The organism is Promicromonospora sp. NPDC057138, assembly GCF_042670845.1.
Lineage (GTDB): Bacteria > Actinomycetota > Actinomycetes > Actinomycetales > Cellulomonadaceae > Promicromonospora.
In genome coordinates, this window is record NZ_JBHUUX010000025.1 from 1 (window position 1) to 57,671 (window position 57,671).

General features: G+C 71.1%; 44 protein-coding genes and 1 riboswitch (1 of these 45 running past the window's edge). Of the genes, 21 read left to right on the forward strand and 23 right to left on the reverse strand.

Annotated features, from left to right (window positions below; all coding sequences use genetic code 11):
- Positions 1–62: 62 nt before the first annotated feature.
- Together ACFT2C_RS15090 and ACFT2C_RS15095 are read right to left on the reverse strand one after the other, a co-directional pair.
- Positions 63–833: a C40 family peptidase gene (locus ACFT2C_RS15090; protein WP_377207877.1), complete on the reverse strand. Its 771-nt coding sequence runs from the start codon at positions 831–833 to the stop codon at positions 63–65.
- A 2-nt stretch (positions 834–835) separates the two neighbouring features.
- A riboswitch (cyclic di-AMP (ydaO/yuaA leader) is annotated at positions 836–1,028 on the reverse strand.
- A 195-nt stretch (positions 1,029–1,223) separates the two neighbouring features.
- Positions 1,224–1,940 carry an iron dependent repressor, metal binding and dimerization domain protein gene (locus tag ACFT2C_RS15095; protein ID WP_377207878.1) on the reverse strand — a complete coding sequence of 239 codons (717 nt, stop codon included), beginning with the start codon at positions 1,938–1,940 and terminating at the stop codon, positions 1,224–1,226.
- An 83-nt stretch (positions 1,941–2,023) separates the two neighbouring features.
- Between ACFT2C_RS15095 and serC the strand changes: the two genes are divergently transcribed.
- The 5 genes from serC (at position 2,024) to ACFT2C_RS15120 (ending at position 7,336) form a co-directional block, all read left to right on the forward strand.
- Entirely contained in the window at positions 2,024–3,133 is a 1,110-nt protein-coding gene (gene serC / locus ACFT2C_RS15100; RefSeq protein WP_377207879.1) for a phosphoserine transaminase, read from the forward strand.
- A 152-nt stretch (positions 3,134–3,285) separates the two neighbouring features.
- Positions 3,286–4,104 (forward strand): MHYT domain-containing protein, encoded by an 819-nt coding sequence (locus ACFT2C_RS15105; protein WP_377207880.1) that lies wholly within the window; start codon positions 3,286–3,288, stop codon positions 4,102–4,104.
- 156 nt (positions 4,105–4,260) lie between these two features.
- Positions 4,261–4,704: a MarR family winged helix-turn-helix transcriptional regulator gene (locus ACFT2C_RS15110; protein ID WP_377207881.1), complete on the forward strand. Its 444-nt coding sequence runs from the start codon at positions 4,261–4,263 to the stop codon at positions 4,702–4,704.
- Positions 4,701–6,005, forward strand: a complete 1,305-nt coding sequence (locus ACFT2C_RS15115; RefSeq protein WP_377207882.1) for an MFS transporter — start codon at positions 4,701–4,703, stop codon at positions 6,003–6,005. Before ACFT2C_RS15110 ends, ACFT2C_RS15115 begins: the two co-directional genes overlap by 4 nt.
- Positions 6,006–6,292: 287 nt before the next feature.
- Positions 6,293–7,336 (forward strand): type IV toxin-antitoxin system AbiEi family antitoxin domain-containing protein, encoded by a 1,044-nt coding sequence (locus ACFT2C_RS15120; protein ID WP_377207883.1) that lies wholly within the window; start codon positions 6,293–6,295, stop codon positions 7,334–7,336.
- 87 nt (positions 7,337–7,423) lie between these two features.
- On the opposite strand, the gene ACFT2C_RS15125 is transcribed toward ACFT2C_RS15120, so the two are convergent.
- The 4 genes from ACFT2C_RS15125 to ACFT2C_RS15140 all read right to left on the reverse strand — a co-directional run bounded on the left by ACFT2C_RS15125 (position 7,424) and on the right by ACFT2C_RS15140 (position 12,560).
- Entirely contained in the window at positions 7,424–8,887 is a 1,464-nt protein-coding gene (locus ACFT2C_RS15125; RefSeq protein ID WP_377207884.1) for an NCS2 family permease, read from the reverse strand.
- Positions 8,888–8,906: 19 nt separating this feature from the next.
- Complete coding sequence (locus tag ACFT2C_RS15130; protein WP_377207885.1) at positions 8,907–11,009, reverse strand: acyltransferase family protein; 2,103 nt, start codon at positions 11,007–11,009, stop codon at positions 8,907–8,909.
- A gap of 97 nt (positions 11,010–11,106) precedes the next feature.
- Positions 11,107–11,655 carry a CAP domain-containing protein gene (locus tag ACFT2C_RS15135; protein WP_377207886.1) on the reverse strand — a complete coding sequence of 183 codons (549 nt, stop codon included), beginning with the start codon at positions 11,653–11,655 and terminating at the stop codon, positions 11,107–11,109.
- Positions 11,656–11,714: 59 nt separating this feature from the next.
- Positions 11,715–12,560 (reverse strand): CAP domain-containing protein, encoded by an 846-nt coding sequence (locus ACFT2C_RS15140; RefSeq protein WP_377207887.1) that lies wholly within the window; start codon positions 12,558–12,560, stop codon positions 11,715–11,717.
- A 235-nt stretch (positions 12,561–12,795) separates the two neighbouring features.
- On the opposite strand from ACFT2C_RS15140, the gene ACFT2C_RS15145 reads away from it, so the two are divergent.
- Both ACFT2C_RS15145 and ACFT2C_RS15150 read left to right on the forward strand, forming a co-directional pair.
- A complete protein-coding gene (locus ACFT2C_RS15145; protein WP_377207888.1) occupies positions 12,796–13,752 on the forward strand; it encodes a sulfotransferase family protein in 957 nt (318 codons plus the stop codon).
- On the forward strand, positions 13,749–14,708 hold the full coding sequence (locus tag ACFT2C_RS15150; RefSeq protein WP_377207889.1) for a sulfotransferase family protein: 960 nt from the start codon (positions 13,749–13,751) through the stop codon (positions 14,706–14,708). Before ACFT2C_RS15145 ends, ACFT2C_RS15150 begins: the two co-directional genes overlap by 4 nt.
- Before the next feature lie 42 nt (positions 14,709–14,750).
- Here ACFT2C_RS15150 and ACFT2C_RS15155 read toward each other — a convergent pair whose 3' ends face one another.
- The 6 genes from ACFT2C_RS15155 to ACFT2C_RS15180 form a co-directional block, all read right to left on the reverse strand.
- Positions 14,751–17,816, reverse strand: coding sequence for a tetratricopeptide repeat protein (locus ACFT2C_RS15155; protein ID WP_377207890.1), 3,066 nt, complete (start codon positions 17,814–17,816; stop codon positions 14,751–14,753).
- Positions 17,817–17,981: 165 nt separating this feature from the next.
- The gene (locus ACFT2C_RS15160; protein WP_377207891.1) at positions 17,982–21,086 is read right to left on the reverse strand and encodes a tetratricopeptide repeat protein; all 3,105 of its coding nucleotides are present in this window, start codon (positions 21,084–21,086) and stop codon (positions 17,982–17,984) included.
- Between the two features lie 238 nt (positions 21,087–21,324).
- Positions 21,325–21,783, reverse strand: coding sequence for a hypothetical protein (locus tag ACFT2C_RS15165; RefSeq protein ID WP_377207892.1), 459 nt, complete (start codon positions 21,781–21,783; stop codon positions 21,325–21,327).
- A gap of 70 nt (positions 21,784–21,853) precedes the next feature.
- The gene (locus ACFT2C_RS15170) at positions 21,854–22,324 is read right to left on the reverse strand and encodes a hypothetical protein (RefSeq protein ID WP_377207893.1); all 471 of its coding nucleotides are present in this window, start codon (positions 22,322–22,324) and stop codon (positions 21,854–21,856) included.
- A gap of 32 nt (positions 22,325–22,356) precedes the next feature.
- Positions 22,357–23,301: a hypothetical protein gene (locus tag ACFT2C_RS15175; protein WP_377207894.1), complete on the reverse strand. Its 945-nt coding sequence runs from the start codon at positions 23,299–23,301 to the stop codon at positions 22,357–22,359.
- A 319-nt stretch (positions 23,302–23,620) separates the two neighbouring features.
- The gene (locus tag ACFT2C_RS15180; RefSeq protein ID WP_377207895.1) at positions 23,621–25,771 is read right to left on the reverse strand and encodes an acyltransferase family protein; all 2,151 of its coding nucleotides are present in this window, start codon (positions 25,769–25,771) and stop codon (positions 23,621–23,623) included.
- A gap of 326 nt (positions 25,772–26,097) precedes the next feature.
- Here ACFT2C_RS15180 and ACFT2C_RS15185 point away from each other — a divergent pair, with 326 nt between their 5' ends.
- Genes ACFT2C_RS15185 through ACFT2C_RS15195 form a run of 3 tightly spaced genes read left to right on the forward strand, consistent with a single transcriptional unit; the run spans position 26,098 to position 28,654 of the window.
- On the forward strand, positions 26,098–26,730 hold the full coding sequence (locus ACFT2C_RS15185) for a polysaccharide pyruvyl transferase family protein (RefSeq protein ID WP_377207931.1): 633 nt from the start codon (positions 26,098–26,100) through the stop codon (positions 26,728–26,730).
- Positions 26,727–27,773 (forward strand): polysaccharide pyruvyl transferase family protein, encoded by a 1,047-nt coding sequence (locus tag ACFT2C_RS15190; protein WP_377207896.1) that lies wholly within the window; start codon positions 26,727–26,729, stop codon positions 27,771–27,773. Before ACFT2C_RS15185 ends, ACFT2C_RS15190 begins: the two co-directional genes overlap by 4 nt.
- Positions 27,770–28,654 (forward strand): glycosyltransferase family A protein, encoded by an 885-nt coding sequence (locus ACFT2C_RS15195; RefSeq protein WP_377207897.1) that lies wholly within the window; start codon positions 27,770–27,772, stop codon positions 28,652–28,654. The genes ACFT2C_RS15190 and ACFT2C_RS15195 overlap by 4 nt, the downstream gene beginning before the upstream one ends.
- Here the strand turns inward: ACFT2C_RS15195 and ACFT2C_RS15200 are convergent.
- Entirely contained in the window at positions 28,626–30,119 is a 1,494-nt protein-coding gene (locus tag ACFT2C_RS15200; protein WP_377207898.1) for a lipopolysaccharide biosynthesis protein, read from the reverse strand. The genes ACFT2C_RS15195 and ACFT2C_RS15200 overlap by 29 nt on opposite strands.
- A 611-nt stretch (positions 30,120–30,730) precedes the next feature.
- Here ACFT2C_RS15200 and ACFT2C_RS15205 point away from each other — a divergent pair.
- Together ACFT2C_RS15205 and ACFT2C_RS15210 are read left to right on the forward strand one after the other, a co-directional pair.
- The gene (locus ACFT2C_RS15205) at positions 30,731–31,813 is read left to right on the forward strand and encodes an O-antigen ligase family protein (RefSeq protein ID WP_377207899.1); all 1,083 of its coding nucleotides are present in this window, start codon (positions 30,731–30,733) and stop codon (positions 31,811–31,813) included.
- A gap of 69 nt (positions 31,814–31,882) precedes the next feature.
- A complete protein-coding gene (locus tag ACFT2C_RS15210) occupies positions 31,883–33,445 on the forward strand; it encodes a polysaccharide biosynthesis tyrosine autokinase (protein WP_377207900.1) in 1,563 nt (520 codons plus the stop codon).
- Here the strand turns inward: ACFT2C_RS15210 and ACFT2C_RS15215 are convergent.
- From ACFT2C_RS15215 to ACFT2C_RS15235, 5 genes are all read right to left on the reverse strand, one after another.
- Complete coding sequence (locus tag ACFT2C_RS15215) at positions 33,347–34,444, reverse strand: glycosyltransferase (protein ID WP_377207901.1); 1,098 nt, start codon at positions 34,442–34,444, stop codon at positions 33,347–33,349. The two genes, ACFT2C_RS15210 and ACFT2C_RS15215, sit on opposite strands and share 99 nt — an antisense overlap.
- Positions 34,441–35,214: a glycosyltransferase family 2 protein gene (locus ACFT2C_RS15220; protein WP_377207902.1), complete on the reverse strand. Its 774-nt coding sequence runs from the start codon at positions 35,212–35,214 to the stop codon at positions 34,441–34,443. The genes ACFT2C_RS15215 and ACFT2C_RS15220 overlap by 4 nt, the downstream gene beginning before the upstream one ends.
- A 39-nt stretch (positions 35,215–35,253) precedes the next feature.
- Positions 35,254–36,789: a sugar transferase gene (locus ACFT2C_RS15225; protein ID WP_377207903.1), complete on the reverse strand. Its 1,536-nt coding sequence runs from the start codon at positions 36,787–36,789 to the stop codon at positions 35,254–35,256.
- 131 nt (positions 36,790–36,920) lie between these two features.
- On the reverse strand, positions 36,921–37,478 hold the full coding sequence (locus tag ACFT2C_RS15230) for a hypothetical protein (protein ID WP_377207904.1): 558 nt from the start codon (positions 37,476–37,478) through the stop codon (positions 36,921–36,923).
- 130 nt (positions 37,479–37,608) lie between these two features.
- Entirely contained in the window at positions 37,609–39,504 is a 1,896-nt protein-coding gene (locus ACFT2C_RS15235; protein WP_377207905.1) for a DUF4012 domain-containing protein, read from the reverse strand.
- A gap of 325 nt (positions 39,505–39,829) precedes the next feature.
- On the opposite strand from ACFT2C_RS15235, the gene ACFT2C_RS15240 reads away from it, so the two are divergent.
- Together ACFT2C_RS15240 and ACFT2C_RS15245 are read left to right on the forward strand one after the other, a co-directional pair.
- A complete protein-coding gene (locus ACFT2C_RS15240; protein ID WP_377207906.1) occupies positions 39,830–40,420 on the forward strand; it encodes a low molecular weight phosphatase family protein in 591 nt (196 codons plus the stop codon).
- A gap of 41 nt (positions 40,421–40,461) precedes the next feature.
- Positions 40,462–40,698 carry a DUF2530 domain-containing protein gene (locus ACFT2C_RS15245; protein ID WP_377207907.1) on the forward strand — a complete coding sequence of 79 codons (237 nt, stop codon included), beginning with the start codon at positions 40,462–40,464 and terminating at the stop codon, positions 40,696–40,698.
- A gap of 77 nt (positions 40,699–40,775) precedes the next feature.
- Here ACFT2C_RS15245 and ACFT2C_RS15250 read toward each other — a convergent pair whose 3' ends face one another.
- The 4 genes from ACFT2C_RS15250 to ACFT2C_RS15265 all read right to left on the reverse strand — a co-directional run bounded on the left by ACFT2C_RS15250 (position 40,776) and on the right by ACFT2C_RS15265 (position 46,299).
- The gene (locus ACFT2C_RS15250) at positions 40,776–44,075 is read right to left on the reverse strand and encodes a sacsin N-terminal ATP-binding-like domain-containing protein (protein ID WP_377207908.1); all 3,300 of its coding nucleotides are present in this window, start codon (positions 44,073–44,075) and stop codon (positions 40,776–40,778) included.
- A complete protein-coding gene (locus ACFT2C_RS15255; RefSeq protein ID WP_377207909.1) occupies positions 44,072–44,977 on the reverse strand; it encodes a DUF3027 domain-containing protein in 906 nt (301 codons plus the stop codon). The genes ACFT2C_RS15250 and ACFT2C_RS15255 overlap by 4 nt, the downstream gene beginning before the upstream one ends.
- A gap of 23 nt (positions 44,978–45,000) precedes the next feature.
- Positions 45,001–45,375: a cold-shock protein gene (locus tag ACFT2C_RS15260; protein ID WP_377207910.1), complete on the reverse strand. Its 375-nt coding sequence runs from the start codon at positions 45,373–45,375 to the stop codon at positions 45,001–45,003.
- Between the two features lie 195 nt (positions 45,376–45,570).
- The gene (locus ACFT2C_RS15265) at positions 45,571–46,299 is read right to left on the reverse strand and encodes a TetR/AcrR family transcriptional regulator (protein ID WP_377207911.1); all 729 of its coding nucleotides are present in this window, start codon (positions 46,297–46,299) and stop codon (positions 45,571–45,573) included.
- Between the two features lie 126 nt (positions 46,300–46,425).
- Here ACFT2C_RS15265 and ACFT2C_RS15270 point away from each other — a divergent pair, with 126 nt between their 5' ends.
- The 5 genes from ACFT2C_RS15270 to ACFT2C_RS15290 all read left to right on the forward strand — a co-directional run bounded on the left by ACFT2C_RS15270 (position 46,426) and on the right by ACFT2C_RS15290 (position 55,207).
- Positions 46,426–47,346 (forward strand): NAD-dependent epimerase/dehydratase family protein, encoded by a 921-nt coding sequence (locus ACFT2C_RS15270; RefSeq protein ID WP_377207912.1) that lies wholly within the window; start codon positions 46,426–46,428, stop codon positions 47,344–47,346.
- A gap of 73 nt (positions 47,347–47,419) precedes the next feature.
- Positions 47,420–50,152 carry a helicase-associated domain-containing protein gene (locus ACFT2C_RS15275; protein WP_377207913.1) on the forward strand — a complete coding sequence of 911 codons (2,733 nt, stop codon included), beginning with the start codon at positions 47,420–47,422 and terminating at the stop codon, positions 50,150–50,152.
- 45 nt (positions 50,153–50,197) lie between these two features.
- Positions 50,198–51,895: a DNA repair helicase XPB gene (locus tag ACFT2C_RS15280; protein WP_377207914.1), complete on the forward strand. Its 1,698-nt coding sequence runs from the start codon at positions 50,198–50,200 to the stop codon at positions 51,893–51,895.
- 102 nt (positions 51,896–51,997) lie between these two features.
- A complete protein-coding gene (locus ACFT2C_RS15285) occupies positions 51,998–54,286 on the forward strand; it encodes a TPM domain-containing protein (protein WP_377207915.1) in 2,289 nt (762 codons plus the stop codon).
- A gap of 114 nt (positions 54,287–54,400) precedes the next feature.
- The gene (locus ACFT2C_RS15290) at positions 54,401–55,207 is read left to right on the forward strand and encodes a carbonic anhydrase (RefSeq protein WP_377207916.1); all 807 of its coding nucleotides are present in this window, start codon (positions 54,401–54,403) and stop codon (positions 55,205–55,207) included.
- A 110-nt stretch (positions 55,208–55,317) separates the two neighbouring features.
- On the opposite strand, the gene ACFT2C_RS15295 is transcribed toward ACFT2C_RS15290, so the two are convergent.
- Entirely contained in the window at positions 55,318–55,911 is a 594-nt protein-coding gene (locus ACFT2C_RS15295; protein ID WP_377207917.1) for an NYN domain-containing protein, read from the reverse strand.
- A gap of 115 nt (positions 55,912–56,026) precedes the next feature.
- On the opposite strand from ACFT2C_RS15295, the gene ACFT2C_RS15300 reads away from it, so the two are divergent.
- Both ACFT2C_RS15300 and ACFT2C_RS15305 read left to right on the forward strand, forming a co-directional pair.
- Positions 56,027–56,752: a response regulator transcription factor gene (locus ACFT2C_RS15300; RefSeq protein WP_116676991.1), complete on the forward strand. Its 726-nt coding sequence runs from the start codon at positions 56,027–56,029 to the stop codon at positions 56,750–56,752.
- Positions 56,745–57,671, forward strand: the 5' portion of a protein-coding gene (locus ACFT2C_RS15305) for a sensor histidine kinase (protein ID WP_377207918.1). Its footprint extends 525 nt past the window's final position; the window shows 927 of its 1,452 coding nt (coding positions 1–927); it begins with the start codon at positions 56,745–56,747; its stop codon lies beyond the right edge, outside the window. The genes ACFT2C_RS15300 and ACFT2C_RS15305 overlap by 8 nt, the downstream gene beginning before the upstream one ends.

The following is a 57,671-nucleotide window of genomic DNA, read 5'->3' on the forward strand; positions in this document are numbered from 1 at the left end:
CCTGTCCGAGGAGACTCGGACAGGCGCTCTACTTCGCGGATCACGGTACTGCGCGGCTGAGGTCAGCCCATGCGGACGAACGTCGGGTTCGACTGCCAGATGGGGCGGAAGTCGACCACGGTGCCCGGCTTGGAGGCGTCGATCATGGTGTTGCCACCGGCGTAGATCGACACGTGCCCGGGGGTCCACATCAGGTCGCCGGGCTGCGCCTCGGACGCCGGCACGACGGTGCCGTAGCCCGGCTGCGCCGACGACGAGTGCGGCAGCGAGATGCCGAGCTGGCCGAACACGTAGGCGGTGAACCCGGAGCAGTCGAAGCCGCTCGGCGTGGATCCGCCGGAGACGTAGGGGACGCCGATGTAGCGGCTCGCGATCGAGATCACGGAGTTGCCGATCGCCGACGCGGGAACGTCGACGGAAGCGGCAGCCTCAGCGGCCTCGGCGGCGGCAGCCTCAGCGGCTTCCTCGGCCTCCTCGGCGGCGATCTGTGCCTGGTACTCGTCGTTCTCTGCAGCGGAGACCACGGAGACCGCGGTCTTCTCGACGTTGAGCTCGGCGTCGGCGGCGACGGTCACCACGGGAGCGTTGGCCAGCGCCTCCCGGGCCTGCGACGTCAGAGCGTTGAGGTCGACCGAGTTCATCTTGGCGTGGCCGGTCTCCACCGGAGCGGCCTGGGCGGCCATAGCGCCGCCGAAAGTCGAGACAAGAAGCGCGCCACCGGCAGCGGCGACAGCGGTACGGCGACCGACTGCGGCGTTGTGGGCGAGCTCGGTGAGCGGAGTCACGGGTCGTCGCGCAGCACGATGGCGTGCGCTGGTCGTACGTGCAGTCACGTAGTACCTCTCCTTGAACGCCTTCGAGGTCAGCTGTCGGGTTCGGGTGGGAGAAATCACCCGGCCGTGCACTCCCGAAGGAATACCCGGCTTCACCCCGAGGACGCGCCCTGGCGCCCGATGGTGGGTCCCCCGCCTCTGTCATGCGGTCGTCTTGGGGCCCCGGCCGGTGACAGAGTTCGGCGTCCGTCCGAGGACTCCCACGAATAGCTCCGCGGGAGCGGTCCGAACGTACCGGACCTCACCCGTGATGTCACGTTCCGGCAACGAATGCCATGACGTGTCGGAAGTGCGGCGTCACCTTTCCGGCAAAACAGACCGTTCGGGCGGGGCCCAGCCGGTCCGGGGACGGCCCGCGGCCGCGGCTCGGGCGACGCCCGGGGCCGCGGTTCAGGCCGTCGCGACGAAGAGGTGGCGGGCCAGGTCCTCGCCCAGCTCGAGCGTCGTCCCCGCGCCGTCCACGGTCACGGTGTAGGTCCCGTCGGTGAGCTCGGCGGTGATGCGGGAGCCGGGCACGATGCCGGCGTCCGACAGGCGGGCGAGCAGCTCGACGTCGGTCTGCAGCGGCTCCGCGATGCGGGTGAGCGACGCCGCCAGCGGCTCGCCCTTGATGCCCTTCTTGGCCGCGGCCTCGAACGCCGACGGCAGCGAGATCACGCCCGTCAGGAACGGCACGTCGGTGTAGGCCTCGCCGAGCTCGGACAGGCCGGGGATCGGGTTGCCGTACGGGTCGTGGTGCGGGTGGTCGAGCAGGCCCACCAGGCGCTTCTCGACGAGGTCGCTCATCACGTGCTCCCAGCGGCAGGCCTCGACGTGCACGTGCTCCCAGTCGAGCTTGATGACGTCGGTCAGCAGGCGCTCCGCGAGGCGGTGCTTGCGCATCACGCGCATCGCCTTGTCGTGGCCCAGCTCGGTGAGCTCGAGGTGGCGGTCGCCCGTCACGATCACCAGGCCGTCGCGCTCCATCCGCGCCACCGTCTGCGACACCGTCGGACCCGAGTGCCCCAGACGTTCCGCGATGCGCGCGCGCAGGGGCGTGATGCCTTCCTCGTCGAGCTCGTAGATCGTCTTGAGGTACATCTCGGTGGTGTCGATCAGATCCGTCACGTCAGCTCCCGTCATGCGCGCAGCCGCCTCGTCGCCCTGGACTCGTGCGGCCACGGCGTCGGCCCAGGTCCTAGTCTAGTTCTGTGCCACTGACAATCCCGACACACCTGCTGCCCGCCGACGGCCGATTCGGTTCCGGCCCGTCCAAGGTGCGCCCTGCCCAGGTCGATCATCTCGTGGCGAACGCACACGTGCTCGGTACGTCGCACCGCCGGCCGCCCGTGAAGGACCTGGTCCGCCGCATTCGCGAGGGTGTCATGGAGCTGCTCGGCGCGCCCGACGGCTACGAGGTCGCGCTCGGCAACGGCGGCTCCACCGCCTTCTGGGACGTCGCCACCCTGTGCCTCGTGGAGCGCAAGGCGCAACACGCGGCGTTCGGCGAGTTCGGCGGCAAGTTCGCCACCGCGACGTCGCGCGCGCCGTTCCTCGAGCCCTCCCAGGTGATCTCGGCGGAGCCGGGCTCGGTGGCCTATCTCGCGGCGGCCGACGACGTCGACACCTACGCCACCCCGCACAACGAGACCTCCACCGGGGCGATGGCCCCGGTGCTGCGCCCGTCCGGGCCCGACGGCGCCGTCGTGCTCACGGACGCGACGTCGGGCGCGGGCGCGCTGCCCGTGGACCTGAGCCAGACCGACGCCTACTACTTCGCCCCCCAGAAGGCGTTCGCGGCCGACGGCGGCCTGTGGCTCGCCGTCCTGTCCCCCGCCGCGGTCGAGCGCGCCGCGCGCGTCGAGGGCTCGGGGCGCTGGGTGCCGGAGTTCCTGTCGCTCACGGCGGCGATCGAGAACTCGCGGCAGGACCAGACGCTCAACACGCCGGCCGTCGCGACGCTGCTGCTGCTGGCCGACCAGGTGGAGTGGCTGCTCGCCCAGGGCGGGCTCGAGTGGTCGACGAAGCGCAGCGCGACGTCGGCCGAGATCCTCTACTCCTGGGCCGAGGCGCGGGAGTGGGCGACGCCGTTCGTCGCGCGCCCCGAGGAGCGCTCCACGGTGGTCGGCACCATCGACCTCGACGAGCGGATCGACGCCGGCCGGCTGATCGCCGAGCTGAGCGCCAACGGCGTCCAGGACGTGTTCGCGTACCGGAAGCTCGGACGCAACCAGCTCCGCATCGGGATGTTCCCCGCCGTCGACCCGGACGACGTCGCGGCACTTACTGCCTGCGTCGACTATCTCGTCGAAACCTTCTGACCAGCGCGATCACGTCCGCAATATCCTGTCGACGGGTAGTTCTGCCTATTGTCCGGGGTACAGGGACTCTGTAACGTTTCCGCAACAGAGGGAACCATTCGAGGGGCTGTTCAAACACCATGCCAGTGATCGACCACTTCACATTCGGGATCGTGACGCCTTTGCTGGCGTACGCGATCTCGTGCACCGGCGCTGCGACGGGCCTTGCGTGCACGTCTCGTGCCCGAGCGGCTTCGGGCGGCGCGCGCGCGGTGTGGCTCGTCTTCGGTGCCATCGCCCTTGGCGGTACCGGCATCTGGGTGATGCACTTCGTCGCCATATTGGGCTTCTCCGCCTCCGGCGTCACCATCCGGTACGACGTCCCCGAGACCCTCCTGAGCGCGGCGATCGCCATCGTCGTGGTCGGTGCGGGCCTCTTCATCACCGAGCTGGGCAAGCGAAAGCTCCCGGCGATGCTCGTCGGCGGTGCCCTCGCGGGCGCCGGCGTCGCGGCCATGCACTACATGGGCATGGAAGCGATGGAGATGTCGGCGGAGGTCGTCTACAACCCGACCTATGTGATCGCCTCGGTGATCATCGCAATCGTCGCGGCGACCGCCGCGCTGTGGTGCACCGTCCACATCCGGGGCACGCTCGCCACGATCGTGGCCACCCTGATCATGGGGCTGGCCGTCACCGGCATGCACTACACCGGTATGGCAGGCGTCTCCGTGATCAACCCCGTGGACAGCGTGCCGGCCGGCGCGTCCACGATGCAGCTGCTCGTTCCGCTCGTGATGGCGGTGAGCGTCGTGACGTTCCTGCTGATCCTCGGGATCGGCCTGTGGCCGACCGAGGACGAGCTGCGCACCCAGGCCGAGTTCGAGAACCGGCTCAAGGCGCACAGCGAGCAGGGCCGGCGGTTCGAGAACGTCCAGCAGGAGGTCCAGCCGGGTCCGGCCCAGTTCGCGCAGTCGCACCGCGCGCGCTGACTCCCAGCAGCTTCACCGAGGCAGGTCCGCGAAGTAGAGCGCCTGTCTGAGTCTCCCCGGCGATACCGGGGAGGCTCGGACAGGCGCTCTACTTCGCGGACCTGGTGTGACCGCACCCACGTACCGTTAGCAAGGCTAATGATCTAGGATGGTGCGGTGTCGAGCTCCCGCAGATCCAGCCGAAGCCCGGCCACCGTCGGCGGTGACCTCCGTGTCGCCCTCACCCGCATCTCCCGCCGGCTGCGCGCCGAACGAGGCGAGGCCGACCTCCCCGAGGGCCAGTTCGGGATCCTGACAGTGCTGCACAAGCACGGCGAGATGTCCCCTGGTTCCCTCGCCGAGCACGAGCGGGTCCGCCCGCCGTCGATGACCCGGGCCGTGAACACCCTGGCGGAGCTCGGCCTCGTCGAGAAGGTGGAGCACGCGACGGACCGCCGCCAGGTCGTCGTCCGGCTCACCGCCGCCGGCGTGCGCGAGGTGGCCGAGACCCGGCGTCGTCGGGACGCGTGGCTCACCAAGCAACTGTCCACCCTGACCGTAGAGGAGAGAGAGATCCTTGCGGGAGCCAACGAGCTCCTCATCCGGATCGCCGCTCGATGAGCGCAACTTTTGCCAGTCTGAAATACCGCAACTACCGCCTCTGGTTCGCCAGCGCTCTCGTCGCCAACATCGGCACCTGGATGCAGCGCGTGACCCAGGACTGGGTCGTACTGACCCTCCTCACCGACAACTCCGGCGTCGCCGTCGGCATCGTCACCGCACTGCAGTTCATCCCCCACATCTTCCTGTCCGCGTGGGCCGGGCTGCTCGCCGACCGCGTCGACCGCCGCAAGCTCCTGATGCTCACGCAGGGAGGCATGGGCGTGCTGGGCCTCGGGCTCGGTGTGCTGGTGCTGTCCGGCGCGGCCGAGCTGTGGCACGTGTACGTGTTCGCGACCCTGCTGGGCGTCGTGAGCGCGATCGACGGCCCCGTGCGCCAGACGTTCGTCGCCCAGCTCGTGCCGACCAAGCGGCTCGCGAACGCCGTCGGGCTCAACTCGACGAACTTCAACGCCGCGCGGCTCATCGGGCCCGGCGTGGCGGGCCTGCTCATCGCCGCCGTCGGCAGCGGATGGGTGTTCATCATCAACGGCATCGCGTTCGGTGCCGTCATCATCTCGCTCACCCGGATGCGCGACCTGCACGCGCTCCCGATCGCCTCGCGCGCCAAGGGGCAGATCCGCGAGGGCCTCGCCTACATCCGCGGCCGCAGCGACATCGTGGTGATCATGGTCGTCATGGGCGTGGTCTCGACGTTCGGCCTGAACTTCCAGCTCACCTCGGCCATGATGGCGCGCGTCGAGTTCGGGCGGGGCGCCGGCGAGTACGGCATCCTCGGGTCCGTGCTCGCGATCGGCTCGCTCGCCGGCGCGCTCCTCGCGGCCCGCCGCGAGCGGCCGCGCGTGCGGCTCGTGCTGGGTGCGGCGTTCGCGTTCGCGATCGCCATGGGCATCCAGGCCGTTATGCCGACCTACCTCGGGTACCTGCTGATGTGCATCCCTGTCGGCTTCGCGTCGCTGACCATGCTGACCTCGGCCAACGCGGCGATCCAGCTCTCGGTGGCGCCCGAGCTGCGCGGCCGCGTCATGTCGATCTACGTCATGGTGCTGCTCGGCACCACGCCCCTGGGCTCCCCCGTGGTCGGCTGGATCGGCGAGACGTTCGGGCCGCGGTACGCGGTGCTGATCGGCGCCGTGGCGACGCTGCTGGTCGCCGTGCTCGCGACCGTGTGGGCGTATCGGACGTGGCACGTCCGCGTGCGCGCCCGGCTCTCCCGCTCGCACCGCATCCCCCGCCCGTACCTCCAGGTCACCCACCCGGACATCGTGGCGGAGCCCGAGCGGCAGACGTTGGCGGCGTAACGCGTCGCGGCCGCAAGAGAGGTCCGCTTCGAGAACACGATCTGGCACGGGTTTCGGCTCAAAACCATGCTGGACTGCGTTTTCGAGGCGGACCTTTCTGCGGAGCTTCGACGACGGCGGCGGCGCCGGCGGTGACTCGCTCCGACAAATCACACGCGTTCCGGAGAGACCCCCGCGACGGTGCTCCAACGGAGAGAGCGCGACCGCAGGGCTCAGCACGCCTCCCCTGTCCACAGCGATCGGCACCAACGCCGTCGGCCACCTCCAAGGTCTGCTGCGATCGGCGCATGCCAAAGCCCTTCAAGATCCCCGCCGACGCCAAGCCCACCCTGGACAGGCAGCAGGGCCTCCTGACGAACCGCCAGTGCGACGAGTTCGGTATCAGCCGTCAGACCCGCTCCCGCCTCGTCCAGCAGGATCGCTGGCGCCGGCCCCTGCGCGGCGTCTACGACACGGACCCGGTCCCGCTCGAGGCACGGGTCCGGGACGACTGGTTCACCCACGCCGAACGGTGGCGGACGTGGCTGGCGTTGCTCTCTCACGGCCCCGAGACGATCGCCGTGGGCACCGGGGCGCTCGTCCTGCACGGCGTGCAGGGGTTACCCCGGGACTTCGAGCCTGAGGTAGCGATGCCCGACGGGTCATGGCGGGCCAGTCGCTTCGGGACCGTGCGGCAATACACGTCGTTCCCCACGATCCAGATCGGCGACCGGGACGTAGCCCGGATCGACCATGCACTCGCCCAGGGACTCCCCGGCCTCCCGCGGGACAACGTCCTGGCAGTCCTCGACGACGTCGCCCGTCGGCGCGCCATGACGCCGGCCAGGCTCGCCGCCGTCCACGACCTGCTGCGGGGCCGGCCGGGCGCCGCCCATGTCCATGATCTGTTCCCACTCGTCGACAAGCGGTCTGAGTCAACGGCCGAGTCGTCCGTGCGACTGTCGTTTCACGACAACGGCATTCCACCCGACGACATCCAGGTCCGGATCACGATGGACGGCACGGTCGTGGCGCGCGTCGACTTCATCTGGCGGCTGCCGGACGGTCGCTGGCTCGTCGTCGAGGTCGACGGCGTCGGCCCGCACAGCACACCCCAGGCGCTGGTCCGTGACGCGCCCCGCCAGAACCAGCTCCTGTCGTCCGGACTGGTGATCATGCTCCGGTTCAAGCCCAAGGACAACGACAAGCCGGGCGGGATCGGGAAGCAGGTCGCGAGGGTGCTGAAGAAGCACGGCTGGCGCCCCGGTCAGTACCCCACCCCGGGCGCGGCGCTCACCCTCACCCCGGCCACCCCTCCCGCCCGGCAGCCGCGCGGTGAAGGTCCGCCTTGAGAACTCGATCTTGCATGAGTTTCGCCCCAAACCCATGCAAGATCCTGTTCTCGACGCGGACCTTGCGACTCGACCCGCCCCCCCGGGTCAGATGCCCAAGGCGGTGCGGATCGGGCCCAGGAGGAAGTAGACGACGAACAGGGCCGCCGCCACCCAGAGCAGCGGGTGCACCTTGCGGGACTTGCCTACGGCGATCTTGAGCAGCACGAACGAGATCACGCCCGCCCCGATGCCGACGGTGATCGAGTACGCGAACGGCATGAGCACCATGGTGAGGAAGGCCGGGATGGCGACCTCGAGGTCGGTCCAGTCGATGCCCGTCACCTGGACGACCATGAGGAACCCGACGATCACGAGCACGGGGGTCGCCGCCTCGTGCGGTACGACCTCCACCAGCGGCGACAGGAACGTCGTCAGCAGGAACGCCACACCCGTGGTGACGGCGGCGAGCCCGGTCCGGGCGCCGTCGCCCACGCCGGACGCCGACTCGACGTACGCCGTGTTCGAGGAGACCGAGCCCGCGCCGCCCGACACCGCGGCCAGCGAGTCGACGATCAGGATCTGGGTGGTCCGCGGCGGGTTGCCCTTCGCGTCGAGCAGCCCGGCCTCGCCGCCGATGGCGACCATCGTGCCCATCGTGTCGAAGAAGTCGGCCATGAGGAGCGTGAACACCAGCAGGATCACGGCGACGGGGCCGATCTTCTCGATCGACCCGAACAGCGAGAACTGGCCGATCAGCGAGAAGTCGGGCAGCGCCACCACCGAGTCCGGCAGCGCCGGGACATTGAGCGCCCAGCCGCCGGGGTTGTCCTCGCTGCGCCCACCGATGCTGGCGACGGCCTCGACGACCACCGCGAGCACCGTCGACGCGATGATCGCGATGAGGATGCCGCCCCGCACCTTGCGCACCATCAGGACGGCAGCGAGCAGCAGGCCGAACGCGAACACGAACAGCGGCCACGTGCCGACCGACCCGGCCATGCCGAGCTCCGTGGGGGTCGCCAGGGACGCGGGGATGCGCACGAAGCCGGCGTCGAACACGCCGATGAACGCGATGAACAGGCCGATGCCGACACTGATCGCGATCTTGAGCTCCCGCGGCACGGCGTTGAACACGGCCTCCCGGAAGCCGGTGACCACGAGGAGCAGGATGACGAGGCCCTCGAGCACCACGATGCCCATGGCGTCGGCCCAGGTCATGCCCGGCAGGGCGGCCACGGAGTACGCGACGACGGCGTTCAGGCCGAGGCCCGCCGCGAGCGCCAGCGGGAAGTTCGCGACGAGCCCCATGAGGATCGACATGACGCCGGCCACGAGGGCGGTCGCCGCCGCGATCGCCGCCAGGTCCCCGCCCGTGGAGTTGCCGCCGAGGAACTGGCCGGTCCCGTCGGGCACGTTGCCGAGGATCAGCGGGTTCAGCACGACGATGTAGCTCATCGTGAAGAAGGTGACGAGCCCGCCGCGCACCTCCGTCCACACCGTGGAGCCGCGTTCGCTGATCTTGAAGAACCGGTCGACGGCGCCCCGCGCCTGGGCCTGGTCGTGAACCATGGTCCGCTGTTCCCTTTCGTTACCCGTTATCGCTTACCGACGCGCTCCTGCTGACGGCGGCCCTGCTGGCGGCGGCCCTGAGCATCTTCTCCACGGCCGGCACCTGGGTCAGCACGTAGTCCACGCTGAGGTGGTGGAAGTCCCGGTAGACGGGGTGGCTCGTGTCACCGACGCCGCAGCGGTCGGCGTCGCACGTCTCGGACCAGACGCCGTCCCAGGTCGTCACACCGTACTTCTTCCAGATGCCGGCGCTGATGCCGGGCAGCTCGCCGTTGGACTCCTCGGCCTCCGCGCGGGTCATGCTGCAGTCGCCGAGCCCGGGCCAGGGCCGGGTGAGGCACTCGAGCGGGTCGACGTCGAGCTGCGGGTTGTCCTTGACCGCCACGACGTCGGGGGTCACGGCGGTGAGGTGCGCGAACAGCGCGTCGTTCGCGCTCGTCCAGGCCGCGCGCACCTCGTCCTCGGTCATCAGGGTGCCGTCGGCGTGCTGCATGCGGTTGGCGTAGATCTGGGCCTGGCTGACGACGACGGCGTCGGGCCGCAGGTCGTCGACGACGCGCAGGGACTCGGCCTGGAAGCCGCCGCAGGACCCGCGCTCGGCGGGCTGCTGCACGTTGATCTCGGCGGCGGGGCAGCCGTGCCGCCAGCGGACGGCGAGGCGCAGGCCGGTGTCGGCGGCAGCGGCGTCGAAGGCGGGGACCCACATCATGGTGTGCGAGTCGCCAAGGAGCAGCACGGTGGTGTCGGCCTTGACGTCGCCGAGCATGCAGACGTCGGTGCCCGACGTCGTCTCGGTGATCTCGGTGCAGCCGTAGGGCTTGGGCTCGGCGCCGGCCGCGACGGCGGAGGCGTACGGCTCGCGCTCCAGCACCGCGCCCGTTGCGACGCGGGTGCCGACGCTGAGGGCGCCCACGGCGAGCCCGATGACCGCGGTGACGGCGACGGTGCGCCGCCACGACCTCAGGGCCGGGCTGAACCGGATCGGGTTCTCGACCCAGCGGTAGGTCGCGGCGGCGGCGCCCAGCGCGGCGACCGAGGCGAGCACCTTGATCCAGATCGCGTCGTCCTGCACGGCGGCGGTGGTGAGCACCACGAACGGCCAGTGCCAGAGGTACCAGGAGTAGGAGACGTCGCCGATCCGCTGCAGCACGGGCAGGTCGAGCACGCGGTCCACCCAGGTGCCGGACGCCGGGACGCTGCCCGCGGCGAGCACCAGCAGCGCGCCGCCCACGGGCAGCAGGGCGATCGTGCCGGGGAACGGGTCGGTCTCGCGCACGACCACGAAGGACAGCGCCAGCAGCGCGATCCCGGCGGTGCCGAGCAGCGCCCGGAGCAACCGGGGCCGCAGGCGGGTGCGTCCGGCGAGCCGCTCCCACGGCAGCGTCGCGACGAGGGCCGCGCCCGCGAACTCCCAGGCCCGGGTCGGGAGGATATAGAACGCCCAGTCGGGCGCGGCGTCCGTCAGCCAGACCGAGGCCGCCAGCGACACGACGAACGTGCCGGCGAACAGGATCTGCAGCATGCGGCGCGCCGGGACGCGCCGGGTGCGCCGGGCGAGGGCGACGGCCAGCAGGATGAGCAGCGGCCAGAAGATGTAGAACTGCTCCTCGATGCCGAGCGACCACGTGTGCAGGTAGGGGCTCGGGGTGACGGAGTCGGAGAAGTAGTTCTGCCCCTGGTAGGGGAACAGCAGGTTGGAGACGAACAGCATGGAGGCCGCGCCGTGCCAGGCGAGGCGCCCCCAGACCAGCGGCGACAGGAGCAGCACGCACGCGATCAGCGTGACGCTCACGACCAGCGCGAGCGCCGGCACGAGCCGCCGCATGCGGCGGGTCCAGAACTGGACCAGGTCGACCGTCCCGCTGCGGCCGACCTCACGCAGCAGCAGCGAGCTGATGAGGTAGCCGGAGATGACGTAGAAGACGTCGACGCCGGTGAACCCGCCGGGGACCGCGATCCCCGCGTGGTAGACGACCACCGCGAGCACGGCGACGGCGCGGAGCCCGTTGATGTCGGTGCGGAACGCGTGACCGGCTCCGGGAGCCGGGTCCGACCCTGGACCGCGGGGCTCCGGGGTTGGCCCGGTGGGTCGGTCGACGGCGGTGGTCGTCGCCTGCGCCATTTTTCTCCTGCGGTCGTTCCGGACGGGGTGCGCGGCTCACACCATAACGGGCGCTTCGGGTCGGCTTGACCGCGTATCGCGGAGGGTGTGGGGAGAGTCAACCCAGGAACACATGGGAACAGATCAGCACGGGCGCTGCGGTCGTGCCGCCGTCGCGCACGCAGCCGATGGCGCCCCGCACGAGATCGGCGCTGATGAGGTTGGCCCGGTGCGACGGCGAGTCCAGCCACGCCCGCACCACGTCCTGCGGCGGACGGTCGGTGCGGCTGAGGTTCTCCGCGGCGAGCTTGCCGCCAGGGCAGACCTTCTGCACGGGCGGCAGCGGCGCGTGCACCAGCTCCGGCGCGCCGATCAGCGCCGCTGCCCGCTCGGTCGCGGTGGACTCGAGGCACTCGTCGTGCTGCAGCGCCGGCAGGTCGAGCTGCGCGCGGGCGGCGTTCACGCCGTCCTCCAGGGCGGCCGCGTACTGCTCGCGGTCGGTCAGGTCCACGTCGTCGGACGGCGTCCAGGTCGGCTCGGGCGCGGCAGTCGCCCCGGGCGCCTGCTCGGGTCCGCGCGGGTCGGTGCCGTTCCCCGCCGAGCAGGCGGTGAGCAGCGCGGTGGCCGTCAGGAGCGCGACGGCGAGGCGGGTCGTGGTGCGGAGCACGACCTCGATTCGACACCGCGGCGCGGGCGTCCACAACCGGAACGGGTCCAGGCCACGCTCTAGGCCAGGAACACGTGGGCGCAGATCATGACCGGCGCGGCGGGATCGCCGCCGTCCGGCACACAGGCGACGGCGCCGCGAGTCAGGTCGCCGTTCAGGATGTTGGCGCGGTGGCCCTCGGAGTCCATCCAGCCCTGCGCGGCCTCGGCCGGCGACCACGCGCCCTTGGCCAGGTTCTCCGCGACCGCCGTGGTGGGGCAGGCCTCGAAGATCGGCTCGAGCGGCGCGTGCGCCAGCTCCTGGCCGATCAGCGCCTGGGCCCGCTCCAGCGCGACGTCGTACGCGCAGGCGTCGTGGACCAGGGCGGGCAGGCCGTTCGCGATGCGGTGCCCGTTGACGGCGTCCTCCAGGGCGGCCGCGTACTGGACGGCGTCGGTCAGGTCGGGCGCGGAGCCTGTGCCGCCCCCGTCCCCGCCGCCGGTGCCGCCGGTGCCGCCGCCCGACCCGTCTCCGCCAGGTCCAACGTCGTCGCCCGACCCGGGCGCGGGATCCCGGTCGTCGCCGCGCGACGCCGAGTCGCTGGGCGCCGGCTGCACGTCCACCGCCGCGGACTCCTGGGTGTGCTCCCCCGTGATCGACCCCACCGACGTGGGGTGCGACGTCGGCTGCGACGTCGATGGCGAAGAGCGCGCCACCTCGACGGACGCCGCCGCGCCCACGACGCCGGGGGCTATCCCCGGCGCGGGCATCGGCTCGGCGCCGGGGGCGAGGAGGCCGGCGCACGCCGTCAGGCACACGCCCGCTGCCGCACCCACCGCCAGTGTCAGCACCGCGCGGGCGACGGCCCTGCCCGGGGCGCGCCCCGGCCGGGCCGCGGACGACGTCGTACAGCGTGCTGGGGACACAGGTGCGGACAATACCGGCGATCACGACAGCGCGGAATGCCCGGGGCGCCGCCGTTCGACCTCCCCCGTGACGGCCCCTGTGGCGATGCGCCACCATCCTGGGGTGACGGTCCCGGTCCCGCAGTTCGGGAATGGTGGGGCGATCGGACGATTCGGGTCGCACGCGGCACATTCATCGCATATTTTTGCGGGGCGCCAGCGACCACATTTCCAGCCGACCAGCTGAGGTTTACCGATGTCCGGAACGAGCACGACCAGCATGCCCTGGAACGACCGTCGCATCGCCTTTGTCGGCGGCCTGCATCGCAGCGGGACCACGCTGATAGCGCGAATTATCGGTTCGAGCCCGAGTGCTTCCAGATTGACCGAGACGGGCGCCGTCATGGACGAGGGTCAGCACATTCAGGACACTTATGTGGGCGGGCTGGGCAATACGTCCGAATGGTCGTTTCACCCGCGGGCGCACCTCACCGAGGAGGACGCGCGGCGCGTGCCCGACGCCGGTACGCGGCTCTGGCAGAGCTGGTCGCCCTACTGGGACCTGGACGCCGCGGTGCTCGTCGAGAAGTCGCCGCCCAACCTGACGAAGATGCGCTTCTTCCAGGAGATCTTCCCGGGGTCCCGCTTCATCGTCGTCACCCGGCACCCCGTGGTGCAGGCGCTGGCCGTGCGCAAGTGGGCCACGCGCACCCGCGGGCGGTTCACGTACGGGTTCCCCCGGCTGATCGAGCACTGGGTGCACGCGCACGACGTGTTCGCGGAGGACGCCCTGCACATCGAGAACCTGCTGGTGCTGCGGTACGAGCACCTGATGCGCGACCCCGCGCACGAGCTCGGCCGCGTCGCCCGGTTCCTGGGCATCGACCTCGGCGGTGACGCCGTCGAGGCCGTCGACGCCGGGCACAGCAACCGGTACGCGGAGCTGTGGCGGACCGGGGGCCGGGCCGAGCTCGCGGGCCGGGTCCGGAGCCACGTCGCGGACCTCGGGTCGCGCCGGGGCACGCCCCGGGCCGACCTGCTGCGCTACGTGACCGACGCCGCGCTGCTCCCCCGCTACCGCAACGTGGTCAACGAGCACCTCGGGGACCGGATCCGCGCGCACGGCTACGACCTGGACGCGCTGGACGAGGCCACCCCGTGGGCCCCGGTGGTGCACGGCGCTCCGGCGCCCCTGGCGGCCGACGCCCGATGAGCGCCCCTACCCGCATCGTCTACGTCACCGGCTCCGGCCGCAGCGGCACGAGCACGCTCGCCGGGGTGCTGCGCGAGTTCGGGCTGCAGGTGCCGGGGCCCGAGGTCGAGGCCGACCCGTCCAACCCGCGCGGCTTCTCCGAGCCGCAGTGGGTGGTGGACTTCCACAGCTCGATGCTGCGGTCGGCGGGCGTGCAGACGTCGGACCCCCGCCCCATCGCCTGGCACCTCGTCGACCGCGCGGGCGCCGAGGGGAACGCGCTCGCCCAGATCCGGGCCTGGCTCGACGCCCAGATCGCCGAGTACGGCGACCTCGTCATCAAGGACCCCCGGCTGCTCTGGTTCCTCGAGCTCTGGCAGGAGGCCGCCGCGAGCATCGGGGCCACGGCGTCGTGCATCACCATGCTGCGCCCGCCGGCCGAAGTCGTGGGCTCCAAGGCCGCGTACCACAAGGGCCGGGGCGTGGTGGACCGGGTCGCGGGCTGGATCAACCTCATGCTCGGCACAGAGCTCGCGACGCGGGCGACGCCGCGCGCGTTCGTCCACTACGGCGACCTGATCCACGACTGGGACGAGCCCGTGTTCGCCGCCGCCGCCGCGCTCGACCTGCCGATGGTCGACCCCCGCGACATGGACGCCGTCCACCGCGTCGACGCGTTCATCGACCCCACGCTGCACCGCGTCGAGGTCACGTGGCAGGACGTGCCCGTCCCGGCGCCGCTGCGCGCGCTGGCCGACGACACGTGGGCCGCGCTCGACGCCCTCCCCGGGCACGACGACGCCGGGACCCGCGCCGAGTTCGACCGGCTGCGCGCGCTCTACCCGTACGTGCACCGCAAGGTCGCCGCGTCGCCGGCGCGGCGGATCGCACGCATGATGCCGGCCGACGTGGTGCCGCGCGGCGTGCGGCAGAGCGTCGCGGGAGTGCTGTGGCGGTCGCCGGACGCCGCGGGCTGAGGGCGTCACGGGGCGCCGCGGCTCGGCAGGAAGGCACGGCCGCTAGGCCGCTGGCACGCGCGATGGGGTAGCTGCGGACACCGCCTCGAGCGGGGCATGCAGGTCTTCGGCCTCGGGCATGCCGAGTTCCGTATAGATCGCACGTGCCTGCTCGTAGTGGGTCCGTGCCCGATCGAGGTCACCGAGCGTGCGGTGCGCGTGGCCGATGCCGGCGTTGGCGCGGGCTTGCTGGTGCCGGAGCCCGTCCTCGGTGGCGATCGTGAGCGCGTCAGTGTGCAGGTGCAGGGCGGTTGCTGGGTCGTCGTCGAACTGGGCGACCTCGCCGAGGCCGTTGATCGACCAGGCTTGATCGCCTCGTTTGCCGATCCGCCGAAAGTGGGCCAGCGCCCGCTGGAAGCACTCGCCGGCCGACCCTGGCTCACCCAGGCGAAGGTAGAGAATGCCGAGCGTATCCAGGGCATGGGCCTTGCTGGTCGGGTTGCCCAGCTCCTCGGCGACGGCGAGCGACTGGCGCACGTACTCTGCCGCCGCAGAGCGCCGCCCCCGGCTCAGCTCAGCGTTGGCCAGGTTGTTCAACGCCGTTGGCTCGGCGGACCGGACACCAAGATCCCGGACGATCACCAGGTCCTGTTGAAAGATCTCGACGGCTTGGGCATAGTTACCCAGCCGTTCTTCGACCAGGCCGATGCCGTTCAGCGCTTTCGACTCGCCGAGCCGGTCGCCGGCCTGGCGATACAGGGCGATCGCCTTCCGCAGATCCTCAAGTGCGATCTCGTACCCGCCGCGCTGGTAGCTGATCTGGCTGAGAGCGGTCAGGGTGCGGGCTTCACCCACCAGATCGCCGACCTGCCGGTACCAGGCCAGGGCTCGCCAAAGAAGCTCGGAAGCTGTCTCGTCCTGGCCCATCCAGAAATGGCCGATGCCGAGCTGACACAGTGCGTGGGCCTGACCGTTCAGATCGCCAGCGTCCTCGGCAGCACGCAGCGCGTGACCGCTGAGGGCGACCAGGCCCGTCAGGTTGGTCTCCACCAGGTGGCGGTACAGGATCCGGGCAAGCCCGACGACATAGCCAGATCTCTGGTGATCCGCCGCATGCTCCACGATCGCGACCACACACAGGTACTCGTTCCGCAGCCAGTCGTGCGCCGGACCCGGCTGGGTCAGGTCCGGAGTCGGAGTACCCGGATCAGCGGCGGGAGGGCGGTACGAGACCTCGCCCGGGTACAGGATGTTCACAGCAGCAAAGGCCGAGGCCTGGTAATAACCGAGGAGCCGTTCCTCCGCCTCCTGCCGCTCACCGTCGGTGTCTTCGACGGCGGCCAGATGGATGGCGTAAGCGCGCAACAGGTCGTGCATGCCGTACCGACCCGATCCGGTCCGGTGCAGCAGGTGAGCACTGACCAGCGTCTCCAGGACCCGGCGGGCACGGTGCGGCGCCAGGCCGGTCAGGGCCGCGGCCACGTGGTGGTCAAGGTCTGGCCCGGGATGCAGGCCCAGCCGCCGGAAGGTGCGTGCCGCCTGCTCGGGCAAGTGCTGGATCGACCACGAGAAGACGGCGTGGACCGCAGCGTATGGGTCGCCGCCGGGATCGAGAAGCTCGAGCCGTTCCTGCCGGTCGGTCAGCTCGGCCACGACCTCGGCCAGCGAGAGGTCCGGCCGGGACGTCGCCAACACGGCGGCGACCCGCAGCGCCAGCGGAAGTCGAGCGCACTGGTCCGCAAGGGTCACGGCTGCCTCCGGTTCCTGCTCGACCCGCTCGCCGATCAGACGGCGCAGCAGACCTACGGCTTCTGCCGTCGGCAGCACCTCAAGGTCGACGTGGTACGCACCATGGACGGCGACCAACCCCGCCAAACTGTCTCGACTAGTGACGACAACCAGCGACGAGCCGCTCCCGGGCAGTAGGGGCCGCACCTGGGCCACGCCGCCCGCGTTGTCCAGCACGATCAGCATCCGGCGCCCGGCCAGCTCGCTGCGGTATCTGGCGGCCCGCTCGTCGGCGTCCAGGGGGATGTCACGCGCCGGAACTCCGAGCGCGGTCAGAAACCTGGCGAGCGCATCGGCCGGGCGCATGGGCTGCTCCGGGTCGTACCCGCGAAGGTTCACATACAGCTGGCCATCGGGGAACCGGTCTGCGATCTGATGGGCCCAGTGCACCGCGAGCGCAGTCTTGCCGACTCCAGCGGTGCCGCCGATCGCGGTGATGACCACCGCTCGCGCCGCACGGTCATTCGTGGCGTCGGGCAGCAGCTCGTCCAGGCGCCGCAGGTCGGCGGAACGCCCGGTGAACCCGGCCACGTCGAGGGGAAGCTGCGCCGGCTGATGCAGTCGTCCGACCGGCACGGAGAGGTCTTCTTTGGCGCCGGTAGGCGCGGCTAGCTCGTCGTCGTGCCGCAGGAGCCGCTGGTGCAGCTCACGGAGCGCCGGCCCGGGGTCGCTGCCGAGCTCGTCGGCCAGCCGCTCCTGGACCAGCCGGAAGTGCGCCAGGGCATCGGCCTGGCGCCCGCACCGGTACAGCGCGAGCATCAACTGCCCGGCTAGACGTTCGTCAAGCGGATGAGTCTGCACGGCGGCGGCCACCTCGGGAAGAAGTCGCGCGTGCTCCCCCGATCGCAGCAGCAGGTCGTTGCGGTCGAGGACGGCGGCATGGTGCTCGGCCTCGAGCCGGACCGCCATGGACTCCAGCCAGTCGCTGTCCAGGTCGGCGAACGGCCGACCCTGCCACAGGCCCATCGCTTCCTGCCACAGCGCGCCGGCGACGGCGTCGTCGGCCCGCCTGGCCTGCGCGACGAGCGCACGGAAGCGCTGCAGATCCACAGCGGACTCATCCGCCCGGAGCACATACCCGCCGGACCGGCGTTCAAGAAGGGGCCCGTCGTGGTCGTCGAGCACGCTCCGTAGCCGCGACACGTAGCTGTGCAGGGTCTGCCGGGCGCTGCGTGGCGGCGTCGTGCCCCACACCCGGTCGACGAGCCGATCCAGCGAGACGTGCGTGCCAGGCTCGATCAACAGCGCGGCCAGCACGGTCCGTTGACGAGCCGCGCCGAGCGGGACCTGACCGCGCTCGCTCCGGGCCGAGACGTGGCCGAGCACCTGAAACCAGATCATGGGCGCCAGTACCTCTCCGTCGAGCCGCCGAAGCCAAGCGCGTAGGTGGTGCGCCGGGTGATACATGCACCAGCGCCGACGTGCGAGACGACGTGGCATGGAAGGCGGCGAAGTCCCGCGCAGTCGCTGCCTCGGCAGATTCGCCATGGTCGCTCGGCGAGCTGGTCACGCGGCCGGCACATCGCCCATCAGCTCAAACATATCCGCGGCATCAGGCATGTCGAGCTCGGTGTAGATGAGGTAGGCGTTCTCGTAGTGGATTCGGGCCTGGTCCGGGTCGCCCAGGGCGCGGTGCGCGTGGCCGATCCCGGCGTGGGCACGGGCCTGCTGGTAGCGGCCACCGGCGGCAGTGGCGATCGCGAGTGCGTCGGCGTGCAGGGCCAGTGCGGCGGCGGCATCGCCGGTGAACCGGGCGACCTCGCCGAGACCGTTGGTCGACCAGGCCTGGCCGACCCGCTCGCCGACGACACGAAACTCGGCAAGTGCTCGCCGGAAGCAGTCAGTGGCGGGACCTGGCTCACCCAGGCGAAGGTGCAGGATGCCGAGTGTGTCCAGCGCATGGGCCCTGCCCCGGTCACTACCGAGGTCCTCGATGATCGCCAGCGCCTCCCGCAGGTGGCCGGCCGCCTCGGCGTACCGCTCCAGCCGCATCTCGACGCTGGCGAGATTGTTCAGCGTGACAGCCTCGGACTGCCGGGAACCGATCTCCCGCACGATCCGGAGAGACTCGTACTGGGTCGCGATCGAGGCGGCGTCGTCGCCCAGGCGTCCCTGAACGATCCCGACGTTGCTCAGCGCAACAGCTTCACCGCGCCGGTCGCCGGCCTGTCTGGCCAGCGCAAGCGCGTTCAGGTGATCGTCCAGGGCAGCCTTGTGCTCGCCCAGCTGGTACCTCGTGGAGCCGAGACCGGTCAGCGCCATGCCTTGACCGGCAAGATCCCCGGCCTGCTGGAACAGGGCAAGAGCTCGCCGCAGGTAGTCGAAGCTCGCGCCGTGCTGGCCCATTCTGGTATGGACCACGCCGAGCTGACGGAGTGCGTGGGCCTGACCGATCGTGTCCCCGGCGGCCTCGGCGGCGCGCAGAGCGTGACCGTTGATCGTCAGTACGTCGGTGATGTGGGTGTTGACGAGGTAGAGATGCAGGCTCCGGGCGAGCCCGACAGCACAGCCGAACCTGCCTGTGTCGGCGGCGCGCTCCGCGATCGCCACGATGCAGAACCGCTCAGCCTCCGCCCAGCCGCGAGCGGCGTCGGGCGTGCTGAGGTCCGGTAGAGCAGGACTCGGACTGGATGCCTCGAGCCGGTAGAGCGTCTCCGCCGGGCGGAGGGTGTCGATCGTGGCGACGGCGGCGGCCAGGTAATAGGCGAAGAGCCGGTCCTCTGCCGTCTCACGATCCTGTGCTGTCTCCTCGGTGACGGTCAGTTGGGCAGCATAGGCGCGCAAGAGGTCGTGCATGCCGTAGCGGCCAGGGCCGGTCCGGTGGAGCAGGTGGGCACTGACGAGCGTCTCCAGGACCCGGCGAGCCCGGTTCGGCGCCGAGCCGGTCAGGGCCGCGGCCACGTACTGGTCCAGGTCCGGGCCGGGGTGCAGGCCGAGCCGCCAGAAGGTGCGTGCCGCCTGCTCCGGCAGGTGCTGGATCGACCACGAGAAGACCGCGTGGACCGCAGCGTATGGGTCGCCGCCTGGATCAAGCAGTTCGAGCCGTTCCTGCCGGTCGGCCAGCTCGGCCACGACGTCGGCCAGGGGACGGTCGGGCTGGGACGTCGCCAGCACGGCCGCGACCCGCAGCGCCAGCGGAAGCCGGGCGCACTGCTCGGCGAGCGTCGCGGCAGCCTCCGGCTCCGCCACCACCCGCTCGCCGATCAGCCGGTGCAGCAGGTCGACCGCCTCGGCGTCCGCCAGCAGATCGAGACCGACCTGGTGGGCACCGTGGACGGCGACCAGCCCGGCCAGGCTGTCCCGGCTGGTCACCAGCACCAGCGACGAGCCGCTTCCGGGCAGCAACGGCCGCACCTGTGCAACGTCGCCGGCGTTGTCCAGCACGATCAGCATCCGGCGTCCGGCCAGCTCGCTGCGGTATCTGGCGGCCCTCTCGTCGTCGTCCAGGGGGACCTCGCGCTCCGGGACGCCGAGCGCGGTCAGGAACCGGGCGAGGGCGTCGGCGGGCCGCATCGGCTGCTCCGGGTCGTAGCCCCGAAGGTTCACGTAGAGCTGCCCGTCGGGAAATCTGTCGGCGACCCGGTGCGCCCAGTGCACCGCGAGCGCAGTCTTGCCGACCCCGGCGGTCCCGCCGATCGCCGTGATCACGACCGCACGGGACGCGTCGTCGTTCGCGGCATCGGGCAGCAGCTCGTCGAGGCGCCGCAGGTCGTCGTCGCGCCCGGTGAACCCGGCCACATCGAGGGGCAGCTGGGCGGGCCGAGGCGCGCGGCCGACGGCGGCGGCAGCGGAGGCGCCGGCGCCGGCCTCGGCGTGGGCGGCACCGTCGACGACGGCGGCAGCCTGACCGCCCGGACCCGATGGGCCGGGCCGCGCAGCCAGCTCCGGATCGTGCCGCAGAATCCGCTGGTACAGCTCGCAGAGCGCCGAACCGGGATCACTGCCGAGCTCGTCGGCCAGCCGTTCCTGGACCAGCCGGAAGTGCGCAAGGGCATCGGCCTGACGCCCGCACCGGTACAGCGCGAGCATCAGCTGCCCGGCCAGACGTTCGTCGAGCGGGTGCGTCTCCGCGAGGGCGGCCACCTCAGGCAGGAGCCGCGCGTGCTCGCCGCGACGAAGCAGCAGGTCGTGCTGGTCAAGAGCGGCCGACTGGCGCTCTGCCTCGAGCGTCACGGCAAGGGACCGCAGCCAGTCGCTGTCCAGGTCGGCGAACGGCTGGCCCCGCCAGAGGGCCAGGGCGTCCTGCCACAGGGAGTCGGCGCGGCCGTCGTCGGCGCACCTCGCCTGCGCCACCAGCGCGCGGAACTGGTGTAGGTCCACGGTCGCCGCGTCGACGTCGAGCGCGTAGCCGCCCGACCGACGGACGGGCGCCGGGCCGCCCGCGTCATCGAGCACGGACCGCAGCCGCGAGATGTAGCTGTGCAGGGTCTGCCGCGCGCTCCGCGGCGGCGACGTGCCCCATACCCGTTCGACCAGCAGGTCGAGCGAGACCGGCACGCCCGGCTCCACCAGCAGCGCCGCCAGCACGGCCCGCTGACGCGCCGTGCCGAGCGGGACCGGCCCGCCGTCGCTCAGGGCGGACACGTGACCGAGCAGCTGGAACCGCACCATCGTCTCCCCCTGCCTCGGCGTAGAGCATCCGGAGGCAAGAGACTAAGTGAGGCGGTGAACCGCGCGACACGTCATTGCGGCGTCGCGCAAAGGGTTGCAGTTGCGTCCCTTCAGGCGGTAGGCGCCGCCCCGGAACACCTGGTCGACGGCGGCCGGAGCAGGGCGCCGGCCCGACGACGGCGTCAGACGTACGGGTCGCCCGGGGGACCCGTACGTCTGACACGTCCATACGGAATCGTCAGTGCAGGAAGTGGGTGCCGCAGTCTGCCTCGCGCACCCACTTGTGGGAGCTGATCGAGTTCCAGGCCTGGTAGGAGCCGGACCCGCCGGTCAGGTAGTCACCGTAGAGCTGGCTGACGTAGAACTCGGACTTCTTGATGCAGCTCCAGTTGCCCTGGTAGGACACCCCGCTGTAGACCTTGACCGCCATTCCGGAGGTTCCCTTGTGCAGCAGCGAGTGAGCCTTGTTCCCGTCGGAGCCCTGGAACCCTCCGGAGGAGTCGGACCAGCTCGAGTCGTTGCCGGTAGTGCTGCCCAGCTTGCCGGAGCAGTTCATGAAGTCGAAGGCGTAGAAATTTCCCGACGTCGCGTTGTGCCACGCGGTGTCACAGGCTGTCGAGGCCTGCGCGCTCATGGGGAACAGCGCCCCCGCGAGCACGAGGCCCAGCGTCGCGAGCAGGACAGAGATCTTGCGCATTATTGCTCCTTCATATCGTTGGATGTTTCTGCTTCGTCAGGTCTCTCGCCTCAGGGCAAGAGACGGAAGTTCAGTGCAGGAAAGCGCCGCCGCACGACGATTCCTCGACCCACTTGTGAGAGCTGATGGTGTTCGACGCCTCGACCGAGCCGGAGCCCGGACCGCCGCCCGTCAGGTGGTCGTCCTGGAGGTTGCTGACGTAGTACTCGGACTTCTTGATGCACGAGTAGGCGCCCGCGTAGCCGGTCTTGTCGTAGACCTTGACGGCCATCCCGGACGAGCCCTTGTGCAGCAGCGAGGACGCATTGTTGCTGTCGCTGCTCTGGAAGCCGCCGGCAACGTCGCCCCAGTTCGAGTCGTTGCCTGAGTCCTTGCCCAGCGTGTTGTCGCAGTTGAGGTAGTCGTAGGCGTAGAAGTAGCCCGACGACGCGTCGCGCCACTCGGCGTCGCAGTTGATCGACGCCTGGGCGCTGGTCACGGGGAACAGCACGCCTGCGGCCACGAGGCCCAGCGTCGCGAGCAGCACGGAAACCTTGCGCATGATTCCTCCTTGATTGGTGGGGTGGTGCCGGTTCAGCGGGCCAGGACCCGCCGGGCGTGGTCCAGCGCCACGACCTGCATCCGCTGGTAGTCGGCGACGCTGTCCTGGTACTGCTCCAGCTCGCCGCGGTACTCGTCCTCCAGGTCGCGCGCGGTGCTGACCAGCGATGTCTCCCGGACGGCACACGTGGCCTCCGCGACCGCCAGCTCCTTCTCGACGGCGCGCGCCTTCTCGTCGCTGAGGCCCTTCACGAGACCGGGCAGGTCCTCGCGGATCGCGGGCGGGTCCGGATAGTCGTGCCCACGCCGGCTCATGCAGTCCGACCAGGCGGCGAGCTCCACCTCGAAGCGCTCGTCCGCGATGATGTCCTCCGCATAGATGCCGACGAGGTTGGTTGCCACCTTCTCGGCCTGGAACCAGGCGGCGAAGTCCCCATAGAGCTCGTCCTTCGCCTGCGTGAAACAGCTGTCGCGCGGGGTCTGGACCGTGCCGCCCATGGGCAGCTCGGCGGTCAGCATCCCGTCGGCCGGGTCACCGTCCAGGGCCGTCGACCAGCGCAGCCGCTCCGGCTCCGGCAGCGCGTTGGCGTAGGCGTGGTTGGGGTCGTTCTGCTGGATCTCGACGACCCGGCTCTCCAGCTCCAGCCCGTAGCCGTGCTCCCGCGCCCAGCCGACGTCGTCGAGCACGTAGCCGAAGCCCTGTCGCTCCTCGACGCTCGCCACCCGCACCGGCACGTAGCGAAAGCCCTCGGCCTTCATGCAGTCCCGGACCAGGAGCTCCAGCGCCTGGTCCACCTGCACCTGCTCCGCGTCGGTCAGCTCGCGGGCCGCTGCGTCGGCGTCTGCGGCGTCGACGTCTGCCGCGTCGGCCTGCGCGGCGTCGGCCCCGGACAGTTCCGAACCTGCTGCTGCGGTGCAACCCACCGCGGCCACCGCGACGACTGCCGCCACACAGGTTGAGAAAAACGCTCGCCTCATGCCTTGTCACCTCCTCGACGGACCGTGTGTCTGACGTTCGCCCCCTGGGGGACAGGGGGCGAACGTCGTTGCTCACCGCCCGGGGGACGGGGGTGAACGCGGCGTCATCAGCGCCAGGACCCAACGTAGGGAGGGGGCCTTGCAGGAAACTTGTGGGGGGCTTGCAGCCGGTCAGGAGTCACGACGAAGCGGGTCAGACGAAGACCGGCAAACCGAGCCGCCAGGTCAGCGGGCGCAGCAGTCCCGCAGCCTCCATCCGGGCGCGCATGCCTCGGTGCGGGTCATCTCATCAACGGCGAGGGAAGCGCGGATGATGCCGTCATGGTTCAGGTTCGGCGGCGGAGACCGCACCCGATCCGCGTTCGAGCGCCCGCTGTACCTCCGCCAGGAGGTACGGGCCGAGAGTCCGGGCCCAGGTCGCGGTGACGTGCCCGCCCGCATCCCGGTACACGACGACGTTCCCGACCACCGACGGGCAGTACCCGTCCGCACAGTAGTAACGGGTCAGGTCCACCACGTCGACACCATCGACCGAACGTCCCGCCTCGGCCACCGGGTCCGGTGCGTCGAAGGCGTCGGCCTGCAAGGTCCCGCAGCCGTCGGCCACGTCGAACCAGACGCGGCCGACACACTCGACGGCGTCACGGTTCGCCTCCGGGTTGTCGGCGACCACGATCACGCGGACTCCAGCGGCCACGGCCTCCCTCATCACCTCGGCATGGTCCGCCGCCACCGTGGTGGTCCCGCGCTGGGAGGTTGTCAGGACCAGGTCGAACTCGCCCGAGGTCACCCGGTCCTGGATCGCGGGCAGGCTGGCTCGGCAAAAGCGCACCTCCGGCCCCGGCACGAACCAACGGCAGCCCCAGCCGACGAATGTCGTCACGCGCCAGTTCAGCTTCTCGAGCTGCGGCTCCAGCGCCGGGACCAGCTGGGCGGCGTGGCTGTCGCCCACGAGCGCCACCCGGTACGCGTCCGGTGCGTCGCTGCCCAGGTCGCACGTGCGCAGCGCCTCCGACGCCGCCATGAAGCAGGCGAACGCCTCACCTGTGTCCGGCAGCGCTGCCCGCGGAAGCGGCGTCACCGCTGTGCCCGCGTTCAGACGGGCGCAGTCGTGCGCGGGATCGAGCGCTGCCGCGCCGAAGCAGTCTCCAGGTTCCGCCAGCGTCCGGCCGACGCTGACCACCGGCGCCGCCTCGTGCTCTTCAGGCTGCGCCGCACGGACACCGGCGTCGGCCACCACTGCGACCAGCACCACCGCCCCGGCCAATCCGACTATGCGGTACCACCCCGGGGCGGGTCCCGTGGGCCGATGCCTCGCGCCGTCCGCCCGGCGCGCCCACCTGAACCAGTCCGCTCGCCGCGTCGGCTGCTCCAGCCAGCGGTACGACGGCGCGGACAGCGCGAGCGTCCCACCGAGCGCCACCGCCAGGTACAGCGCGCTCCCGCGCGGCAGAAGACTCACCAGAAGTACCGCCACCGGCCAGTGCCACAGGTACAAGCTGTACGAGATCTCGCCCAGGTAGACCGACACCCGATTAGTCAGCACGGGCACCGCCACCGGGCCGCCCTCGCCTGCGGCGATCACCAGCGCGGTGGCCACCACCGGCAGTAGCGCCCAGGGCGCGGGGAAGCCCGCGCCCTCAGGTACCAGCAGCACAGCCGCCACGATCCCGCCGAGCCCTGACCATGCCAGCACCACCCGGACCGCGCGGGACGCGAGCCGAAGCCACGGGGCAACGACAGCGATCAGCGCGCCGAGGCCGAGCTCCCAGGCCCGCGAGAAGGTGGAGAAGTACGCCACCTTCGCAACGGCGGATGTCTCGTGAAGTGCCCAGCCGAACGAAGCGAGCGCGATGATGCCGACCGCCACGCCGGCGACCAGCCGCGCATGCTCACGCCGCCAGCCCAGGAACCGCACACCGAGCAACAGGAGGCCGAGCAGCAGCCACGGCCAGACCATGTAGAACTGCTCCTCGACCGAAAGCGACCAGTAGTGCTGGAGGGGCGACGGCGGCTTGTCGAGCTGGAAGTAGTCGGTACCGATCCGGGCGAACTGCCAGTTCGACAGGAACGCGGCCGCCGCGGCGGCATCGATGATCACGTCACGGATCCGGCCCTCGATCAGGACGTAGGACGCACAGACGGTCACGAAGAGCACGGCAACCGCCGCCGGCACGATCCGCTTGATCCGGCGCACGTAGAAACCGGTGAATGACACGGACCCTGTGCGCTCGTACTCGCGGAGGAGCATGCCGGTGATCAGGTAGCCGGAGATCACGAAGAACACGTCCACACCCACGAAACCGCTGTGTGGCCAGCCGACGACGTGGTCCGCGACGACCGCGAGCACGGCGACCGCGCGCAGCCCCTGGATGTCCGGGCGGAAGGCAGTCGCCCTCTCCTCGCGCTTCGCCCTCCTGTTCCGGGGCCGTCGGGCGGGTGACAAGGCATGCGGTGCGATCGCCGGCATGTGGGAGTCTCTCGGTGTCCTGGCCGGAGTCGGGTCCGGGTCGCCGTTCGGCGAGCATCGTGATTTCCTGGTGCTCAATTCCAAACTCAACGATCGGGCATAGCGAGTAATGCCGCACCCCGGAGAGATCCATCATGGAGACATTCGCCTGGAATCCCCGGCACAACAAGCTTCCCCGGCCTTTCCGGGACCGGTTCTTCGGTCCGCGGACAAACAATTTCGGCGACCTCCTGGGACCCCTCATCGTCCAGGGGATCTGCGACCGTGAGGACCTTGGGTGGCATGCCCCGACCCGCCCCGGACGCCTCATCACCGTCGGCTCCGTGATGCACGTCGCGCGCGACGGCGACGTCATCTGGGGTTCCGGCGTCAACCCGAGCGTGCGGGTCGGCCGGCACCGCTTCACCGCCCTGGACGTACGCGCGGTCCGCGGACCGCGCACCCGCGCGTTCCTGGCCGACCGCGGCCAGGACGTGCCCGCGGTGTACGGAGACCCGGCGCTGTTGTTGCCCGACCTGTTCCCCGTCCTCGCCCGGTGGTCCGCAACCAAGGCGCACGCCCTTACCGTGGTCCCGAACCTGCACGACTGGGACCGCCTCAAGAACCACCCTTGCGCGGTCAGCCCCCGCTCGGGCTTGTGGCACGTCCTGCGCACCATCGCCCAGAGCGAGCGGGTCATCGCATCGTCCCTGCACGGGGTGATCGTGGCCGAGGCGCTCGGCATCCCAGCCACACTGCTCAGCGGCCACGAGAAGCCGTTCAAGTACCAGGACTACTACGAGGGCACCGGTCGCCCGATGCCCACGCCGGCCGCGACCCTCGACGAGGCGCTCCGTCGCCCCGCCGAGACTCCTGACCTCTCAGGCTGGGATGGCGATGCCCTGTACCGGGAATTCCCGACGGACCTGTGGGACAGCGCTGCGGCGGGCCGCAGCCTCGCCCCGATCGAGGCCGCATGACGGAGATACTGCACCGCCCGAGGTCGCTCCACGAGATCCGGTTGGCCACGCTCGACGTCCTCGCGGACGTCATCGGTAGCGGGCGGGACGTCGCATTGCTCCAGGCACCGAACCAGCGCAATGTCGGCGACACCCTCATCTGGCTCGGTGAGCGCATGTACTTCACGGCCCTCGGACTCCGGCTGCGGCACGTCAGCGACCTCGGGGGGTACGACGCCGACGCGGTCCGCGCGAGCCTGCCCGAGGGCGGTGTGGTGCTCATTCACGGCGGCGGCAACTTCGGCGACCTGTGGTACGGGCACCAGCTGCACCGGGAACAGGCGGCGCGCGACCTGCCGGATCTCCCGATCGTCCAGCTCCCCCAGTCCGTCTATTTCGCCTCGCAGGCGAAGGCCGAGCAGGCAAACGCAGAGCTCGGCGCACATCCTGACTTCACGCTCCTCGTCCGGGACCAGGGCTCGTCGGCGCGCGCCGAGCGGCAGCTGCCGGACGTAGCGACGCGGTACTGCTGGGACACGGCGCTCGGATGGCAGCCCCCGCGACGTCGCCCCACGCGGACCGCCCGACGTCCGCTGGTGCTGGCGCGCACCGACAAGGAAGCTGCTTCCGGGCTCGGCTCCGTCGACCTAGGGGCCGAGCTCGTAGCGCCGGCAGACCGGGCCGACTGGAAGAACCTCGGTCCCGACGCCGTCGCGTGGCACCTGCTCCGCGCCCTCCCGCGGTTGGCACATCGGGTGCCGGCACTGCGCAGGCCGGCCTTCCAGCCACTGATGCGCACCTGCATCAGCGCGATCAACGCGATCAACGTCCGCGGCGGCGTGCGCCTCCTCCGTGATCGGCCGGTGGCCGTCGTGGACCGCCTGCACGCCCACATTCTTGCCGGACTGCTGGAGGTTCCCCATGTGGTGCTCGACAACAGCTACGGGAAGATCAGCACCGTGTACGCCGAGTACACCCACGTCCTGCGCACCGCTCGGTTCGCGTCGGATCTGGACGACGCCCTGAGCCAGGCCCGAAGACTCGCCGCCCGGGAGCCCGTGTGATCGCCTTCGTCACGTCGCTGCGCCACCCCCTGAACTCGGACGACTACCCACGAGTAGAGGCGCTGCTGCGGGACACCCTGAGATCGCTCACCGCGCAGGATCACCCGGACTTCGTCGTCTTCGTTGTCGGCAACAAGGAACCGGGGTTCCCGCTGCCGGACAAGGTCCACTTCATCCCTGTCGATTTCCCGCCTCCCGTCCTGACCAGAGGGCCGAGGACCCCGCGAGACGCGTTCGTCTGGGACAAGGGCACCAAGATCGGTATCGGGCTGCTCGCGGCGCGCGCGGTGAAGCCCGACCACGTCATGATCGTCGACGCCGACGACTTCGTGCACCGCGGCCTGGCCGGCTTCGTAGCCCAGAGACCGGACGCCCCGGGCTGGGTCCTTACGAACGGCTACATCTACTCCCGGGCCCGCCAGACCTACCGGCCTCAACGAACCTTCAACCACGTGTGCGGCACCAGCCACGTGGTGCGCTACGACGCCTACGCGGTGCCGGACCGACTTGACATGCACGCCGACCAGACACAGGTCGCTGAAGGCTACGGAGAGCGTCTGCACGCAATCCTCGGCGCCCACCACGACGCCCTGGACTGGCTCGCCGATGACGGTTTTCAGCTCGCCCGGCTCCCCTTCAGGGGCGCCGCATACCAGGTGGACACGGGCGAGAACCACTCCGGATATACCCTGCGCGGTGCTTCTGTCCCGGTCACGCACCGGTTCGAGGAGACATTCGGTGTGCCACCCCGCGACAATCATGGCGAGCCCGTGTGGCGGGCGCTCGGTCCACATGCGGCTGTAGAGCACGTGAGTGATCTGTCGCAGAAGGTGCTCCGAAGGCTCAAGTCGACTACGACGCCTCGCGTGCCCGGCTCGTGAGCATGCCCCCCGCCCGTGCCAGCAGGCGGGCGTCGTTCCTGAGCGCTGGCCACAGCGCCACCTCGACGCTCAGCACCAGCACCATCGCAACGGCCGCAATGCCGATCGACACCCACGGGTACTGCGAACCGATCAGGTGCGTCAGCCCGCCGGCCGCCGCGCCGGCGACCGCGTGCGCCACGATCACCCGGACCGCCCCCAATGCCACACCACGCACAGATACCTTCCCCGCGCGCCCAGCCCACCAGAGGCTGACCGGCCAGAGGGCGGCGGTAGCCGCCGTATATCCGACCGCTACGCCCATCAGCCCCCAGTAGCTCCCGGCCAATACGGCCACGACGACGAACGGCCTGGTGCACAGGGCCAGTCGGAACTGCGCCTTCGTGACGCCCGCCGACATGAAGATCCAGCCTGGTATCGCCGTCAGGACCTGGAAGATGCCGGCTACGGCGAGCGCCGAAACCAGCGGCACGAGGTCGAGCCAGCGTGAGCCGAGAACGACCTCGACGATGGGGCGCGGCAGGAAGACGAGGAGCATCAGCAGTGGCACGATGGCGTGCCCCAGGACCGCCTGCCCCCTGATCACGTATCGCACGTACGGGCCGAGGTCGTGCCGCACTCGGGAAAGTACTGGTAGCGCCACGCGCGCGGCGGGCCAGATGAGCTGGCCCACCGGCAGCATCATCATCTGGAACGCACGGTTGTACAGGCCGGTCGCGACTGCCCCGAACCGGGCACCCACTACTACCGTGTCGACGTTCATTCCCACGTAGTTCACGACCTGCGCGCCGAGCAGGTGCGCCCCGTACGAGACCTGCTCCCGGACCGACGCGTGCCGGTCCGGGAGCCCGGGCCGCCACCCAGCCAGACCGATCGTCAGGATCGTCGAGACCAGGACGACCGCGACCTGCTGCGCCACGAGGGCCCAGTACGACCCGGTCGCGACCGCCACCGCGATCGCCACGCACATGCCGGTGAACGACGCCGTGACCTCCACGCCGGCGACCGTCGTGAACCGCAAGCCGCGAAGTAGGCTCGCCCGAAACTGTGACACGAGCCCGCTGAGCACGAAGACAACCGCGATCCAACGGGCGACGCTTTCGAGCGCCGGCTCGCCATACGCGGACGCGATCAGCGGCGCAACGAGCGCCACGACGGCACCGGCCAGGACTCCGAGTGCGGAGTTGATCCAGAACAGGTTGTCCCGCTGACCCGGAGTCAACGTCCGCGCCTGGATCGCGGCCTTCGAGAGCCCGAAGTCCTGCAAGAGGTCGGCGATCCCGGCAACAGCGAGCACCATCGCCACGTACCCGTAGTCCCGGGGATCGAGCAGACGGGCGAGCACGGTGAGCGACACGAGCTGGATGCCGACCCGGGCAACCTGCGAGGCCATCGTGACGGCACCGCCTCTGGCAGCCTGCTCACCGAGCGCGGTGCCGGACTCTTGGGCATCCGTACCGGCCAACGCAGTGCCCCCCTGTGCTCACGACGACGGAAATGTCCGATCGAGTTGACACGACATTAGCGGGGAACGCCGGCAGTGGCAGGTCGAGGTCGGACTGCTTATGGCTGCGGCCATACTTGCGCATACGCAAGACAGGCAAACGATGCAAACGCGACGTACTGTGTCCGCTCGCGATCTCGCCTCGCCGGAAGCAACTTTCCCGAATATCCTCGCCGGGAGCCGACGCTCCTGCTGGAGCCGGACGAACTGCGTGTATCGCGCCTGCAGGCTCGCAGCCCTCGAGGTCCGTGTCTTGATTGAACGGAAGAAGGACGATGATGCCCCTGCGACCTGCTACCAGGGCAGGGCCGGGCCTTCCCCCGCACCCCACTGCCGGCCGGATCCAACCCCGACGCGGCCACGGCGGTATCACGTTCTCCAGCTTCGCCTTCGGCATCTGCGTATTCGCGACGTGCAGTAGAGGCGTCCTGGAAATAACAATCGGCAAAGGTGCCGGCTACGCCGCACAAGCAATGGCGCTGGCCCTTGTCGTGGTCGCACTCTGGGTCTCGGGACCCACCCCGACCAGGGCCTCGGCACGGAACGGCGTATTCCTGTATTGCTTCGCGTTGGTGACCATCCTTTCCGGATCATACGTCAGCATGTTCAAAGAATTTACGGCCGCGTGGATCTACGTCGCCGTCATGCTTCTTTTCGCGGTGCCGATGTGGTTCTTCAGCTCCAATTATTTCGAGGCTGCTCGGAAGATCAATGTTCCGTTCTGGCTCGGTGCAGCAGGCGTGGCGTCGGTCGTCGCCGCGACGGCCCAGCAGGCGCAGCTGCTCCTCGATGTCTTGCCTGGAAGCGACCTGGCGAGCCTCGGAGGCCTGGTGCGCCCCTCGGGCCTGAGCGGAAGCTTCCTGCACTACCCGCTCTTTATCTCGCTGGTCTTCTTCGTGTTCGCGCAGCTCTGGTCCAGCCGCCGACGGGCCATCTACAGCCTGCTTGCCGCGGTCTTCGCGGTCGCTGTCGTCGTCAGCTTCTCCCGCTCGGGGGCAATGATCCTCATATTCGGCATCGCCGCGTTCGCCGTCACCTCGAGAAATGCGTCGCAGCGCGTGCGGTTCGTGTTCGCCGGGATCTCACTCGCGATGATCCTGTCACTCGTCATGCGCGACACGATCTACGCAACCCGAATCGCGAGCTCGGTGGACCTCGAGGCGGGCGGAAATGCCGGCCGCATCACAGGGTGGATGAACGCCCTCGAACTGTGGGCGGATTCTCCGATGGTCATCGGGGGGTACACCGGCATGTACACGAATATCACGCAGAACTTCGGAGAGGCATCGTCGGGCGTGGTCGAGTCCGGAATTCTCCAGCAGCTCATCAGCGTGGGCCTGATCGGGGCCGTTCTGTACTACGCACTCATGATCGCCACAATCATGGCAGTGGACAAGCGGCACGCCTGGTTGCGAGCGGGGATGCTGGGAGCAGTCCTCGAAACTTTCGTCTACCAGTCGGTAGAGGTAGTTCCGTTCATGATTGCCTTCCTCCTCATGCCGATCGTTTCCATGCACATCGCCGGAGATGATCCCGGATATTGGAAGGGAATGATCGCGCCGGCCGCAAGGCGGTCGTTCGGAGCTGTCGCACGTGCCGCCCGATTGCCGATCGGCTCGCGCGCTCCACACGCGGATTCTCACCGCACTCGTTAGATTGTTGCAGAACTTGCACCACGTCAGTTTCGTGAACCGTCGCCTGCAGAATCGGACATTGGGGGTCTCGTGGGCATCATCGACTACGTCAGAGTCGCCAGAAAGCGTTGGACGTTCATTGTGGCCCCTGTGCTGGCGTGCTTGCTGGTCGTCCTCGTGTACTCCTACTCACAGCCCCCTCTCTACACAGCGCAGTCCCTGGTATTCGTCTCGTTCAGCTCTGCGCAGACCACGACGGAGCTGAACGCAGGCGCAACGTATGTGCAGCGCCAGGTCGTCTCTTACACCAACCTCGTCGGTGCCGAACGGGTACTGGATCCCGTCGTGGAGGAGCTCGGTCTCGACACGGGCACACCCGCGCTCCGCAAGCGCGTCACGGCGGAGTCACCGGCAGACACAGTGCTCATCCAGATCTCCGCCACCGACGAGGAGCCGGTGCTGGCCGCCAAGATCTCAGACGCCGTCGCGCAGAACCTCGCCAAGGAAGTTGCCGAGCTGGAGACCCCGGTCGAGGAGGAAACGTCTCCGGTCCGGCTCGAGGTCGTACGCAACGCGGTGGTCCCGACAGCGCCTAGCGCGCCGAACATCCGCCTCAATGTCGCCGTCGCCCTCATCACCGGCCTGATGCTCGGCGCCGGTCTGGCGGCGCTGCGGGAGGTACTCGACACCCGCGTGCGCTCGGAGGAGGACGTCGTAGCGCTGACCGATACCGCCGTCATCGGGCACATCCCCCTCGACGAAACCGCTCTCGATCATCCCCTCGTGGTTCAGAGCAGCCCCCACCATGCGCGGTCGGAGGCATTCCGCCGACTACGAACAAATCTCCAGTTCCTGGATCTCGAGGGTGGTCCACAGGCGATGGTCGTCGTCTCGTCGGTACCGAACGAAGGGAAGTCGACCACGGCGATCAACCTGGCGATCACACTGGCCGATGCGGACGCCCGGGTACTGCTCATCGACGCCGACCTCCGCCGGCCGTCCATCGCGAACTACCTCGGCATCGAAGGTTCAGTAGGACTGACGACCGTTCTGATCCATCGCGCTGAGCTGCAGGACGTCATTCAGCCGTGGGGCTCGGCCGGCCTGTTTGTCGTTCCCTCGGGAGCGATCCCGCCGAACCCGGCGGAGCTGGTCGGGTCCCGCGCGATGGCGAAACTCATCGAGCAGGTCCGCGAGCAGTACGACTACGTCATCATCGACACACCTCCGCTCCTGCCAGTCACCGACGCGGCCCTCATCGCCAAGATGACCAACGGCGCGCTGATGGTCACCGGGTCCGGTCTCGTCCGGCGTGACCAGCTGCTCCAGTCGCTTGGCAACATGAGTTCGGTGAACGCTCGCGTCCTCGGAGTCGTACTGAACAAGATGAAGTGGGAGGACACCGGAGGCTACCGGTACGGGTACTACACCTACGGGCCGAGCGATGGGGACGGCACGGCGCAGGGACCATCTCGGCGCGCTGCCGCTCCGGTCATCAAGCCACAAGCCGAGAGCGGAGAAGAGGTTCCCGCACGGACACTCGCGACCGACGCCCTACCCCCGCGGCACAGCGTGCCCCGACCGCAGCGGCACATCGCTCCTCCGTGGCTGACGGCAAAGAACGGTTCCGTTGTCACAGATGTCACGCCCTGAGGCGTCGCGTACGGGCTCTCCGGCCCCGTTCGTCCTACGCAGTCGCCGCAGACGCCATACCACCCCAACCGGATAGCCCACCATCTTTGCCACATCGCCCACCACGACGACCGCGGGCACGCTGACGAGCAGCCGAAGCACCCGGTGCCAACCTTTCGGTCTGCGCGCCCAGGCCCGGCGACAGAACTTGGCCGCATAGAACGCGAAGCCGAGGGCGAGCGCGAGGCGAGGCACGACACCAAACGGCGCCAGCAAACCGACGGCACCCACCGTGTACGCGCCATAGCGCAGCGCGTGACGCCGAGGCCACAGGCCGGACTTCCCGTCGCCTCGGGCATAGCGGTAGTACTGCTTCGTATATGCGTGCCATGTGCCTCGTGCCGACCACTTCGCGATCGCCGTGGGCTGGAATACGAACTCCATGCACGCTCGTCTCAACGCCAGATCGAAGACAAGGTCCTCGCAGTAGTCGAGCCACTCTGGGTATCCGCCCGCGGCGCTCCATGCGTGCCGGGAGACGAGGAGCGAGCGACTGGACGGTAGGAACCGGTCCGGATCGATCTCGTCCAGGACGGGCATCAGGAGCGTCGCGAACATGCGCTCGTTCCATGAGGACCAGGTCGGCTCGAAGAAGCCCGACACGACGTCTGCTCCCTTACGCGTCCGGGCCTGCACGAGTTCCTCGAGCCATTGCGGTTCGAGCACCGTACCGGCATCGGTCACCGCGATCAGGTCGTGCTGGGCGTGCTCGATGGCCTGGTTGCGGCCTGCCGAGATGTTCGCGCCGGGCGACTCGACGACCCTGACCTTGATCGAGGCGCGGTCACTCCACGCCGAGAGCACGGCCAGGGTCCTGTCGGTCGACCCGCCGTCCACGACGACGACCTCGTCCGGCGGAAGTGACTGCTCCTCGACAGACTGGAGGAACCCGGGAAGGCTCAGTTCCTCGTTCAGCACGGTCATGATCAATGACACCGGCAGCGTTTCCGACGTCGTCACGCCACTGCGCCCCTTGCACGCAGGCCCGCGGCCTCGATCTGCCTGATCCGGCGAGCGAACCTGCCGAAGGGCAGGAGGCAGTGCGGGTGGACCCGGTAGAAGCGCGCGGCCGAACGAAGCTCGTGCCGCCACGCGCCAAGGGAGAACCCGCGCCGCGTCTCGCGTCCCCACCCGTGCGTCCACCGGACGTCGCCGTCCACGCGGACGCGCATACCGGCCGCATGCGCCCGCATGCAGATGTCCGAGTCCTCGTAGTAGATGAAGAAGCCCTCGTCCCACCCGCCGAGTCGTTCGAAGTCGGACCGCCGTACGGCGACAGCGGCCCCCATCGCCCACACGACGTCGACGGACTCACCCACGTCGGCGAATCGGAGGTATCCGTCGTCGTGCCGCCCCAGCATGTGACGTACCTTGCGGATCATGGTTGGCGCTCCACGTCCGTTCTCCTGGAGCGACCCGTCCGGGTTCACGAGCTGTGGCGCGATGATCCCGCCTTCACGACGAACACGCTCGGCAAGCGTCGCGATCCCTGATGCGGTCACCTGCACGTCCGGGTTGCAGAAGATCAGGACGTCCTCATCGCTCTCCGCCACGCCACGGTTGTTCGCCGCCGCGAACCCGACGTTCTGCGCGAGCGCTATGACGTGCGCGCCCAAGGATCTCGCTGTCTCGACCGAGCCGTCCGACGACGCGTTGTCCACGACCGTCCACGCCGCATCTATGGCCGTGGACCAGTACTGCCGCAGGACCTCCGCGCTGTTATAGCTCACGGTGACAAGCCGAACTCCGGGCATGACGCTCCTGTCGGTCTAGTACGCCCCGCTCGGCGCGAAGACCGCTCGCGCCGTCCGCAGCATGATTCCGATGTCGCCCAGCAGGCTCCAGTTCTCCACGTAGTAGAGGTCCAGACGCGTGCCCTGGTCGATCGACAGGTCGTTGCGACCGCTCACCTGCCACAGGCCGGTCAGGCCCGGCTTGACGAACAGACGGCGCCTCAGCGCGTCGTCGTACTGCGCAACCTCGAGCTCCACCTGCGGGCGTGGGCCGACCAGGCTCATGTCGCCCTTGATCACGTTGAGCAGCTGTGGAAACTCGTCGAGCGAGTACTTGCGCAGGAACCGGCCGAGCCGGGTGACGCGCGGGTCCGCCTTCGGCTTGTAGAACACGCCGACGTCACCGCCGAGCACCGTGGCGAGCTCCGCTTCCGCGTCCAGCCGCATCGACCGGAGCTTGAAGAGGGTGAAGGGCTTGCCGTGCTGACCGATCCGCTGCTGTCTGAACATCGCCGGACCCGGGCTGGTCAGGCAGACCAGGCATGCCAGGACGAGCATCGGCACGGCGACGGTCAGCAGGATCAGCGTGGCGACCACCACGTCGAAGATCCGCTTGATCGCGTGCTGCGTCCCCGTGTAACCCGGGGGCGAGACCTGCACGACCGGCACGCCGTCGACCGGCGTGATCATCAGTCGAGGGCTCGCGATGTCGGCAAGTGCCGGCACCACCACGAGCTCCGCGGCCGTGGGTTCCAGGTCCCAGGCGAGCTGCTTGAGCGCCTGCGGCGTCGCGCCGTCGGACGCAGTCACCGCCACCGCGTCGACGTCGTGGTCGCGCGCGACGTCCGCGGCGTCCTCGATGCGGCCGAGCACCGGCACGCCGTCGATCGGTGACGGGATCGCTGTCCCGCCCGGAAGGCAGACCCCGACCACCTGGAACCCGGCCTGGTGGGTGCGATCCACCCTGCGGCAGAGGTCGATGACGGCATCGCGCGCCCCGATGACCAGCGTGCGCCGCTGGAACTCGCCCCGTGCCCGTTCCCGGTGCAGCTTGTGCGCGAGCAGCCACCGGCCACCCACCACCAGCGCGATCCCGATCGGGAGGGTGACTGCCACGTACGACCGTGCCAGATCGAACTTGACGAGATAGCAGATGATCGCGGCGAGCCCGAAGAGTGCGAGCGTGGCCCGCACGACGCGGAGGTACTCCTCCCGGCCCGAGCCGAGGACCCGCGGGCTACGTGAGCCGACGACACCGAGCGCAAGGACCCACGCCTCGGCGACCACGACCGAGATGAGGAAGTACTGGCCGCCTCGCGGCTCGAAGAGATCCGCCTCGATGCTCCGGTCGAACCGAAGCACGTACCCGAAGGCGACCGCCGCGGTGACAGCCGCGATGTCGACGAAGAGAGCCCGTCGGACGATCACGTCCTGCCAGCGAGCCGCCGGCCCCCGGTGGTGCGACGGCGCTGTCATCGACCCGATGCGGAGATGATCTCGGACGGCCAGCCGCCGCTCGAGATCCGCAGCCTGGCTGTCGACGTCTGCGGGAAGACGATTGTCGATGGTCAAGATCCGCTCCTGGACTCGTGCATCGGGACCTATCCATCAATGCGATGACGGCGCGCGCTGCACCTCACCTCCACGGAGAGGTGCAGCGCGTGGGCCGATCAGGAAGCCGCCTGAGGGGCGGTCCCGGTGGGTCAGCTGCGGCGAACCCGGACTCGGGTCGCCACGATCGCGGCCGAACCGAGGACCAGCAGGCCGCCGGCGATCACGAGGTACGGGAGGCTCGAGGAACCGGTCACAGCCAGTCCACCCTCGTTGTCGTCGTCCCCCCCGTTGTCGTCGTCCCCAGCCGCGAGGGCGGTGATCGTGAAGACCTCGGACAGCGGATCGCCGGCTGTGTCGAGGACCTGGAAGTTGAAGTCGCCGGGTGCGGAGACGGTCACGTCGACGTACGCGAGGCCCTCTTCGTCGAGCGTGAAGGTTTCCGCGCTGGTACCGGCCACTTCCACCTCCTGGTCGACCGTGCCGGTCTGCCCCTCGGGAGCAGCCTGGACCGTGACGGTCTCGCTCGCGAGGCTCTCGCAAGCGATGGTGTAACCGAAGCCCTCGCCCGCGGTCACGGTCTGGTCCGTAAAGGCCAGGAAGCACGGAGGTTCGCCGGGCCCGTACCCGTCGTCTGCGGCCGCGGCCGCCGCTGGGGCCAGCACGGCAGCTGCCGTGATGGCCATCGCGCTGATGAGGCGTCGAAGCATTGCTCAGTCCCCTGGTGTTGTGGCGTTAACTGCTGCACGTCGATATCGGTGCCTTCGCACCGGACACCGCGACCCGGCATATCCAGCGCGAGACGCGCGTTCCCTCAGTCGGTTTCCTCAGTCCGGAACGTCATTCTGTGATGGACACCTTCGCGGGCCGGGGGCCCGGGGTTGTCCGCAGAATGACGTCTCCGTCCTGATGCTTCCCGGTGATAATTACATACGTAACAGAGGAAGTCGCGCCCGGGCGCAGCGTGATATCGCGGAATGTCAGCCAGAGCTGGTCATGCTTCTGCGGCGATAGCCCGATATCTTCGGAATTCTCGGACACGGAGTTGATTCCCCCGCCGGCCGGCGCATAGACGAGCGCACGCAGCCGGATCTCACCCGGTCGGCTCTCCTCATAGCCCACGATGTACTGCGACAGATTGGTCACCTCGTCTGCGTCGACGCGCGATGTGTAGGTGACGGTCACGGCCAGCTCCCGCGATCCGTCCGGGCGCGTCTCCCGCTCCTCCACGGCCACTTCGGTGTCGACGTAGTAGGCAATCTTCGCCATCTGAATACCCTGGGTAAAGACGCCGACCACCGGGTGGTCGCCGTTCACACCGCGGAGCGCCCCGTCGAGCACCGTGCCCTCCAAGAGGTCCGCCTCGGCCGGTTCGCTGGACCACACCAGCAGCCGGCCCTCGCGGGCCGCGTCGGCCAGGGCGTCGACCCTCTGGGCCGGATCGCCGGCTCCCGCCGACAGGGTCGCGAACGCCTGCTCGGCCGTCTCCGCGAAGATCGCGTCCTGCGCCGCGGGCGTCTGCGTCTTGTAGACCCCGTTGAGCAGGTAGGCCACGAGCTTCTCGCCCTTGAGCACACCGCCCGGGCCGGTGTCGACCTCGCCCATCAGCCCGGCCAGTACCGCCGGGTCCGCCGTCAGCACACCGTCCACGGTCAGCCCGGTCTCGCGCCGCCACATCTCGCGCGCTATCTCGGCCGACCTCGGAAAGTCCGGCGTCGACGTCACGTTCTGCATCCACCGCCCCAGGTCCCCGCCGCCGAAGATCCGCTGCTCTTCCTCGGTCAGCTGGACAACCGGCTCCTTGAACGGTCCCACCATCGACCCCGGACGCTGGTCGGTGAGCTCGATCTCGCCGTCGTCGGCGTGGAGCACCATCGCGGTCCCCGTGATGCCACCGAGCGACCGCGGCTCCGCGTTGTTCTGCACCAGCACGAGGTAGTCCCGCGGCCCGTCGGCGCCCAGCATCGGCGGGATGAGCTGCGCGGCGCGCGACGCCGTCGCCGTCGACATCCGCAGGTCGAGGAGCTGTCCCTCCAGGTCAGCGACCGCGTCCGCCACCTGCGGCAACATCGGCGAGCCGTCGATGCCCTCCACGCTCTGCAGCGCGTACCCGACGGACTGATCGGCCAGCTTCACCTCCGGCGCCACCTCCTGCAGGGGCTCGAGATCCACGCGTCCGTCCGTCGGCGAGAGCGTGGCCGGGTCCACCACCTCGACCACCTCGGCGAGCCGCGGCAGCGGTCCCTGGGCCAGCTGATCGACCGTTGCCGCCATGGCGGCAACAGCCTCGACGGTCGGTCCGACGACGGGCAGCCGGCTCACGAGGGACCAGTGCGGCCCGTCGGTCGCACCTCGGGCGTCGGCCGCGTGTCTCTGCAGGTCGGCAACGGTGGCGTCGAGGCTCTCGGTGCGACCCGCGACGGCGTCGGCCTGCAGGGTGTCGACGCTGCGCGCCGCCTGTTCCAGCGAGCCGCGGGCCCGGACGGCGTCCAGCGCCACCCATGCGACGAGGATCCCGAGGAGCACGACGAGCCCCACCACGCTCAGCACGGCGATCTTCAGGTTCCGCCGCCGCCGACGGGTCCAGAATGCCGGCCTGGGCGGCGTCGGCTTCTTCCACGGCGTCGGTGCGGGCAGCGCCCTGCGCTCCGCGATGGCGGTGCCGAGACCTCCGGTGGCCGCACTTCCCGGGTCGGGTGATCCGGCCCTCCTGAGCGGCACGACCTTGGCGCTCACGTCGGCGCTATTACTGATCTGCGTTCTTTCAGCTGGGCTACCTTTGGGTGGGAACACCGGTGTGCCCGCCCATTTCTCGCCCCATCCAGGGTGCGTCACCGGACCTCCTGATGGCTCTGCGCGCAGTACGCGTTACGGTACCCGCGACATGCCGGGCGGGCGCGGCGAATTGGCCTCTGTGCATTTGCACGCAATCATCGTGAATTTGCACATAGTCAAAGCTCGCGCCAATCCCCATAAACCACCGGAATCTCGGCAGAGTTCATGCAATGCGGAGCAAGAACTACGCTCAGGCACGCCACAACCACCGAGGGAGGCACCCTTCATGCCCTTTACCGTGCTCACCGTCTGTACGGGCAACATCTGCCGCTCCCCGGCGGTCGAGACCCTCCTGCGCCACGTGCTCGACGCGTCCGTCACCGTCGGCAGCGCCGGGACGAATGCGCTGGTCGGTCACCCCATCGCCGAGCCGATGGCCAGGCTCCTGGCCGCCAACGGATTCCCGCCCGCCGACTTCGCCGCGCGACAGCTCACCCCCGAGCTCATCAGCGGGGCCGATCTTGTCCTCACCTTGACCCCGGCGCACCGCGCCTGGGTGGTCGACCGCGTGCCGGCCGCCGTCCGCCGCACCCTCACCGTCATGGAGCTGGGCCGGCTGTCGAGCACGCTGGTGCCCGGCGCCGTCGTGGGGCAGGACGACGCCGCCCGGCTCGCCGCCCTCGTATCCGCCGCGCTCCTGGAGCGGCCGAGGCACGCCGGCCGCCACCACGACGACGGCGTCGTGGACCCCTACGGCCGCTCCGCCGCCGCCTACCGACGCTCCTACGACCAGATCCTCGAGGCGCTGACCCCGATCATGAACGCGCTGCGCGCGGAACCCCCCGGCGGGGCGGAATTCACCCGGGGCGCGCAATGACGCCAACGGGCTCGCCGACCCCTCGTCCGTACACTGGCAGAGTGCCAACGATCCGCTCGCTGCTGGCTCACCCCGAGGAGCGTCGGCCCAGCCCGCCGGCCCCGCGCGCCGACCTCTACCGGATCTTCGGCGCGGGTATCGGTCTGTTCGCGATCGGGCTGATCGTCGCGCTGATCCTCACGATCACCGGCCGCGGCAACCTGGAAGCCGTCGCGATCTGCGGCACGGGCATCGCGCTCGGCGGGCTCGGCCTGCTCTGGGCGCGCCGCCACCGGTAAGGCCACCGGTAACCGCCACCGCTCGCCGGCCGCGGGCGGAGCCTGTCGCGGCACCTGTCTCGACTTCCGGGCCGCGCTCAGTCCCAGGCGCGCTCGGCGCTCAGCTCCTCCGCACGCGCCGGGTCGCGCAGTGCCGCCTCCAGAAGGAGGGGGTCCGCGCCCGTGAGCTCGGCCAGCGCTCGCGCCAGGCCCTCGGGCGAGGCGGCGTACGGAACAGCTTGGGACACCCACCACGCAACACGCTTGCCCTCCACCGACAGCGCGTCATGGCGACGCCATGTCGCCGGCGCGCCCGGCGCGAGGGCTCGGACCCGCGGATCTAGCTCGACCGGCTCGCCGGGTTCGTCGGGCGCGATGTCGGTATCGCCCTCGAACGGGAGGTCCAGCAGCTCGGCGAGCGCCTCGCCGACGTCGGCCGGGGCGGGGACCACCGGGCCGAGCTGGGCCCACCGGGGCGATGTGGCGACGGCCAGGTCGTCCGCGCTCTCCACCGTGACGCCGGCCGGACCGAGGGCGGGGAGCCGGGAAGGGGCGATGACCCGGGGGTCGCCGGCGCGGGCGAGCGCGGCGAGCCCCGCCCAGACCGCACGAGCAACATCGGCGGAGAGCCGCGCGGGCACCGCCCCCTGCGCCCCGGGTAGCCGCTCCAGGACCGCCGGCCAGTCGTGTCCGCGCAGGTCAGCCAGGTTGTGTCGCCCCCCGAGCGCGGTCAGGAGATCCACGCCCAGACCGGTGGTCTCGGGCGGGGCGGGTGGCAGCAGCGGCGTGTCCCCGAGCGCGAACGGCGCACCGAGGCGACGCCGCAGGAACCACGCCGTGTACGACGCCGCCTCCCGCCCAGGAGCGTCCGGCGAGCGCACGGGCGTCAGGAGGGCGCGGCGCAGACCCGGGTCGGTGGAGATGCGGGCGAGCGCCGCGGCGAGCGAGCTCTGCTCGGCTAGGTCGGTGCCTGCCGTGTCCCGCAGTGCGTCGAGGTCGGGCACCGCCTCCGCGTCGCCGATCCACGCCCCGGCGCCCAGCTCGTCCGCGAGGTGTTCGAGGTACTCGTCCCAGTCGGAGAGCCAGCCCGCGGGGTCGTCGGCGCCGTAGTCGGCCTCGTCGCGATCGGGCGTCACGACGTCGACGACGCGGTAGACGCCGAGGTCGGCGCGGGCCCCCGCTGCACCGAGGGTCTCGCCGCCCCAGCGCTCGACGACGTCGTAGCGCACCACGGCGAGGTCCAGGTTCCGGGCAGCCCACGTACCCGGCAGCGCCGCCTCGCGGAGCGGGACCACGGCGTCGGCCGCGACGACGGGGAGCTCCCCCAGCCAGAACGGAAGGTCGCCCGGGCCGGGCTCGGCGACGGCGAGGTGCGCCAGCTCGAGCACGGCCGAGACGGTCTCGGCGGGGGTCGGCTCGTCCTGTGCCCACGATTCCTCGTGCGCCGACCCCGCCGGTGGCCGAGCCGACAGGACGGCCCCGAGCTGGTCGGCGTCGGAATCGTCCAGCACGTGCTCGGCGGCGGCGAGCGCCGTCGACCGCACCGCGGGGTCCGCGAGCAGCCCGCGCGGCGTGGTGGGCGCGGCGCCGGCCCGCTCCAGGACGGGATGGGCGGCGTCCGGGTGGATCACCCGGACCCCGAGCGCGCGGGCGATCCCGGCGAGGTGCGGGGCGTCGAGCAGCACGGTCCCCCGGGCGCCGCGAGTCACGCGCCCGTCGGCGAGCGGGAGCGGCGCCCCGGCGATCGCCTCGAGCACCGTGGGTTCTCCCGTGTGCGGTGCGAGGGCGTCGAGGGCCGCGTACACGATGCCCGAGTCGGCCGGGAGGGCCTCGACCAGGTCGGCGAGGCCGAGTGAGTCCGCCCCGAGCGAGCGCACGAGGGCCTGGTGTCGCACGGGGACGACGACCAGGGCCCTGGGGGTGCCCATCGCGAGCGCGCGGGCGAGCGCCGGGTCCTCGCCGAGCGGCCCGGCGAGGAAGGCGGCGTCCGACGGCGCGACCCGCGGCACCGGGGCGTCTGCTTCCCCTTCACCGATCTGGGTCCCGAGCGCGTGATCCGGCGGGCTCACCGGCAGAAGCGGGGTGTCGCGCAGCGCCGCGACGGCGGACGCGCGGATCATCGCGTCGACGTCGCTCGCCGGGAGCCCGGTCGGCACCAGCCCGAGGATGTCGTGCCCCGCGGCGGGCTCCCCCAGCAGCGCGTCATAGCTCCCGGCCGGATCTCGGCGCTCGGCGCCGAGCTCGCCGAGGAACGCGGCGTAGGCGCGGCCTGCCTCGGCGGCCACCCGGTCCGACGTCGGCCCCGGCAGCACTCCGCGGCGCCCCGGGTCCACCGGGAACGACGCGATGAGCAGCGCCGGGAACGTGAGCCGCACGTCCGTGGGCGTGGGCGCGTGCAGCACGGTGCCCTCCGGCACGTGTCGCCTCGCCACGGGCAGTGCCCAGAGCACCGACCAGTCCGGACGACGCGCCTCGGACGGCAGCGACTCGTCGGGGTCCAGCGCCCCGGACGCCCGGTGCACACGCCACCGCGACCCGACGTCGCGCAGTTCCCGCGCGGACGCACCCTCGGCGGTGCCGTGGGGTTCAAGTTCCGGCTGACCTGCGAAGTCGTCCTCGATCACCACTTCGTCGAGTGCCGGGAGGGCGAGCAGGAGGGCGTCGTCGACCGCGGCGAGCTGGGCGCGCACGGCGGCGACCGCGACGGCGTCGCGCAGCACGAGCTCGACCACGGTGTCCGGCTCGTCCGGCGTGGTCGCGGGGGCAGGAAACGGGAGCCGGAGCACGGGCAGGGCGTCGCCGCGCGCCGCGGCCGATGCCGTCAGGCGCGCCGCAGCGTCACCGTCAGCAGAGCCGCCCGACGGAGCCGCCGACAACCCCAGCTCCTCGCGCGTCTCGGCCAGCGAGAACCGCACGCCGCCGTCGCGCGACCGGACCAGCACGTCGTCCGAAACCGACCGGACTGCGGCGAACCCGACCCCGAACCGCCCCACGACGCCGGCGGACCCCGGAGCCGCGCCGTCTGGCAGCCCGACCTTCGCGGAGGCCCGGAGCGACGCCAGCGACGCGACGCCGTCGGCGTCGAGCGGCGCGCCCGTGTTGGCGGCGACGAGCCGCCAGCCCGAGCCGTCGGAACCGCCACCGGAGCTCACCTCACCCGAGCCGCCAGCCCCAGGCCCGACCGCCTCCAGCCGCAGCGTCAGCCGCCCGGGCACCCCGGCGCGCGCGGCGGCGTCGGCGGCGTTCTGCGCGAGCTCCACCACCACGCGGTCGCGGTAGTAGCCGCGCGCGTGGTCCTCCTCGGAGTTCGCGTCCTCGCGGAAGCGGGTCGGCGACGCACCCCACGCCTCGGTCACCGCGCGCCGCAACGCGCCGGTACCGAAGGGGTCGCGGGTCACGTGGGAGATTCGCCCCCGTTGCTGGAGGTCTCGACAGGCTCGACCACCGAACCGACAGGCTCGACCAGCGAGTCAGCAGACCCGTCCAGCGGTGCCGCGGACTCGCCCGCCGAGGCGATCTCCACCTCGTGCTCGTCGATCAGCGGCGCGGGCGCCGGCCAGTCGGTCGGGTGCTCCTCGACGTCGGTCTCCGAGTGCGCGCCGCAGCCGTGGTCGAGGGAGACCACCTTGCCGTCGTCGGGCGACCACTCGTTGGCGCACACCCCGAAGAGCTGGCCCATCGAGCCGGACAGCGGGATGAGGAACGCGCAGGTCATGCACTCGGCGGCCGCCGCAACGGACCCCGCCGTGGTGGGGCCGCGCGACCCGCGGTACCAGCGCTCGGCGGCCTCATCCCGGCCCTGCGGGGACAGCACGCGGGCGCGGGCGAGCGCGAGCTCGTCGATCGCCACCTCGTCCGTCTCGGGGTCACCCGTCGGGGTGTAGCCGGGCTCGAGCCGCGGGTCGTCGTCGCGGAACGGCAGCACGTCGCCCGGGCCGACGTCGCCCGGGCGCAGCCGCTCGGACCACGGCAGCCAGGCCGGGGCGAGGATCGCCTCGTCGCCCGGCAGCAGCTCGACCTCGCTGATGGTGGCGGTCCGGCCGCGTGGCACGCGCGTCACCGTGACCGTCCAGTGCCAGCCGCGGTACCCCCGCATGGTCGCCGCGAAGCGGTGCGAGACCACCCGCTCGTCCTCGAAGAGGGTGCCGAGGTGCTCCCCGACGTCGTCCGGTCGCTCAGCCACCTCCTGCGCGGCGGCGCGCGCGAGCTCGGCCGCGCCGTTCAGCACGGCGTCTCGGCTCGAGCGTGCGGCGACCCGCCGGGTGGGCGTTCGTGTGGCGGGCGCGGTGATCGTCACCATGTTCCTCGGGACCTCGTGGGGGTTCAGGCGTCGAAGTCGTCTGCGACCTTGCGCAACATCTTGGCAAGGATCTCCGGGTTCTTCGGATAGCGCCCCTTGCGCAGGTCATTGGCGACGCCGTCCAGCATCTGCGTGAGATCGCCGACGAGCACAGCCATGTCGTCGGCGGACTTCCGCTTGGCCTTGGCGACCGACGGCGCGACGTCGAGCACCTTGACCGCGAGCGCCTGCGGACCGCGGCGGCCGTCGGCCACCCCGAAGTCCACCCGCGCGCCGGGCTTGGGCACGACGCCGTCGGGCAGGGCGGACGCATGCAGAAATACCTCGCCGCCGTCCTCGCTGGCGATGAAACCGAAACCTTTGTCGGTGTCGAACCACTTGACCTTGCCGGTGGGCACTGCGACCTTCTTCTGTGCTTGTCGATACTGCTCGTGGCAACTGCTGGTGATGGCCCTGGCTGCTGCGAGCTGAGCGCGCCACCTGGGCCGGAAGTACCAGGTTACCGGGCGGAAGCCTGCCGCGTCGCATGCATTGGTCACTCTTCGCCCGCGCGGCGGGTCCGGGGCCCCTTCCGCGCCGTCCGGGCTCCGCCGTCAGGCCCCGATCCCCAGGTCCGCGAGGAGCCGCAGCGCCACCTCGTCGAGCCATGCCGCCGAGTCGGCGACCGAACCCTCCTGGTGCCCGAACAGCTCGAACGAGATCAGGCCGAACAGCATCGTCCACGCCATGACGGCGCGGCGGATCGTCTCCGGCAGCTCGCCGTCCGCCGGGTCGACGCCGTCCATCAGCCCGTGCTCCGCGATGAACGCCAGTGCGGGCGCCATCGTCCCGGAGGCCCCGGCAGGCGGCGGCGCGACCACCGGGCGCGCCCCGGCCGCGTAGGCGTCCCCGACGATGCGGACGAGCACGCGCACCACGCGGGTGGCCGGGTCGACGGTGTCCCGCGGCGCGGCATAACCGGGCACGGGCGTGCCGTAGAGCAGCCCGAACTCACCCGGGTGCGCGATGCACCACCCGCGGACGGCGCGGAACGTCGCGAGCCAGCGCGCCGCGATGTCCGAGCGGTCGGCGACGCCCGCCTCCGCGGCCTCGGCGGCCTCGCCCAGCTCGTCGTAGGCCTCGATGAGGAGCGCCGTGAGCAGGGCGTCGCGGCTGGGGAAGTACCGGTAGACGGCGGACGAGACCATCTCGACGTCGCGCGCGACGGCGCGCAGCGACAGTGCGGCAGGGCCGTCGGTGCTCAGCCGCGCGCGGGCCGAGTCGAGGATCTCGCGGGTGATGGTCTCGCGGGCGAGGGCGCGGGCAGTGCGGGCCGGACTCATGTCCCCAGGCTCCCACTTCAGATCACCGCACACAAATGTGAGCACTGCTCTTGCCAAGGCGCACCCGCTCGTGCCACGCTGACGGCACGCAACCGAGAGCACCGCTCTCAGAATGGAGCATCGATCATGGCTGACCACCACCTCATCGTCGGCGCCGGTCCCATCGGCCGCCACGTCGCCGCCCTCCTCGCCGAGCGCGGCTCCCGCGTCAGCGTCGCGAGCCGCTCGGGCCGCAGCACCGGGATCGACGGAGTCGAGCACCTCGCCCTCGACGCCGCCGACGCCGACGCCCTGGCCCGCGCCGCCGAGGGCGCCGACTACCTGTACAACTGCGCCAACCCGGCCGACTACACCCAGTGGGAGCGCGTCTGGCCGCCGCTCGCCGCGTCCCTGCTGTCGGCCGCCGAGCGCTCCGGCGCCGTCTACGCGATCACGGGCACGCTCTACCCGTACGGCCCCGTCGACGTCCCCCTCTCGGAGGAGCTGCCCGAGGCCGCCACGGACCACAAGGGCCTGCTGCGCGCCCGGATGTGGGCAGAGGCCAAGGCCGCGCACGACGCCGGGCGCCTGCGCGTCGTCGAGGTCCGCGGCTCCGACTACATGGGCCGCGGCGTCGGCGGGAACGGGCACATCTCGCGCCTGGTGCCCGACGCGATGCGGGGCAAGCGCGTGACGATGATGGGCCGCACCGACCTGCCCCACACCTTCACCGACGTCGCGGACGCCGCCCGGACGCTGGTCGCGGCCGCCGAGGACCCAGGCGCCCACGGCCGGGTCTGGCACGTCCCGAGCAACGCACCGGTCAGCCAGGCGCAGGCCCTGACGGACGTCCTGGCGAGCGCCGGCAAGCCGCCGGTGAAGATCTCCTCGCTGCGCGGCGCCGCCCTGGGCGCGACCGCCCTCGTCTCCCCGTTCATGCGGGAGATGCGCGAGATCATCTACCAGTGGGAGCGCCCCTACGTCCTGGACGACTCCGCCGCCCGCGCCCGCTTCGGCATCACGCCGACGCCCTGGGCGGAGGTCTGCCGCCGCACCGCGCAGGGCTGACGGCGGCCGGGGCGTGGACCGGGGCGTGGAACGGCCGGACTTCGGCCCAGGAAACCCGCGTAGCATCGTCAGGATGGCCTCCTCGCTCCCCGCAGCGCCGGCGGCGGCCACGCGGCACTTCGCCGACGACCTCCGGCAGCGCTCGGACACCGCGCTCGCCGCACTGCTGCGCGCCCGTCCTGATCTCGCCGCTCCCTCTCCCTCGACGCTCCGCTCGCTGGCGGCCCGCGCCTCCAGCCGCACCTCCCTCGAGCGCGCCCTCGCGCGCGCGGACGCCCTGACCCTGCAGGTCCTGGAGGCGGTGCTCGCCCTCGAGCCGGTCTTCCGCCCGCTGCCCGACGCCGGTAGCTCGCCCCTGCCCGGCCCGCTCAGCACCGAGGTGATCACCTGGGCGCTGGGCGGGTCCGCGGCGGACCGGCCCCGCGTCGAGGCGGCGATCGACCGGGCCGTCGAACAGGCGCTGCTCTGGGACGCCGGCGCGGAAACCAGCCCCGACACCGCACCGGACGCGCCCCTCGACCTGCGCACGGTACCCGGGCTCGACGAGCTGCTCGGCCCGAACCCCGCGGGCCTGGGCCCGCATCTCGACCCCGTCCCGGACGGGCTGCCCGAGGCGGTCGGGCATGCGCTCGGCCCCGGGCCCGGCCGGGCCGAGACCGCCGCGGCGCTCGACAAGCTCCTCGCCGGGTCGCCTCCGGGTACCCGCGCGATCCTGGACGCGCTCGCCTGGGGTCCGCCGGTCGGCGTCGTGCCTGCTGCGGGCACCCGGCCGCGCGACGCGGTGAACTGGCTGGTCACCGAGCACCTGCTGGTCCGGTCGGACGCCCGGCACGTGGTGCTGCCGCGCATGGTCGGGCTGGCCCTCCGCGACGGGCACACCCACCGCGAGCCGCGCACCCGGCCGCCGGAACCGCAGGGCCGCAGCGTGCACACCGCCACGGCCGACGCCGAGGCCGCGAGCGCGGCGCTCGAGCTGGTCCGGCGGGTGCGGCTCCTGCGGCAGTCCTGGGACGAGAACCCGCCGTCGGTGCTGCGGTCGGGCGGCCTGGGCGTGCGCGACCTGCGCCGGGTGGCCACCCAGCTGGAGGCGGACGAGCGCGCGACGGCGTTCGTCGTCGAGATGGCCGCCCTGGCCGGCCTCGTGCGGGACGACGGCGACGCGCCGCCGTCGTACGTGCCGACCGTGACCGACTGGGACGACCTGGACGACGCCGCCCGCTGGGCGCGGCTCGTCGAGGCCTGGCTGGTCTCCCGCCGCGCGCCGTGGCTGGTGGGCTCCCGGGACGACAAGGGGGCGCTCCGCGCGCCGCTGTCGCCGGACCTGCAGCGGCCGTGGGTGCCGCGCCTGCGCAACGGGGTGCTCGGTGTGCTGGCGGCCGAACCGGCCGGTGAAACGGTCCTCGCCCCGACGCCCGACGCGGTCGTCGAGGTGCTGACCTGGCACACGCCCCGTTCCGTGCCGCCCGCGAGCGCGGTCGAGGGCCTGCTGGCAGAGGCCGAGTGGCTGGGCGTGACGGGCGCGGGCGCGCTGTCCACGCCGGGCCGCGCCCTCCTGGCCGCCCCACCCGACGTGTCAGACGTACGGGTCACCCGGGTGACCCGTACGTCTGACGGGTCGCCGGGCGATCCGGCCGCGGCGCTGCGGGCGGTGCTGCCGCACGAGGTGGACGAGATCCTGCTCCAGGGCGATCTCACGGGCATCGTCCCGGGCCGCCCGTCGCGCGAGCTCGCGCGGCTGCTGGAGCGGTCGACGGACGTCGAGTCGCGGGGCGCCGCGACGACCGTGCGGTTCAGCCCGGCGTCCGTCACCCGGGCGCTCGACCAGGGCGAGACCGCTGACGGCATGCTCGAGGAGCTGGCTCGCCGCTCCCCCGTGCCGGTGCCGCAGCCCCTGGAGTACCTGGTCCGCGACACCGCCCGGCGGCACGGCGCGGTGCGGGTGGGTTCGGCGTCGGCGTACCTGCGGGCTGCCGACGCGACGGTGCTGGCCGGCCTGGAGCACGACCCGTCGCTGGCCGGGCTGGGCCTGGTACGGCTCGCGCCCACCGTGCTCGCGGCGTCCGTCCCCCCGGCCGCCCTGCACGAAGCGCTGCGCAACCGCGGCCTGGTCTCGGCCCTCGAGGGCCCGGACGGGCGCGTGCTCGTCGCCCGCCGGGGCGTGACGGGCCGCGCCGTTCCCGCGCCCCGGTCCGCGGCGGCCATCCGGATGGGTTCGGCGTCCGACGTCGCCAGCCGGACCCCCGATCCCGAGACGCTGGTCGCCGAGCTGCGCGCCGTCGAGGCGGCGGCGCGCGCCGGTGCCCGCGCGCGGGCCGACGCCGCGGAGGTGGCGCGGTCGGTGTCGACGTCCGGCGGCGGCATCCCGCTGCGCGGCTACCGGGTGGTGGGCAGCGTGCCCCGCGCCGGGATCACGGCGGTCGAGCAGCTGCCTGGCACTCCGGCCGTCACCTCGGGACCGCCGACGCCGGAGCGCGCACCCGCCCGCACCGCGGCGTCCGCGGACGACACCACCGACGCCGCCGACGCTGCCGACACCGGCTCCGGTTCCGGCGCGGAGGCCCTCGACGAGGACGCGGGAACACAGCACCCCGCCGATGGGTTGGCACTGCTGCGCGACGCGCTCCGCGACGGCTCCACGGTGATCGTCGAGGTGGCCGGGCACACCGGCCGCCTGGAGCGCCGCGAGCTCAAACCCCTGAACCTCGACGGTGGACGCCTTCGCGCACTCGACCCCAACCGGGAGGCCGAGCTGACGATCGCCGTCCACCGCATCGCGTCGGTCCTGCCGACGTCAGCCACGCCGTGAGCCCCACGCCGTGAACCGCTGTAGAGCAAGACTGAGGGAGACTCCATGCCCGACGGCCCGTTGATCGTGCAGAGCGACAAGACGCTGCTGCTGGAGGTCGACCACCCGAGCGCCGAGAAGGCGCGCCGCTCCATCGCGCCCTTCGCCGAGCTGGAGCGCGCGCCCGAGCACGTGCACACCTACCGCCTGACGGCGCTGGGCCTGTGGAACGCGCGCGCGGCCGGCCACGACGCGGAGCAGGTCGTGAACACGCTCATCGAGTTCAGCCGCTACCCGGTGCCGCACGCGCTGCTGGTCGACGTCGCCGAGACGATGGCCCGCTACGGGCGCCTGCAGCTCGTGCAGGACCCGGCCCACGGCCTCGTGCTGCGCACCACCGACCGGGCAGTCCTCGCGGAGGTGCTCAAGTCGCGGCGCACCGCGGGCCTGGTCGGCGAGCGCCTCGACGAGTCCACGGTGGCGGTGCACCCCTCCGAGCGCGGTCACCTCAAGCAGGTCCTGGTCAAGCTCGGCTGGCCGGCCGAGGACCTCGCGGGCTACGTCGACGGCGAGAAGCACCCGATCGAGCTGAACCACACCACCGAGCCGCGCACGCCCCACGAGAAGGCGTCGACCTGGGAGATGCGGCCCTACCAGGCGCAGGCCGTGGACGGGTTCTGGCACGGCGGGTCGGGCGTCGTGGTGCTGCCCTGCGGCGCGGGCAAGACGATCGTGGGCGCGGGCGCGATGGCGAAGTCGGGCACGACGACGCTGATCCTGGTCACCAACACCGTGAGCGCGCGCCAGTGGCGCGACGAGCTGGTGCGGCGCACGAGCCTCACCGAGGACGAGATCGGCGAGTACTCCGGCGCCCGCAAGGAGATCAAGCCGGTCACCATCGCCACCTACCAGGTGCTGACCACCAAGCGGAAGGGCGTCTACACGCACCTCGAGCTGCTCGACGCCCGCGACTGGGGCCTCGTCCTGTACGACGAGGTGCACCTGCTGCCGGCCCCGGTCTTCCGCATGACGGCGGACCTGCAGGCGCGCCGCCGCCTCGGCCTGACCGCCACGCTGGTGCGCGAGGACGGCCGCGAGGACGAGGTGTTCAGCCTGATCGGGCCCAAGCGGTTCGACGCGCCGTGGAAGGACATCGAGGCGCAGGGCTACATCGCGCCCGCCGACTGCGTGGAGGTGCGGCTCACGCTCCCGGAGAGCGAGCGCATGACGTACGCGACGGCCGAGCTGGAGGACAAGTACCGGCTCGCCGCGTCGGCGTCGGGCAAGAAGAAGGTGGTGGAGCAGATCGTGGCGCGCCACCCGGACGACCAGGTGCTCGTCATCGGGCAGTACCTCGACCAGCTCGAGGAGCTGGCCGAGCACCTCGGCGCGCCGATCATCACCGGGGCGACCACCAACAAGGAGCGGCAGCGGCTGTTCGGCGCGTTCCGCGAGGGCGAGATCTCCCGGCTCGTGGTGAGCAAGGTCGCCAACTACTCGGTGGACCTGCCGGAGGCATCGGTGGCGATCCAGGTGTCGGGGTCCTTCGGGTCACGGCAGGAGGAGGCGCAGCGCCTCGGGCGCATCATGCGGCCCAAGGCCGACGGGCGCACCGCGCACTTCTACGCGGTGGTCGCGCGGGACACCGTGGACCAGGACTTCGCCGCCCACCGGCAGCGGTTCCTGGCCGAGCAGGGGTACGCGTACCGCATCGTGGATGCCGAGGACCTGGACGAGTCCCCGGCCGGCTCCCCGACGCCGTGAAAATGCCCTTCACGCTGGGCGTTCACCTGAGGATTCGTTGCATATCCGCAACGCCGCGCTCTCCGATTGCGGTGTGCTGAACCCGGGGTGACGATCAGGGACGTGATCGAGTCCCCAGCAAGAGACGAGCATCATCACGATCCCTGCTCCTCCGCGTCCGGGGGATGGGCCGTCGCAGCATTCGCGGGCCTCGTCGGCGTGGTCCTGGCGGCCACCTCCCAGGCCGCGAGCGCCACCGTCGGCGCGCCGTCCGAGCCGATGCCGTCCGTGTCGCCGCGCCTGACGGCGGCCATGCAGGCGGAGCTCATGTCGGACGTGCTCCCCGCTTCGCCGCCGATCACGCTCACCGACCCCGTGACGGACGGCGCGGGCGTGCTCAGCGATGCCGAGCGCCAGGAGGTCCGGGACGCCGTCGACCGGCTCGGCGACGACTCCGACCTGCGCATGTTCGTCGTGTACATCGAGAGCTTCGACGGCACCGAGCCCGTGGACTGGGCCAACGCGAGCGCCAACCAGTCCGGGCTCGGCGCGGACGACCTGCTGCTGGCCATCGCCACGGCCGACCACGAGTTCGGCCTGTCCGCCGACAGCAACGTCGCCCTCACCGACGCGCAGCTCGGCCGGATCGACGACGCCGTCGCCGCCGCGGTCGAGGAGGAGCGGTGGGTCCCAGCCGCGACCGACGCCGCCGACGCCGTCCACGAATCGGCCCCCAGCGGGCCCAGCCCGCTCCTGGTGGCCGGCGTGGTCGCGGTCGGCGTCCTGGTTCTCGCCGCCCTCGGCTTCGTCCTGTGGCGCCTCGCCGCGCCGCGGCTCCGGCCGCGCCTCGTCCGGTTCGCGCACCGCGCCCCGGCATCCGGCGGCCCGACGGCGGACGAGCTCGCCCACCTCTCCCTCACCGAGCTCGACGAGCGCGCCGCCGCGGCGCTGGTCGGCATCGACGACGCGCTCAAGACCTGCGACCAGGAGCTCGGCTTCGCCCGCGCGGAGCTCGGCGCCGACGCGACGCGGGATTTCGAGCTGATCCTGGCGCGCGCCGCGGGCGACGTCCGGCGGGCGTTCGCGATCCGGCAGGCGCTGGACGCCGCCGCGCAGGCGAACGGGGCGCAGGCGGACAAGGCTCGGGCCGACGGCGCTCGGGCCGACGAAGCCGGCGCTGACGAAGCCGGCGCTGCCGAGGCGCGACCCGCCGCCGTCGAGCCGGAGGACATCGAACGCCGTACGCGCCTGACCCGCGTCGTCGAGCTGTGCGAGAGCGCTGCCGACACGCTCGACGCGCGCACCCGCGCGTTCGACGACCTGCGCCGCCTGCAGCAGCGCGCGCCCGAGGTGCTGGCCGACGTCGTCGCCCGCGAACCGGAGGTCGCCGGCCGGGTGACCACGGCGCGCGCCACGCTGGAGCGGCTCGGCGAGACGTACCCGGCGGACACGCTCGCGATGGTGTCGGGCAACCCGGAGCAGGCCGAGCTGCTGCTCGACAACGCCAAGCAGACGGTGGCCGCCGGGCGGTCGGCCCTGGAGGCGGGCCAGAAGGCCGTCGCCGTCGCGCACGCCCGGGGCGCGCAGAACGCGCTCGGCCAAGCGGTCATGCTGCTCGACGCCGTGGACGCCACCGCCGCCCACCTCGAGGAGGCCGCCGGCCGGCTCGACAAGGCGATAGCGTCGCTCACCCAGGACGTGGCTTCGGCCAGGTCGGTCGAGGGCGACTTCCGCGTCACGCTCGCGCGGACCGCGGCCCAGGCCTCGCTCAAGCACGTCGAGATGACGCGCGACGGCGGCAGCCCGCTCGCCGGTCTGCAGCGCATCGCGGCGGCCGAGGCCTCGCTCGACGTCGCCCTGGCGTCCACCCGCGACACCACCGAGGTGAAGGCCCGGGCCTCCGCGCTGCTGCGCGACACCCTCGGCCGCGTCGACCAGCAGCTCCGCCAGACCGCCGACTTCGTCGCCACGCGGCGCGGGGCCATCGGCGCGACGGCGCGCACGCGGCTCGCCGAGGCGGTCCGCCTGGCCGACGCCGCCCGGTCCCTCCAGCCGACCGATCCCGCGGCGGCGGTCGGCGAGGCCCAGCGCGCGAGCGCGCTCGTGCAGGAGGCCGCCCGGCTCGCCCGCGCCGACGCGGACGTCGTCGTGATGGCCGCCGCGGCGTCCGACGACGTCGAGCCCGACGCGACCGCCGGGACTCCCGGGACCGATGCGAACGGGCCGATCACCGGCGGCATGATGCTCGGCGGCATCCTGCTCGACCCGAGCCTCGTGCGCTCTCGCAGCAGGCGCGCCACCGCGGCGCGCATCGGCGGCGGGTTCGGCGGGGGCGGGTTCGGCGGCGGGCGCCCCGGCGCGATCCGGAAGCTGGGCACGATCCGCACCTGGTGGCCGACGCCGGCCCGGTAGCGCGTCTCACGCGGACGCTCGTGTGGTCACGAAGGGGCCGGGAGATCGGTAGTTTGACCCGCCGGTCTTTTCACCCACGGGGAGCCGGATGCTCCCCACGAGAGGTAGCCACACATGAAGAAGCTCGCTCTGCCCGTCGTCCTGCTCCTCGCCCCGCTGCTCGCGTCCTGCGCGCCGGGCTCCGCCGCCGACGGCGCGGCGTCCGAGGCCCCGCCGCCTCCCGCCGCGGGCGAGGTGCACTGGTCGTACGAGGGTGAGGAGGGCCCGGACGAGTGGGGTGAGCTCGCCGCCGACTTCGCCGCGTGCGAGGACGGCGACGCGCAGTCGCCCATCGACCTGCCCGACCACGCCGGCCAGAAGGTGACGGGGCACCCGAGGATCACGTCGTCGCGCACCGTCGGCGAGTCGGTCGACACCGGCCACACCATCCAGCTCGTACCCGACGGCGACGCGTCCGAGATCGAGTGGAAGGGCAACGAGTTCGGCCTCGACCAGGTGCACTTCCACATGCCGTCGGAGCACACCGTCGAGGGCAAGGCGCTGGATGCCGAGTTCCACTTCGTCCACACGACCGAGAGTGGGAAGGTGCTCGTCCTGGGCGTGCTCGCTCAGGGGGGCGGCGTCGACAACAAGGCCTGGCAGCCGTTCGTCGACGGCGCGGCCGAGCCGGGCTCGGACGAGCTGCCGATCGACGTCGCCGCGATGCTGCCGGCGGACCCGACGTTCGAGGAGTACGCGGGCAGCCTCACGACGCCGCCGTGCACCGAGGGCGTTGACTGGGTCATCTACCACGAGCCCATAGAGCTGTCGGCGGAGCAGATCGCGGTCCTGAAGGGGGCCTACGAGGGCAACGCCCGCCCGACCCAGCCCCAAGGCACCCGCGAGGCCTACGAGGGCACGATCACGCTGAACCAGGACTGACGGGCCGCGTGCTGGTGATGCCGAAGTAGAGCGCCTGTCCGAATCTCCCTCGTGTCACCGAGGGAGATTCGGACAGGCGCTCTACTTCGGCATCACCAGCACCCGTCTGGCTACAGGTAGCGCAGCGGGTCGAACTCCTCGATCGGGATGATCCGGACGCGCGGCAGCATGGTCGTGAAGGCGTCGGCGTCGGCCTCCAGGTCGTACATGACCAGGCCGCGCTGCTCCAGCTCCGTGAACCGGGCGTTGACGAACTCCCGGAAGCCCAGCAGGCCGACGCGGCGGTCGTCGTCGTCGAGCAGCGCCTCGATCTGCGGCAGGAAGTCGCCGTCGTGGCTCGCGAGCAGCACGTCGCCGGGGCGGTCCATCAGCGCGTCGAGGGTGCGCTGGATACCGACGTCGACGACCTTCTCCGAGCCCTGCGCGGCCAGCGGGATGGGCTTGTAGCCCATGGCGAGCAGCGCCTGCACGAACGGCATGGGCATCTGGCCGGACGTCGCGTTCAGGAAGAACAGCGGCACGACGCTCTGCGACCACACCTTCTCCGCGAACGCGGAGATGCGGTCCCAGCGGGGACGCTCCTCGGGTGCGGGACGGCGGTTCAGCACGTTCATGCCGAGCGTGGCGTCGATGTTCTCACCGTCGACGATGAGATACGTGCGCCGGGGCGTCTGCCCAGGCTCCTGCGGGAACGGTGCTGACATGCAGGACAGCCTAGCGGCGTGCCAGGTGGCAGGCCGGGTGATGCTCTACGGGGGCCCTGGCAATTTCCCGGGCGAAACTCAGGCAGCGTTCAGGAAGCGGTCGCACACTTGAAGCATGGCTACTCCTGAGGCGCGTCTCGTCGTCGTCGACGACGAACCGAACATCCGTGAGCTCCTGTCCACCTCCCTGCGCTTCGCGGGTTTCGAGGTACATGCGGCCGCGGACGGCAACGGCGCCCTCCAGCTCGTCCGGGACGTCGAGCCCGACCTCGTGGTGCTCGACGTCATGCTCCCCGACATGGACGGCTTCACCGTGACACGCCGCATGCGCGCGACCGGCCGGCACACCCCCGTCGTCTTCCTCACCGCGAAGGACGACACGCAGGACAAGGTGCAGGGCCTCACCGTGGGCGGCGACGACTACGTGACCAAGCCCTTCAGCCTCGAGGAGGTCGTGGCGCGGATCCGCGCGGTGCTGCGCCGCACGGGCGTGCCAGCCCCGGAGGAGGAGGCGGTGCTGCACGTGGGCGACCTGGAGATGGACGAGGACTCGCACGAGGTGCGCCGCGCCGGCGTCGAGGTGGACCTGTCCCCCACCGAGTTCAAGCTGCTGCGCTACCTCATGCTCAACTCGGGCCGCGTCCTGTCCAAGGCGCAGATCCTGGACCACGTCTGGCAGTACGACTGGGGCGGCGACGCGAACATCGTCGAGTCCTACATCTCCTACCTCCGGCGCAAGATCGACACGCTGGAGATCGATGGCGAGACCCTGCCGCCCCTGATCCACACGAAGCGCGGCGTGGGGTACCTGCTGCGCGCCCCGCAGCCCGCCCGTGCTTGAACGGACCAAGGAGCGCCTGTCCGGCATCCCGCTGCGCGCCCGGCTCGTCGCGATCATCTCGCTGCTGCTCGCGGCGGGGCTGGGGATCGCGGCAGTCGCGACGACCACGGTCGTGTCGAACTTCCTCGTCGGGCAGGTGGACGACGAGCTGCACAGCACCGCCCTGAACCCCAGTGAGGTGCTGCAGGCATCCCAGCAGGGGCTGCCCAGCAACTACTACGTCGAGGCAGTTGGCGAGGAGGGCACGGTCAGGACTCTCGGCAACTGGGCGGTAGCGCGCTTCGGCAAGCCCGACCTGCCGACGGTCACGTACGAAGAAGCCGCGAAGGGCGGCAATCCGTTCACAGCACCCGCGGCGACCGATGCTGCGGGCAACGAGAGCTGGCGGGTCATCACCCTGGTCGGGACGCTCCAGCCGTCGGGCGAGCGCGCGGTCGTCTACGTCGCGCTGCCTCTGGTCGGCATGGACCGGACGGTCTCCATCCTGACCCGCACCCTGATCATGTCGGGCCTCGGCATCGTGCTGCTGGGCGGGCTCACGGCATGGGTCCTGGTCGAGCGGTCGCTGCGGTCGCTGCGGTCCGTGGAGCACACGGCCGCGCAGATCGCGGCTGGCGACCTCACGCTGCGCGTCCCCGAGGCCCCGCCGGGCACGGAGATGGGCTCGCTCGCGCTGTCGCTCAACGCGATGCTGACGCAGATCGAGCAGGCCTTCGCCGCGCAGGAGGCGTCGGAGGTGCGGATGCGGCAGTTCGTCTCGGACGCCTCGCACGAGCTGCGCACGCCGGTCGCGACCATCCGCGGCTACGGCGAGCTGTACCGGATGGGCGCCCTGGACACCGCGGACAAGGTCGACGACACGATGGTCCGCATCGAGGACGCCGCACGCCGCATGGGCGCGCTCGTCAACGACCTGCTG

Excerpts from the sequence above, each read along its gene's own strand:
- ACFT2C_RS15180 (WP_377207895.1), bottom strand. The coding sequence starts at position 25,771 with ATGCCGGCGATCGCACCGCATGCCTTGTCACCCGCCCGACGGCCCCGG.
- ACFT2C_RS15290 (WP_377207916.1), top strand. The coding sequence starts at position 54,401 with ATGAAGAAGCTCGCTCTGCCCGTCGTCCTGCTCCTCGCCCCGCTGCTC.
- ACFT2C_RS15275 (WP_377207913.1), top strand. The coding sequence starts at position 47,420 with ATGGCCTCCTCGCTCCCCGCAGCGCCGGCGGCGGCCACGCGGCACTTC.
- ACFT2C_RS15265 (WP_377207911.1), bottom strand. The coding sequence starts at position 46,299 with ATGAGTCCGGCCCGCACTGCCCGCGCCCTCGCCCGCGAGACCATCACC.
- ACFT2C_RS15300 (WP_116676991.1), top strand. The coding sequence starts at position 56,027 with ATGGCTACTCCTGAGGCGCGTCTCGTCGTCGTCGACGACGAACCGAAC.
- ACFT2C_RS15170 (WP_377207893.1), bottom strand. The coding sequence starts at position 22,324 with ATGCGCAAGGTTTCCGTGCTGCTCGCGACGCTGGGCCTCGTGGCCGCA.
- ACFT2C_RS15125 (WP_377207884.1), bottom strand. The coding sequence starts at position 8,887 with ATGGTTCACGACCAGGCCCAGGCGCGGGGCGCCGTCGACCGGTTCTTC.
- ACFT2C_RS15295 (WP_377207917.1), bottom strand. The coding sequence starts at position 55,911 with ATGTCAGCACCGTTCCCGCAGGAGCCTGGGCAGACGCCCCGGCGCACG.
- ACFT2C_RS15190 (WP_377207896.1), top strand. The coding sequence starts at position 26,727 with ATGACGGAGATACTGCACCGCCCGAGGTCGCTCCACGAGATCCGGTTG.
- ACFT2C_RS15240 (WP_377207906.1), top strand. The coding sequence starts at position 39,830 with ATGCCCTTTACCGTGCTCACCGTCTGTACGGGCAACATCTGCCGCTCC.
- ACFT2C_RS15230 (WP_377207904.1), bottom strand. The coding sequence starts at position 37,478 with ATGCTTCGACGCCTCATCAGCGCGATGGCCATCACGGCAGCTGCCGTG.
- ACFT2C_RS15185 (WP_377207931.1), top strand. The coding sequence starts at position 26,098 with ATGCACGTCGCGCGCGACGGCGACGTCATCTGGGGTTCCGGCGTCAAC.
- ACFT2C_RS15160 (WP_377207891.1), bottom strand. The coding sequence starts at position 21,086 with ATGGTGCGGTTCCAGCTGCTCGGTCACGTGTCCGCCCTGAGCGACGGC.
- ACFT2C_RS15175 (WP_377207894.1), bottom strand. The coding sequence starts at position 23,301 with ATGAGGCGAGCGTTTTTCTCAACCTGTGTGGCGGCAGTCGTCGCGGTG.
- ACFT2C_RS15145 (WP_377207888.1), top strand. The coding sequence starts at position 12,796 with ATGTCCGGAACGAGCACGACCAGCATGCCCTGGAACGACCGTCGCATC.
- ACFT2C_RS15155 (WP_377207890.1), bottom strand. The coding sequence starts at position 17,816 with ATGATCTGGTTTCAGGTGCTCGGCCACGTCTCGGCCCGGAGCGAGCGC.
- ACFT2C_RS15270 (WP_377207912.1), top strand. The coding sequence starts at position 46,426 with ATGGCTGACCACCACCTCATCGTCGGCGCCGGTCCCATCGGCCGCCAC.
- ACFT2C_RS15150 (WP_377207889.1), top strand. The coding sequence starts at position 13,749 with ATGAGCGCCCCTACCCGCATCGTCTACGTCACCGGCTCCGGCCGCAGC.
- ACFT2C_RS15130 (WP_377207885.1), bottom strand. The coding sequence starts at position 11,009 with ATGGCGCAGGCGACGACCACCGCCGTCGACCGACCCACCGGGCCAACC.
- ACFT2C_RS15280 (WP_377207914.1), top strand. The coding sequence starts at position 50,198 with ATGCCCGACGGCCCGTTGATCGTGCAGAGCGACAAGACGCTGCTGCTG.
- ACFT2C_RS15115 (WP_377207882.1), top strand. The coding sequence starts at position 4,701 with ATGAGCGCAACTTTTGCCAGTCTGAAATACCGCAACTACCGCCTCTGG.
- ACFT2C_RS15255 (WP_377207909.1), bottom strand. The coding sequence starts at position 44,977 with ATGGTGACGATCACCGCGCCCGCCACACGAACGCCCACCCGGCGGGTC.
- ACFT2C_RS15120 (WP_377207883.1), top strand. The coding sequence starts at position 6,293 with ATGCCAAAGCCCTTCAAGATCCCCGCCGACGCCAAGCCCACCCTGGAC.
- ACFT2C_RS15165 (WP_377207892.1), bottom strand. The coding sequence starts at position 21,783 with ATGCGCAAGATCTCTGTCCTGCTCGCGACGCTGGGCCTCGTGCTCGCG.